General features: G+C 44.0%; 40 protein-coding genes and 1 pseudogene. 18 read left to right on the top strand and 23 right to left on the bottom strand.

The features are described from left to right. Positions 1-248: 248 nt before the first annotated feature. The gene (locus CXF61_RS05885; RefSeq protein WP_165597511.1) at positions 249-1,430 is read left to right on the top strand and encodes a cation diffusion facilitator family transporter; all 1,182 of its coding nucleotides are present in this window, start codon (positions 249-251) and stop codon (positions 1,428-1,430) included. A gap of 158 nt (positions 1,431-1,588) precedes the next feature. Here the strand turns inward: CXF61_RS05885 and puuE are convergent, their stop codons facing one another. The 4 genes from puuE to uraD form a co-directional block, all read right to left on the bottom strand. Continuing rightward, entirely contained in the window at positions 1,589-2,569 is a 981-nt protein-coding gene (gene puuE, locus CXF61_RS05880) for an allantoinase PuuE (protein ID WP_165597510.1), read from the bottom strand. 81 nt (positions 2,570-2,650) lie between these two features. Then, positions 2,651-3,970: a urate hydroxylase PuuD gene (locus CXF61_RS05875; protein WP_165597509.1), complete on the bottom strand. Its 1,320-nt coding sequence runs from the start codon at positions 3,968-3,970 to the stop codon at positions 2,651-2,653. Positions 3,971-4,081: 111 nt separating this feature from the next. Next, positions 4,082-4,450: a hydroxyisourate hydrolase gene (gene uraH, locus CXF61_RS05870; RefSeq protein ID WP_165597508.1), complete on the bottom strand. Its 369-nt coding sequence runs from the start codon at positions 4,448-4,450 to the stop codon at positions 4,082-4,084. Positions 4,451-4,527: 77 nt separating this feature from the next. Then, on the bottom strand, positions 4,528-5,049 hold the full coding sequence (gene uraD / locus CXF61_RS05865) for a 2-oxo-4-hydroxy-4-carboxy-5-ureidoimidazoline decarboxylase (RefSeq protein ID WP_165597507.1): 522 nt from the start codon (positions 5,047-5,049) through the stop codon (positions 4,528-4,530). Between the two features lie 523 nt (positions 5,050-5,572). Between uraD and CXF61_RS05860 the strand changes: the two genes are divergently transcribed. Further along, positions 5,573-6,238 carry a TetR family transcriptional regulator C-terminal domain-containing protein gene (locus CXF61_RS05860; protein ID WP_102092158.1) on the top strand — a complete coding sequence of 222 codons (666 nt, stop codon included), beginning with the start codon at positions 5,573-5,575 and terminating at the stop codon, positions 6,236-6,238. 152 nt (positions 6,239-6,390) lie between these two features. Here CXF61_RS05860 and CXF61_RS05855 read toward each other — a convergent pair. From CXF61_RS05855 to tolQ, 5 genes and pseudogenes are all read right to left on the bottom strand, one after another. After that, positions 6,391-7,796, bottom strand: a pseudogene (locus tag CXF61_RS05855) (nucleobase:cation symporter-2 family protein). A 491-nt stretch (positions 7,797-8,287) separates the two neighbouring features. After that, positions 8,288-9,580, bottom strand: a complete 1,293-nt coding sequence (locus CXF61_RS05850) for a PD40 domain-containing protein (RefSeq protein ID WP_165597506.1) — start codon at positions 9,578-9,580, stop codon at positions 8,288-8,290. A 136-nt stretch (positions 9,581-9,716) separates the two neighbouring features. Continuing rightward, on the bottom strand, positions 9,717-10,724 hold the full coding sequence (locus CXF61_RS05845; protein ID WP_165597505.1) for a cell envelope integrity TolA family protein: 1,008 nt from the start codon (positions 10,722-10,724) through the stop codon (positions 9,717-9,719). Between the two features lie 88 nt (positions 10,725-10,812). Next, positions 10,813-11,271, bottom strand: coding sequence for a protein TolR (gene tolR, locus CXF61_RS05840; RefSeq protein ID WP_160021950.1), 459 nt, complete (start codon positions 11,269-11,271; stop codon positions 10,813-10,815). Beyond that, entirely contained in the window at positions 11,268-11,990 is a 723-nt protein-coding gene (tolQ, locus tag CXF61_RS05835) for a protein TolQ (protein WP_057759620.1), read from the bottom strand. Before tolQ ends, tolR begins: the two co-directional genes overlap by 4 nt. A 628-nt stretch (positions 11,991-12,618) precedes the next feature. Between tolQ and CXF61_RS05830 the strand changes: the two genes are divergently transcribed. The 3 genes from CXF61_RS05830 (at position 12,619) to CXF61_RS05820 (ending at position 18,620) form a co-directional block, all read left to right on the top strand. Then, positions 12,619-13,914, top strand: a complete 1,296-nt coding sequence (locus CXF61_RS05830) for an NCS2 family permease (RefSeq protein WP_101204806.1) — start codon at positions 12,619-12,621, stop codon at positions 13,912-13,914. Positions 13,915-14,652: 738 nt separating this feature from the next. Continuing rightward, positions 14,653-17,916 carry a bifunctional proline dehydrogenase/L-glutamate gamma-semialdehyde dehydrogenase PutA gene (putA, locus tag CXF61_RS05825; RefSeq protein ID WP_165597504.1) on the top strand — a complete coding sequence of 1,088 codons (3,264 nt, stop codon included), beginning with the start codon at positions 14,653-14,655 and terminating at the stop codon, positions 17,914-17,916. Positions 17,917-17,927: 11 nt separating this feature from the next. Continuing rightward, positions 17,928-18,620, top strand: a complete 693-nt coding sequence (locus CXF61_RS05820; RefSeq protein ID WP_101204808.1) for a 1-pyrroline-5-carboxylate dehydrogenase — start codon at positions 17,928-17,930, stop codon at positions 18,618-18,620. A 192-nt stretch (positions 18,621-18,812) separates the two neighbouring features. On the opposite strand, the gene CXF61_RS05815 is transcribed toward CXF61_RS05820, so the two are convergent. Further along, positions 18,813-19,985, bottom strand: coding sequence for a cupin domain-containing protein (locus tag CXF61_RS05815; protein ID WP_165597503.1), 1,173 nt, complete (start codon positions 19,983-19,985; stop codon positions 18,813-18,815). Positions 19,986-20,175: 190 nt separating this feature from the next. On the opposite strand from CXF61_RS05815, the gene CXF61_RS05810 reads away from it, so the two are divergent. Continuing rightward, positions 20,176-20,361 carry an NF038104 family lipoprotein gene (locus CXF61_RS05810; protein ID WP_165597502.1) on the top strand — a complete coding sequence of 62 codons (186 nt, stop codon included), beginning with the start codon at positions 20,176-20,178 and terminating at the stop codon, positions 20,359-20,361. Between the two features lie 180 nt (positions 20,362-20,541). Here CXF61_RS05810 and purB read toward each other — a convergent pair whose 3' ends face one another. Next, a complete protein-coding gene (gene purB, locus CXF61_RS05805) occupies positions 20,542-21,933 on the bottom strand; it encodes an adenylosuccinate lyase (RefSeq protein ID WP_165597501.1) in 1,392 nt (463 codons plus the stop codon). 212 nt (positions 21,934-22,145) lie between these two features. Then, on the bottom strand, positions 22,146-23,372 hold the full coding sequence (mnmA, locus tag CXF61_RS05800; RefSeq protein WP_165597500.1) for a tRNA 2-thiouridine(34) synthase MnmA: 1,227 nt from the start codon (positions 23,370-23,372) through the stop codon (positions 22,146-22,148). A gap of 260 nt (positions 23,373-23,632) precedes the next feature. Between mnmA and ispF the strand changes: the two genes are divergently transcribed. The 5 genes from ispF to CXF61_RS05775 all read left to right on the top strand — a co-directional run bounded on the left by ispF (position 23,633) and on the right by CXF61_RS05775 (position 29,101). Then, positions 23,633-24,136: a 2-C-methyl-D-erythritol 2,4-cyclodiphosphate synthase gene (gene ispF, locus CXF61_RS05795; protein ID WP_165597499.1), complete on the top strand. Its 504-nt coding sequence runs from the start codon at positions 23,633-23,635 to the stop codon at positions 24,134-24,136. 116 nt (positions 24,137-24,252) lie between these two features. Further along, positions 24,253-24,603 (top strand): Grx4 family monothiol glutaredoxin, encoded by a 351-nt coding sequence (gene grxD, locus CXF61_RS05790; protein ID WP_057759647.1) that lies wholly within the window; start codon positions 24,253-24,255, stop codon positions 24,601-24,603. Between the two features lie 266 nt (positions 24,604-24,869). Then, positions 24,870-25,418, top strand: a complete 549-nt coding sequence (locus tag CXF61_RS05785) for a hypothetical protein (protein WP_165597498.1) — start codon at positions 24,870-24,872, stop codon at positions 25,416-25,418. Positions 25,419-26,006: 588 nt separating this feature from the next. Further along, complete coding sequence (mnmG, locus tag CXF61_RS05780; protein ID WP_165597497.1) at positions 26,007-27,902, top strand: tRNA uridine-5-carboxymethylaminomethyl(34) synthesis enzyme MnmG; 1,896 nt, start codon at positions 26,007-26,009, stop codon at positions 27,900-27,902. A 239-nt stretch (positions 27,903-28,141) separates the two neighbouring features. Next, entirely contained in the window at positions 28,142-29,101 is a 960-nt protein-coding gene (locus tag CXF61_RS05775) for an AEC family transporter (protein WP_165597496.1), read from the top strand. A 110-nt stretch (positions 29,102-29,211) separates the two neighbouring features. Here the strand turns inward: CXF61_RS05775 and CXF61_RS05770 are convergent, their stop codons facing one another. The 5 genes from CXF61_RS05770 to katG all read right to left on the bottom strand — a co-directional run bounded on the left by CXF61_RS05770 (position 29,212) and on the right by katG (position 36,926). Further along, positions 29,212-29,376 carry a hypothetical protein gene (locus CXF61_RS05770; protein ID WP_156410686.1) on the bottom strand — a complete coding sequence of 55 codons (165 nt, stop codon included), beginning with the start codon at positions 29,374-29,376 and terminating at the stop codon, positions 29,212-29,214. A 48-nt stretch (positions 29,377-29,424) separates the two neighbouring features. Beyond that, positions 29,425-30,426 (bottom strand): LLM class flavin-dependent oxidoreductase, encoded by a 1,002-nt coding sequence (locus tag CXF61_RS05765; RefSeq protein ID WP_102092171.1) that lies wholly within the window; start codon positions 30,424-30,426, stop codon positions 29,425-29,427. A gap of 346 nt (positions 30,427-30,772) precedes the next feature. Next, entirely contained in the window at positions 30,773-33,247 is a 2,475-nt protein-coding gene (locus CXF61_RS05760) for a membrane-bound PQQ-dependent dehydrogenase, glucose/quinate/shikimate family (protein WP_165597495.1), read from the bottom strand. Positions 33,248-33,451: 204 nt separating this feature from the next. Further along, positions 33,452-34,381 (bottom strand): LysR substrate-binding domain-containing protein, encoded by a 930-nt coding sequence (locus CXF61_RS05755; protein ID WP_057759664.1) that lies wholly within the window; start codon positions 34,379-34,381, stop codon positions 33,452-33,454. Between the two features lie 361 nt (positions 34,382-34,742). Next, positions 34,743-36,926: a catalase/peroxidase HPI gene (gene katG, locus CXF61_RS05750; RefSeq protein WP_165597513.1), complete on the bottom strand. Its 2,184-nt coding sequence runs from the start codon at positions 36,924-36,926 to the stop codon at positions 34,743-34,745. 783 nt (positions 36,927-37,709) lie between these two features. Here katG and CXF61_RS05745 point away from each other — a divergent pair. From CXF61_RS05745 to CXF61_RS05725, 5 genes are all read left to right on the top strand, one after another. Then, on the top strand, positions 37,710-39,626 hold the full coding sequence (locus tag CXF61_RS05745; RefSeq protein ID WP_165597494.1) for an AmpG family muropeptide MFS transporter: 1,917 nt from the start codon (positions 37,710-37,712) through the stop codon (positions 39,624-39,626). 50 nt (positions 39,627-39,676) lie between these two features. Beyond that, on the top strand, positions 39,677-40,549 hold the full coding sequence (prmC, locus tag CXF61_RS05740) for a peptide chain release factor N(5)-glutamine methyltransferase (protein WP_165597493.1): 873 nt from the start codon (positions 39,677-39,679) through the stop codon (positions 40,547-40,549). Positions 40,550-40,596: 47 nt separating this feature from the next. Further along, the gene (locus tag CXF61_RS05735; RefSeq protein ID WP_413775329.1) at positions 40,597-41,400 is read left to right on the top strand and encodes a HesA/MoeB/ThiF family protein; all 804 of its coding nucleotides are present in this window, start codon (positions 40,597-40,599) and stop codon (positions 41,398-41,400) included. Positions 41,401-41,570: 170 nt separating this feature from the next. After that, positions 41,571-42,914: an ABC1 kinase family protein gene (locus CXF61_RS05730; protein WP_165597491.1), complete on the top strand. Its 1,344-nt coding sequence runs from the start codon at positions 41,571-41,573 to the stop codon at positions 42,912-42,914. 126 nt (positions 42,915-43,040) lie between these two features. Continuing rightward, positions 43,041-44,297, top strand: coding sequence for a YbfB/YjiJ family MFS transporter (locus tag CXF61_RS05725; protein WP_165597490.1), 1,257 nt, complete (start codon positions 43,041-43,043; stop codon positions 44,295-44,297). Positions 44,298-44,302: 5 nt separating this feature from the next. Here CXF61_RS05725 and CXF61_RS05720 read toward each other — a convergent pair whose 3' ends face one another. Beyond that, a complete protein-coding gene (locus CXF61_RS05720; protein WP_102092178.1) occupies positions 44,303-44,791 on the bottom strand; it encodes an Lrp/AsnC family transcriptional regulator in 489 nt (162 codons plus the stop codon). A 221-nt stretch (positions 44,792-45,012) separates the two neighbouring features. Between CXF61_RS05720 and leuA the strand changes: the two genes are divergently transcribed. Further along, on the top strand, positions 45,013-46,797 hold the full coding sequence (gene leuA / locus CXF61_RS05715; RefSeq protein WP_165597489.1) for a 2-isopropylmalate synthase: 1,785 nt from the start codon (positions 45,013-45,015) through the stop codon (positions 46,795-46,797). A 217-nt stretch (positions 46,798-47,014) separates the two neighbouring features. Beyond that, positions 47,015-47,650, top strand: a complete 636-nt coding sequence (locus CXF61_RS05710) for a hypothetical protein (protein ID WP_165597488.1) — start codon at positions 47,015-47,017, stop codon at positions 47,648-47,650. A 150-nt stretch (positions 47,651-47,800) separates the two neighbouring features. Here CXF61_RS05710 and accC read toward each other — a convergent pair whose 3' ends face one another. The 5 genes from accC to tnpA all read right to left on the bottom strand — a co-directional run. Next, positions 47,801-49,162, bottom strand: coding sequence for an acetyl-CoA carboxylase biotin carboxylase subunit (gene accC / locus CXF61_RS05705; RefSeq protein WP_057759692.1), 1,362 nt, complete (start codon positions 49,160-49,162; stop codon positions 47,801-47,803). 125 nt (positions 49,163-49,287) lie between these two features. After that, on the bottom strand, positions 49,288-49,710 hold the full coding sequence (accB, locus tag CXF61_RS05700) for an acetyl-CoA carboxylase biotin carboxyl carrier protein (RefSeq protein WP_165597487.1): 423 nt from the start codon (positions 49,708-49,710) through the stop codon (positions 49,288-49,290). A 240-nt stretch (positions 49,711-49,950) separates the two neighbouring features. Continuing rightward, positions 49,951-51,318, bottom strand: a complete 1,368-nt coding sequence (locus tag CXF61_RS05695) for an MATE family efflux transporter (RefSeq protein WP_165597512.1) — start codon at positions 51,316-51,318, stop codon at positions 49,951-49,953. A 376-nt stretch (positions 51,319-51,694) separates the two neighbouring features. Further along, on the bottom strand, positions 51,695-52,174 hold the full coding sequence (locus CXF61_RS05690) for an EVE domain-containing protein (RefSeq protein ID WP_165597486.1): 480 nt from the start codon (positions 52,172-52,174) through the stop codon (positions 51,695-51,697). Positions 52,175-52,332: 158 nt separating this feature from the next. Then, on the bottom strand, positions 52,333-52,556 hold a 224-nt coding region (gene tnpA / locus CXF61_RS05685; protein ID WP_165597485.1), incomplete at its 5' end, for an IS200/IS605 family transposase.

Below are 52,556 nucleotides of genomic sequence, written 5' to 3'. Positions count from 1 at the left end.
GTCAGTTCAAAATAACATGGTGATAAATTGAAGAGTGCTACTGGAATGAATGTTGCGCAGCCTCTGTAATAACAGCATGCAAGGAAAATTTATACCAGTAGCACGATGTCATTTTTGCAGTGAATCGACTATAGCTTACTGGCTGCATTTTTACCTCGTCGTTACAGCTTCTAATACTCGACTATGTTAGATTTATCATTAATCCTTGAAGTTATTTACCATAAGTCTTAATAAATTTGAGTAACGTTATGAGTCAAGAAGATGCCAGTCATAAGCAAAATAAGCATTTGCCTCCAAGTGAGCCTATTGATGTCTATAAAAACAACGATAGTAACTATACTGCTGGCAATCAAGACGCTCATGATCATGACACTCACCTAGAGCAAAACACCGCACCAAGAGATACCAAAGGCTATCAGCGTACGTTACTGATTAGCTTTGTGATCATCACAGGCTATATGTTTATCGAGGCGATTGGTGGCTTACTGACAGGCAGCTTGGCGTTACTCTCTGATGCAGGACACATGCTCAGCGACGCCATCGCCCTTGGTGCGACGTTGATGGCATTTAAAATCGGCGAAAAAGCCGCCACCCATCAAAAGACCTTTGGCTATAAACGCTTTGAGATTATCGTGGCCACCGTCAATGGTGCGACGCTAGTAATTATCGCCTTGATGATTTTTTATGAAGCGATCAAACGCCTTAACTCACCGCCTGAGATTGCTACCCAAGGTATGCTAATCGTCGCCACCATCGGTATGCTGGTTAATATCTTGGTCGCTTGGCTGATGCATCGTGGTAGTAGCGGCAGCGATGGACACACCCACAGCCATGGAGCAAATGCAGACAAAGTAAATAAAGAAAAAGCAAATAAAAGCAATGATTCCAAAGAGCCTGTCAACCTCAATATGCAAAGCGCTTACTTGCATGTATTAAGTGATTTGATGGGCTCTGTCGCCGCGATCATCGCCGCTTTACTGATGATGGGGTTTGGCTGGGTTTGGGCCGATGCCGCAGCGTCGGTGATCGTCGCGGTACTTATCTTAGTAAGTGGTTACCGCGTTGTACGTGATTCGGTACATGTCTTGATGGAGGGCACGCCAGAAGGCATATCGCTGGTAGATGTGGAAGACAAGCTGCTTGCCCATCCACAAGTAAAACAAGTCCACGACCTGCATATTTGGAGCATCACCAGCGGGCTAAATGCGCTATCTTGCCATGTGATGGTCGATGGGGATATGAGAATCTCGGATGCCAGCGTATTGATTGCCAATCTTGAGCAAGGGTTGCTTGCGCTTGGTATTCATCACGCCACCATTCAGGTTGAAAACTTGTCACACCCGCAGACCAGCGCCCATAGCGATGCATTGGTCTGCGACATATCAGAGCAGCAAAGCTCTGCGAATAACCATATCGGGCACAGTCACTAGTCACTAGGGCGTGTTGAACCTTCAACCATGGCACTGACAGAGACTATTTGTGAATGTTCAACACGCCCTAATAACGTATGGCTTATTTTATATATTAATCTATGCCAATTCGTACGCGCTTAGCTAAGCAGAACGAGTGCTATGACGATAGCCTAAGCTTACATCCAGTTAGCAGTGTTGTCTGACGTAGCAGGATGGTTTTCGTACCAGTGTTTAGCGATATCATCACGGCGGCATATCCATACGTCGGGCTTATTGGTGATATATTGCAAAAACTGCTTTAGTGCTTTGATGCGTCCTGCACGCCCAATAATGCGGCAATGCAAGCCAATGGTCAGCATTTTAGGGGTATGTGCGCCTTCTTCGTATAAGGTGTCAAAGCTGTCTTTTAGATATTGATAAAATGGTTCGGCATGAGTGAATCCTGGGCTAGAAGAAAAACGCATGTCATTGGTCTCGAGGCTATAAGGGATGACCAAGTGCGGTTTACGCGTGATCAGATTGCCATCTTGGACCTTTACATTGAGCCAATACGGTAACTCATCACCGTACGAGTCAGAGTCATAGGTATAGCCGCCTTGCTCGGCGACCAGTTCACGAGTATTTGGACTATCGCGTCCTGTATACCAGCCGAGAGGTTGTCCGCCTAGCATGCGTTTAAATATTTGGGTGGCACAGCGAATGTGTTCGCGCTCAGTCTCACGGTACATATCCTGATAAGTGATCCAGCGTAAACCATGACTGGCAATCTCATGACCATCTTCTAATACACGCTCGATGATATGCGGGGTCTTTTCAGCAGCGGCGGCACAGGTAAACGTGGTGATAGGAATACCATAATCTTTAAAGACATCTAACACACGCCACACGCCGACACGGCTACCGTACTCAAAAGCAGATTCAATAGATTGGTGACGATTATTAAATTCTGGTGTGCCTAAGATATCAGACAAAAAACGCTCTGATTGTCCATCGCCATGAATGATGCTATTTTCTGCACCTTCTTCGATGTTTAATACAAACTGTACGGCGATTTTTGCGCCGCCTGGCCAGTTCGCTTTTGGTGGCTTGCCACCGTAGCCTTTTAGGTCGCGGGGATACGTACTCAGATCAAAATCACTGATGATTTTTTTGCTCATTGTTTATGTTCCTATATCTCTTAGAGCCTTAGATATTTATTTGAATATTGCTCATAAAGGACAGTTATTTTTTATCAAAAATTAAAGTGATGATGCATAGGCCACGAGCTGTTGGCGCTCCGCATCCGTCAGCTGAGTAATATTACCAAGCGGCATATAGCCAGTCTGTACCGCAGTGACGATTTTCGCTTTATGAATTTTTAAGTCTTCTGGTGTTTGCAAAATGATTCCTGCTGGCGGCGCGGCAAAGCCTTGCTGTGTTGGTTGCACAGCATGACAAGTACTGCAGCGTGTATGCACGACATCCATCATAGCGTCATCTGCCGAAGCGCTCACTGGTACTGCTTCAGCAGTGGCAGTATCCGTACTAGCATTATTACTAGCAGCAGCATTTGCACCAGTAATAGCGCTTGTAGATGTTGGGGTACTATTGGTTGTTGTAGGCGATACTGCATTAGTAGTAGGCATTGCAGGCACTGGCTCAATCGGTTCAGGTCGCATCCAGATAATCAATAATACTGTCAGTATCGCTGGAATAACCAAGTAGCGTGGTTTTTTATGGCCTAAGTGCTTTTGGTTAAAGTAATGACGGGCAGTCGCGGTAATGATACCGACGAAGACCAATACCAACCAACCTTGCTCATGGGCATACATCATTGGGTAGTGGTTGCTGATCATGGTAAAGATGAGTGGTAGGGTAAAATAGTTATTCATCAGTGAGCGGTTTTTGGCTTGTAATGCCACTTCAGCTACTTCTTTACCCGGCTTTTCACCGCGCCGCACACAGTCAACAAGTGCACGCTGAGCAGGCATAATACCGAAGAATACGTTACCTACCATCACTGTACCCAAGATAGCACCAATATGAATAAATGAGGCGCGATCACTAAACAGCTGATAAGAACCCCAGCTCGCGATGACCAGTAAGATAAAAATCAGCGTACTAAAGATAAACGCGTTTTTACCCAAATGACTGCGCACGATAACTTCATAAATGAAGTAACTTCCAAACAAGAAAAGCAAGCTGGTAGCGATGGCACCGATACTGGTAAAAGGCACTTTACTTGGGTCGATCAGGTAGGCAGTTGCATTGGCATAATAGACGATAGACATCATCGCCGCACCCGTCAGCCAAGTAGTATAAGCTTCCCACTTAAACCAATGTAGCGTCTTTGGCATCTCTTCGGGTTCGAGTTTGTATTTGGCAATCTCATAAAACCCGCCGCCATGGACAGCCCAAAGATCACCCGAAATGCCTTTGTCTGTTTTCCACTGTGGCGGCTTGCGTAGGCTTAGATCTAGCCACACAAAATAAAACGATGCACCAATCCATGCTACTCCAGCGATAACATGAAACCAGCGGAAAAATAAACTCAACCATTCGAGAAGATAGGCGCCCATGTAATAAATGTCCTTTAATATGACAGTGTCTTAATAAAATGTCTTGATAATTTCTTTTGATAGTATTTCTTGAAAACTAATAACAAAGCAGAGAGCTAAACAACGCCAAAGCTATGATCCGCGATAGGTGCTATAACCGTGCGCACTAAGCAGAAGCGGCACGTGATAATGACTGGCATCGTTTACTACAAAGTCGATAACCACTTGCGGGTAAAATGCTGTCAGCTGCTGAGCATCAAAATAAGACTGAGTATCGAACGTTACGGTATAGCGTCCGGTATCTAGCTGACGGTCAGTACTATCGATGGCTGTATCAAACTGCCAAGCGTCTGGTGTGACACGGCCATCACTATTGGTTGTACCATGCGCTAGTAATGCGCTGGCACCATTGTCTTGTATGCGGTGTAAGGTAACGGCGACATCAGCCGCAGGTTTGCCAAGATGAGTGTCTAAGATATGTGATGATAGGGTGGCAGACATAATGCTTCCTTTGTATTCGTGAAAAATATAAATAGGGTGAAAATGTTAGTCTAACTTTGCGACTATTATTTGCTTGTCTAAGCATTACCTAGCAATTTAGTTAAACGTAAACGCGTAATTTTATTTTGCTCAGCGGCTGCGTTAGCTAGTTCAGTAGCACGATTATTAGGTAGACGTGCTAATAACAGATCCAGCATTTGCTGTGCGCTTTTGCCCGTCGCAAAGACAATAAAAATAAAACCAAATTTATCCAGATAGTCTCGATTGCCTTTGGCAAGTGCTTCGAGCACCTCATCTGCTGCATCGTTAGCGCCTGATTGTTCATGTGCAGCGCTACTTTGTGTGTTGCGATATTTTTCTTTTAGAGATGCCACATTGCCGATTTGCGGATGTCCATCAAACGCTTCTAATAGCCTAGCCTCATCGTTTTGTACTTTGTCCCAGATAGCGTCGCTACTTGCTAGCAGTGCATCAAAGTCTGCAAAAGGGCGGGCGTCTGTAAGTTTATAGGCCCAGTCTTTACTGGTGCAGCAAGTCAATAGCTGAGCGATGGCGACTTCTTGTGTTAGTTCGTTGAATTGCGCTAAGGTTAAGCTCACGATGACATCCTTTTCTAATAGGGTAGCCCGTTATCTGTATTGGGCGATAAATGTTTGATAGAGGTTTATACCTTATGATTATTTGCATAAACTTATAGGTACAAGCAGTAATTTTGATAAGTAGCGGTTGCTTCAGCTTCATGGCTGATTTGATTAAGCTAATCGCTACTAATTTGCTTAACATCAAAAGTCGATAATCTATGTATTCGTAGTCAAAGCTTTGGCGCTTATATACGCTTTGCATAATTTCAAGTTATGGTGAACTGACAATATGAAACAGATTTGCTAAGGAAACACTGATATTTTAGCCGTCCAAAACGTATGGCAAGAAGTGATTAATGACGGCGTAATTGATTTACAGTTCCCATTTTGCTAAAACCTGACTAATTGGTCAACTGTTTTATGCGAAATATTTTTATTTAACAGGTTATGCTGATCAAATCTATGTATTTATACAAGAATACACAGCAAAATATAGCGACTATTTTGTCGAACCTGTCTCTTAAAGTGAGATACCACTGCTATGACTCAAAATAATCAAAAGGAAGAAACCTCAGTGACTGATACGCCCTCGCACCGTAGCCAACAAGCCATTCGCGCACAGAACCAAGCGCTTATCTTAGCGGCAGCTGAAGAAGAGTTTGTGCTCCAAAGCTATCGCGGCGCTACGATGCAGGGTATTGCCGATAGAGCAGGCTTGCCTAAAGCCAATGTTCACTACTACTTTAAAAACAAAAAGAATCTCTACATGGCAGTGCTGCGTTCGATCATTCAAGAATGGAACGAAGGTTTGGTAACCATTACAGTAGATAGCGACCCAAAAACAGTCATCGAAAAATTCGTCCGTACCAAGCTACATCAAGCCTTTGTCAATCCAAGTCGCCATAAATTGTTTGCGATTGAAGTTATCGGCGGTGCACCGCATTTGCATGAATTTATGTCCACTACGATGAAGGAGTGGGTACACGATAAAGCACAGGTAATGAAAGAGTGGCACAAGCAAGGCAAAATTGGGATTACTGATCCTCTACAACTACTGATTTTGATTTGGGCGACTACCCAACGTTATGCTGAATTCGAGATTGAAATCGTTGGATTAATGGATAAGACGGCGTATGACGCAGCAGATGAAGCACGTGCGGCAGACTTTCTGGTGCCTTTTATTTTAAAAGGCTGTGGCCTTGAATAATGACAAGGTACCTATTTGACAGGGTGCCTATTTAATAAGTCAGGTGCTTAATCAGCGAAGTGCATAGACTGTTACTATGCTATTTGTCTGTCTATCACACCTCATTTACGGCTAAACACTTCGATATATTTAACCCTAGCTTGCGTTTAGTCTTAAGCGACTTCTTGCGTTGGTTCTAATTTGTCTTTTGCATGCTGTGCTTTGGTATCAAACTCGATGCCATAGTTTTGAGGTAAAATCATATCAAGGGTGATTGCCACAATCCCTGCCATCGTTACCGCTGAGCCAAAGATATTTTGAAAGAACTGCGGCGTTTGTGACAGTACATCAGGGACAAAGGCGATACCCGTTGCCAGACCCAGTGAGGTGGCAATGATTAAGACATTACGATGCGTAAATTGCACGGTAGATAAGATATGAATACCAGCAGTCGCCACAGTCGCAAACATCAGTAGCGTGACGCCGCCAACGACAGGCTTCGGTAATTGCGTAAAAATAGCACCAAGGACAGGGAACAGTCCCATCAGGCATAGGAGGCCGCCCACATAGAATCCCACGTAGCGACTGGCAATACCCGTCATCTGGATCACCCGTTGTTTTGGCTAAAGGTTGTCACAGGGAAAGTATTGAATACCGCCGCAATCAGAGAGTTAACACCATCTCCTAGTACGCCGCCTTTGATGCGTTTCTCATAAAGAGGGCCTTTGATCGGTTCACCTGATATCATTGAGGTAGCCGTCAAATCGCCTGAGGTCTCGATACTGGTAATGATGTACATAAAGGCAATAGGAATAAAAGCCTGCCAATCAAAACCAAAGCCATATTTAAAAGGGATCGGCACCGTAAAAAAAGCCGCTTCAGAAACCAATGAAAAATCGATACGTCCCATAAATACGGCCGCGATAAGGCCGAGCATCAAACCGATAAAGATGGCGCTTGAGCACATGACTTTATTGTTGATGATGCTAATCAGTACGACACTTGCCAGCACACCACCGCCCAAAAGCAAGTTCGGAATACTACCAAAATCTTCAGCACCAAACCCGCCCGCTAAGTCGGTCAGACCTACCTTGGTTAATGACAAACCAATCGTGACAATCACGCAGCCTGTAACAATAGGACTCATAAAGGACTTGAGTTTGGTTATAAATTGACTCAAAAATATCTCAACAAATGCACCGAGAAATGAAACACCAAAAATAACGGATAAAATCTCTTCTGGACCACCGCCGCGGTTTTTTATCACAAATCCTGCTGTCAGTACCGCTGCCAAAAATCCAAAACTGGTACCTTGTAACGCCATGAGACCAGAGCCAACAGGACCTACTTTACGGGTCTGAATAAAGGTTGCGACGCCAGATACTATCAATGACATACTGAGAAGGTAGGGGATATGCTCTCCTAAACCTAATGTGCCACCTATGATAAGAGAGGGTATGATGATACCTACAAACGCTGCAAGTACGTGCTGTATAGCACCTAAGAATGCTTTGATGGGGGTAGGACGGTCATGCAGTCTATACAGTAAATCGGTATTCGCTGGAACGTTTTCACTCATGGTGGTTTCCTCCTAAAATAACTGCTTAGCACCCGCTTAACTGTAGATATCAGACAATGTGGTAGATCACGAGATCAAAGTCTTAACCCAATCCTTGACTTGTTTTTTATCGATGTAAACAATAGGGGTACGCATCCGTCTGTAAGATAAACAATGAAGATAACTAATATATGTTGGCTAGTATTTGAACAACCTGACCAATTAGTCAGGTCTATTTGGGGTATAGGTAAAATACAAGTCATTGCAATGTTTTTTTTGGTACTAGTGCGTTTACAGGTTTGTTACGAAAGAGGGAGGGTTAGGTAACATTGAAAAGTAGATCGAAAAAGCGAGGAGTACTGACTGACCATTGAGAACGAATAAGTACTAAGATCTATCGCCAGCTCTATTGCTGTTTTTTAATCAAAAAAAGCCCCAACCATATTCGTTACGGTTGGGGCTTTTACAAGTTTGCTTAACAGTTGATCTTTATTCCACTATAACCAAAATTGCTACTTTGGGCTTGATGACCATACGGGTGAGCGAATAACGCCTTGTCCTGACTTACCAAACGCTTCGCCACCATTAAGAGATTTGATGGTCAGTACGCCTTTGCCGCCTTGGGTCGATGCGTAGACCACGCGTTTACCGTTTGGTGAGAAGCTTGGTGCTTCGTCGATACCTGTATTGCCAAGATTGGTAGTGATAGCACCATTACTATTCATAATAGCCGCTGAGCGCCCACTCAAAAAGGCAATTTGTGTACCGTCACTGCTAAACTGCGGGCTGGTTGCATAACCACCGTTTGACACTTTAGTCGTTTGTCCTGTGGCAAACTCATAGCGATAGACTTGCGGCTTATTAAAGCCAGTTTTATCACTGACAAAAACGAAAGATTTGCCGTCTGGTGCATAGCTTGGCTGCACTTCACTGCTCGGTAAATTAGTGAGCCTTCTAGGTGTACCGCCGCTAGCGCTCATCTCATAGATATCAGCGCTACCTTCAAAACTACTAGAGAATAATATCTTGCTGCCATCAGGAGAGAACGAGGGGCTTAGGTTACTACCTGAAAAAGGTGTCAGGGCAGTTGCGCCGCCGCCACTGACGTTTTGCACGTAGATGACGGGATATGATTTTTCACGTTGTACTGAGTAGGCGATACGGTTGCCATCAGGTGACCATGCTGGTGAAAAAATAGAGCCTGTCACTTCAGTAATGGTTCTAGCGTTTTCGCCATCAGCATCCATCACTTTGAGACGGGAGATCTTTTGCTTGCCAGTTCCTGTTTCTTCAATATAAGCAATGCGTCCTGAGAAGTCTCCTGGAATACCAGTAATCAGCTCGTACACTTTGTCTGCAATGACATGACCGGCATAACGCATGCTTTCTCTATTGTTTTCAGCGGTTAGGCTTTGCTTGCCTTCTATCACGCGACCAGATTTGACATCGATGACTTCATAATCAGTGATAATTTTGCCACGATTGGTACGCGTGCTGCCGACGACCAGATACGGTATGCCCATGCTTTGCCAAACGGGTAATGTACCTGTCAGCTCTTTACTACTGTGTGGCTGCTGCGGCAGATCTTGATTGGTTACTTTTAGCTCGGTTTTACTCAAGTCATTTAATACAATCGGTGATAAGACAGAGTCACCCGCAAACGATACAAACGCGACTTGGTTTTGCTGAACAGGAATCTCATAGTCCAGTTCTAGTACAACAGGTGCAGCGAGCACGCTTTGCGATATCAGCAATGCTGAAGTGCTAGCGAGTAACGATACTAGTAGTTTTTTGTGGGTACGCATAAGTAAGTGGAGCTCCTAAAATTAGTATGATATTCATTTTTTATTTAATGAGACAAGCATCTAGATGAGGCAGCAACCTATGCGAGACAAGCCGCTTAACGTCACGTTACCAATATTATAAGAACCTAGCAACTGATTAATTGCTGCCTTTAAACTGTATGGCAAAAGTCGGGTATTTAGGGTCATCAGCATCAATCGGGAGACTGCCAGTATTGAGTACCGCTTGTTTTGCCGCTTCGTTGACCGTGTTATCAGGTCCAGAGGCCGTCACGTTGATCACATCGCCATTTTCATTGACAGTGATGGTCAAGATGGCACGTTGAGTAGAGCCTCGCGCGGCGGTAGGCGGCGTATAGTTGCGCTTGATTAAGTTGATGATTTCGCTGTTGCTGGCACCGCGACTGCCACTGGATGCAGAACGACTACTGCCCTTGGACGTACTAGAGGTTGACGTATCACCAGACATAGTAGACTGCCCATCTGATAGGCTAAAGGTTTTCCCTGCATTGCCAGAGCCGGCAGTATCAATCTCAATATTGCGATCGCTAGCAGTAGGACGTTTTATCTTTGGTGGATTGTTCTGCTTTTGACGAAACTCTCCCAGTCTTTTTTGTTCTTCTATGAGCTGATCACGTTTGCTTTGATCCACTTGGTCAAGCTCTTCCATAGCGGATTCGTCTAGTTGTGCTGCCCACTCAGCCATTTTGCGCTCATACTCTTGATTTTGCTCAAGCAGACGTTGTTGATGGTCTTCGCTCATCAGTATGGGTTGACCAGCTGGCTCCTCAGATCGTGTAAATACAGGCACGCGCTGAGAGCTTGACTGACTTGAATTTTGCGCACTGACGCTACTACCAGACACTTCTGGTTGAGCACTACTGGACGAATCGCTAGTGCTACTATCCATCTGCATCGCACTGGCTGCTGCACGGTTGGCCAATATTTGTCCTTGCATTTCAGCAAGTTGCTCAGGAGACACCATGACCGTCTCAATACTACCAGCAGTCTCAACTTCAGTGGTTTGATAGTTATAAACCAGTATGCCAATGACAAGGCCATGCGCCAGTAAGCTTAGCAACGTCGGCAGTGTTAGCCCGTTGCTTTCTGGTTCGGTAGGTACATAGACGGCAGGAGCATTATGCATGGTAAGGATACTCATGAACGTGATTTGTCAGATGGATTACTAGAATAGGCTATTATGATATAAGACATTTACTAAAGGACGCTTATCACTATAAAGAAGGCGTGGGTAGTGGTGCACCGGTTAGTAACCCAACTTTTTCGATACCTGCTTGTTGCAAGGTTGCCATGAGCGTCATGATGGCACCGTACTGATTGTTTTGATCGGCATTGATCATCACCTGTACTGGTTCAGCATTATTATTATCGCTCTGAGACTGCAGGTTAGACAATGTATTAATCAGCTCAGGCTCACTTACTGGCACGTCGACATTGCTTTCATAACTGATAAAAATATCACCCTTGTCAGTCAACGAGACAATCACAGGTAATTGGCTTTGACTCATGGTATTGGTTTGTTCTTTTGGCAAATCAACATCGACGCCTGTAATCAGCATCGGCGCTGTCACCATAAAGATCACCAGTAGCACCAGCATGACGTCAATGTAAGGTACGACGTTCATTTCTGCATTAAGAGCTTTTTTTTCACGGCCGTAGGGGTTTGGTTTCATAGCCCTGTCACCTGACCTGCATTAACTTGGGTTTCTTTGCTAATAGGTGCTTGTACGCTGGTCTCACGCTGCAGCATGCCCGTCATCTCATCACAAAATAAGGCACGCGAGTCATACAAGCGGCTCGATTTTGCTGTGAAGTGATTGTATGCCAATACAGCAGGAATAGCGGCAAACAAACCCATAGCTGTGGCAATCAGTGCTTCCGCGATACCGGGCGCTACCGAGGCGAGGGTAGCTTGCTCGGTTTGCGACAGTCCCAAAAAGGCATTCATGATGCCCCACACTGTACCGAACAATCCGATGTACGGAGCAACGGAGCCAATGCTGGCTAGCGTCGTCAGTCCTGACTCTAGCAATTGTTGCTGACGACCTAAGCCGACGCGTAGCTTGCGTTCAACACCATCGATAATGTCGTCTTTAGGTTGACGCTTTTTATGCATTCTTAGGTATTCTGAAAAGCCCACATAAAAAATCTGCTCAAGTCCTTGACGATCAGGAGAACCCTGAATGCCTTGGTATAGCTTGGCTAAGTCTTCGCCTGACCAAAACCAAGTCTCAAACTGTTGATCAAAGTTTTTGGCTGTACCAAGTCGCGCACTCATGCGAAAGATAATAACCCAGCTGAGCAAAGAGGCTAATAACAATAGTGCCATCACAATCTGCACCAATAGACTGGCTTGGGTAATAAGATCGACAATATTTAATGATTCAGGCATGTAATGGACTCACGAATAATTGACAACAGCTGGCTGGAATAGTGATATCCGAACCAGACAACCCCTAAACAAACACTATTTACTTTTTATTATTTAATACGCAGCACGTTTCTTCACTAAAAATTTGTAACTGTGCTTAGAAAAATGCTGCAACAGTAAGTATCGCGATTTAGGTATCGGTATAATAACCCCCTAGTTTACTTCTAAATGAGAGAAAGGTCATTATTAATGTGTTAAACGACTATTTAGTTGGGCTACTACTGATTCATTCAATAGTTAGTTGGATAACATGGATAATGACCGAGCAAATACTTATTACCTAAAACTTATGACTCAAACCGAATATTTCCTCAATGACGAGTAGAAAGTAGTTTTTCGAATAGCGTCGAGCAGCATGACTATATATAGCTTTTCATGTGGCTTTTCTGACCGATAGTCTTGAAGTCTCTCAAAATCCTATTTTGTACGAGATAGACATTATCAACGATTGAGTTTGTAAGATAACTGGTCTAATATGTTACGCTTTGTTACTACATTATTCTTATTGTGGCATCGTTATTTTTTCGCTGAGGTCATGTTCAATTTTAGGTAATGATGACTTTTTATTAGCCAGTCGGGGGCGACACTTATGAATGCAATTGAACGCTATTTTGGGATTAATGGTGAAAATACCACGATCAAAACAGAAATCATCGCTGGTATAACCACGTTCTTGACGATGGCTTATATTATCTTTGTCAACCCTAACGTCTTAGCCGATGCAGGTATGGATAAAGGGGCCGTATTTGTAGCGACCTGTATAGCAGCAGCAGTAGGTTGTTTCATCATGGGTATCTACGCCCGACTACCAGTTGCGCTGGCACCAGGTATGGGGCTTAATGCTTTCTTTACCTATGGTGTGGTGCTTGGTATGGGCTACGCGTGGCAGACAGCGTTAGGTGCGGTGTTCTTGTCTGGTTGTATCTTCGTACTATTGAGTCTATTTAAGATTCGTGAAGCAATCATTAATGCCATTCCAACGTCTCTCAAAAATGGCGTAGTCGCTGGTATTGGTGCGTTCTTGGCGTTTATTGCATTGCAAAGCGCAGGCATCATCGTCAATCATGATGCAACTTTAGTTGGTCTTGGTGACATGACATCATTCGGTCCTGTCATGGCTTCATTAGGTTTTGTTGTTATCATTGGTCTGTCTTACAAGAGAGTCCCAGGTGCGGTAACCATTGGTATTTTATTGGTTGCGTTGATTAGCTTATTAATGGGCTATACACAGTTCACAGGTATCATCTCTTCACCGCCTTCTATTGCACCGACGCTGATGCAGTTAGACATTGCTGGTGCATTTGATGTGGGCATGATCAGTGTTATCTTTGCTTTCTTATTTGTCGATTTGTTTGATACTGCTGGTACTTTGATTGCTACCACTAGCCAAGCAAAATTAACGGACAAAGATGGCAATATCCCGAACATGGGCAAAGCACTACTTGCTGATTCAACAGCGACAGTAGCGGGTTCTTTACTGGGTACTTCATCGACGACTAGCTATATTGAGAGTATCTCTGGTATTGCCTCAGGTGGCCGTACAGGCTTAATGGCTGTTACGGTAGGTGTGCTATTCCTGTTCAGTATTTTCTTCTCGCCGCTAGCAGGTATGATTCCAGCTTATGCAACGGCTGGCGCTATCTTTTATGTAGCCGTACTTATGATGGGTACCCTAAAGGACATTAACTGGAGCGACTTAACAGAAGCAGCACCAGTGGTCGTGGTATTGCTATTCACACCGCTTACATACTCTATCGCTGACGGCATCGCACTTGGTTTTATTACCTTTACGGCTGTAAAAGCAATTGCAGGCAAGTTTGCAGATATCAGTATCGCTGTCTGGATTTTGACTGCTATATTATTGTTCAAGATTATTTTCTTATAATGCAACGTGTAGTAAGACATTAATAGCGTCTTAAACAAGAAACCCTCCTTATCAGCTGATGATAAGGAGGGTTTTTTTTGTCAGCATTATAAGCCTATCGTTTTAATTTGAGCTCAGTATCCTTGGCATGAATGTTTAGTATTTCTGATACCAGTATTAATTAGGGTGATGCCAAACTATGGGCAATAGTAAACAAAAAAACGTAACCAAAGCGTCATGGCCAATAAAGTGCTTGTAAGTTATTGTTATTTAGATATATATTAATTTATGAAAATAATAAATTTCGTTAGTTTGAAAAAAACTTTCGTGATATTATAGCCGAGTTAAGCGCATCACCTCAATCAACGCCGTAGAGGTTTTTCTTACAGTGAATTAGCATCATAAAAGATGACAGATTTGTGATTATTAGAGCGATTTTTCGGTTCAATAAGGCGATATTTGGTCATCACACTCCTTTCACTACTAACAAGAAGAAGGCACTAATGCCGCTTAGCTTTTCGTTGTTGCCTTTGTATTGTTAACGTAGCCCGTTTAACAGTCGAACGACCTACTTAACCGTCTCCAGCCTATGCTGGATTTTTAGTTTTGTGATGGCGCCGTTTGGTCTTTTGATTATTGCTGTGAATATCCGTCAATAACCACTATTTTTTGATAGCGGTTATGAGCAGTTATACAGAACGATCAGACTTCCTAAAGCACCATTTATTATGGTTTTTAAACGATAGTTATGGAGTTATTATGAACCCAGTAGACCAGTTTACCCCGCAAGAGCCGATCTTGTTTAATCCTGTTGATATGCTGTCGCCTGAGTATCTCGCCCAGTCAGCAGAAGAGCTAAATAAGCGTATCTCACCGCTATATAGCGCCGATGAAGAACGTTGGTTGTCTGAGTTATTGCCACTTGCCAAACCCAGTATAGAAGAACGCGATGCTGCTGCTGAGCAAACGCGCAAACTGGTCGAGCACGTACGTAATGATGGTAAAGCCGTCAAGATGGTTGACTCATTATTGCTTGAGTATAGCCTTGATACCCAAGAAGGTATCTTGCTAATGAGCTTGGCAGAAGCCTTGATTCGTGTGCCAGACAACTATACGGCTGATGCATTGATTCATGACAAAATGAGTGTGGCTGACTGGAAAAAGCACATTAAAAATGACAATGGCTTTATGGTCAATGCCTCTACTTGGGGCATGATGATGACTGGTCGCGTTGTCAGTATTGACAGCAGCACCACTGCATCAGGTTTCTTGGATCGCATGACTAAAAAGATGGGTGAGCCTGTCATTCGTAGTGCGATGCAAAAAGCCATGCGTATCATGGGCCATCAGTTTGTATTGGGCGAGACCATCGAAGACGCCAATAAAAACAGCCAGCCATATCGTAATAGAGGCTATACCTATTCATTTGATATGTTAGGTGAAGCGGCTATCACGCATAAAGATGCGGAAAAATACTTCAATGACTATCTACATGCGATCAGAGCTACGGCGAACGTAAAAGTCAAAGAAGGCATGCCAAAGCCGTCAGTGTCTATCAAATTATCAGCACTGCATCCTCGCTATGAAGCCACGCAAGAAGCGCAAGTAATGGGCTTATTGCGTCAGCGCTGCCTGCTATTGATTGAAGCGGCACGTGAAGTCAATGTCGATATCAGTATTGATGCTGAAGAAGCAGATCGCCTTGAGATTTCTCTAAAACTGTTTGAGTCTTTGTACCGTGATAATTTAACGGCAGACTGGGATGGTTTAGGTATCGTTGTACAAGGGTACTCTAAACGTGCTATCGCTGTATTAGCATGGCTGGCTCGTTTGTCTACTGAAGTCGGTGATCGTATTCCAGTACGTCTAGTAAAAGGCGCTTACTGGGATACTGAGATCAAACTTGCTCAGCAAAAAGGTCTATCAGGCTATCCAGTTTGGACACGTAAAGAAGGTACGGATACTGCATATCTTGCTTGTGCGCGCTTCTTATTGTCAGATCATCTGCGCGGGCTAATCTGGCCACAGTTTGCGACGCATAATGCGCATACACTGTCATCAATCATGACCATGAGTGCACATAGGGACTTTGAGTTCCAACGTCTGCATGGTATGGGCGATGCGCTTTATGATCATATTTTGCAAGCTTATGAGATTCCTGTACGTATCTACGCTCCTGTGGGCGCGCATAAAGACTTGCTACCGTACTTGGTACGCCGCTTGCTTGAGAACGGTGCCAACAGCTCGTTTGTTCATCAGTTGCTAGACAAGTCTTATCCAATCGAAAAGCTAACAGTGCATCCATACGACAAGCTGCTTGGTAATGCAACATTGCATAATCCAGACATCCCGTTACCGTTAGAGATTTACGGTGAACGTCGTGCAAGTTTTGGCCCTAATATCTTTGTAGAGTCACAATGGTTGCCGTTCAAATCAGCTATTGATAGCCATCTGCATAAGACATGGTCAGCAACCTCTATCATTAATGGTAAAGCTGTTGATACCTATGAAGTAGATGGTCAAACGAATCAGCTTGATAAGCAGACTGTACTTGCGCCTTGGAATCATGAAGTTAGTGCTGGTGAAGTAACTTATGCCAATGCTGAAGTGGCTCGCCAAGCGATTGACGTTGCTGTTGCTGGTCAAGATGTATGGAAAAATGTACCAGCAGCTAAGCGTGCTGAGATATTACGTAAGATTGCTGAGCTATACGAAGAGAACTACGCTGAGCTAATGGCACTATGCCAAGTTGAAGCGGGTAAAACCATGCAAGATGGCATCGATGAAATCAAAGAAGCCGTTGATTTCTGTCGTTTCTATGCTGACGAAGCAGAGCGTCTAGATGACGTCGTACATGAGTTCACAGACTTGGCTGGTAAGCAGTCTCGTCAAGTGTATAAAGCACGTGGCACTTTCGTTTGTATCAGTCCATGGAACTTCCCATTGGCTATCTATACGGGACAGATTGTAGCTGCACTTGCTGCAGGTAACACCGTAGTAGCGAAACCTGCTGAACAAACCAGTTTGGTAGCTCACTTTGGTGCCCAGTTGATGTATCAAGCGGGTATACCTGCAGAAGCATTGCAATTGGTCATTGGTGCAGGCGACGTAGGTGGTGCTTTGACGGCTGCTGATAATATCGCAGGTGTGATATTTACAGGTTCTACTCAAACAGCCCAACGTATCAACCAAAGCCTAAATGATCATGCACAAAACAGTGGCGAATTGCCGGTCTTTATCGCTGAAACTGGCGGTCAAAACGCAATGATCGTTGATTCAACAGCACTGCCAGAGCAAGTCGTTAGAGATGCGGTACTATCAGCATTTGGTTCAGCAGGTCAGCGTTGTTCAGCTTGTCGCATATTGTGTGTACAAGAAGAGATGGCGGATGATTTAATCGAGCTGTTGCAAGGCAATATGGCTGAGCTGTCTGTAGGTAATCCTCTATATGCTGCGACAGATGTAGGTCCAGTAATTGATGCGGATGCTAAGCATGGTTTAGAGGCGCACATCGAACGTATGAGTGCTGAGCCGACTGCTACTATTTTGGCACAGACGCCGATGAGCTCAAGCTCAGTCGTCAGTCAAGAGAAGTCTACTTTTGTATTGCCAACCGCAATCGAAGTGAAGAGCATCGATGTGATCGGTGGTGAGCACTTTGGCCCAATCCTACACGTACTACGTTATCAAGCGCGTGATTTGAATAAGCTGATTGATGCCATCAACAATACAGGCTTTGGTTTGACGTTAGGTATCCATAGCCGTATCGAAAATACTGTTGAGCACATTGAGCGCCGCGCATTTGTCGGTAACACTTACATCAACCGTAACCAAATCGGCGCGGTCGTAAACGTACAGCCATTTGGTGGTTGTGGTCTATCTGGTACTGGTCCTAAAGCTGGTGGCCCGCACTATGTCGCGCGTCTCATGCAACTTAGCTCAGAATCAGTCAATGCTGAACAGTCAGCTGCTCATATGACAGCAACCGAAACCCAAACTACCACTCAAACAGAACTCGCATAAGGAGTAGCAACATGGCGACTGAATTCAAAAAAAATCATGCCCAGGTTTGTGAATCTTGGCGATTACTCGGCGCAGTCAACCGCGCAACGTATCTACAAGCAGCCATTCCAAAATTGGCATTGCTCACTGGTGACGCTAATAAAGCAAAGCGTTTATTCAACCATTTGTTGAGCGCTGCGCCTAGCTTGGATGAGATGCATCGTATGACAGGGGCAACAGGCGAGTCCAATGACTTGTATGTGACTGGTCGTGGTAAGACGATGGTCATCGGTGGCGAAACTGCTAGAGCCATGGCAGTATTAGGTCAGCTTATCGCGGCATTGTTGACAGGTAATGAAGTTATATTGCATTGCCCAAGCCAAGATGAGATGTGTAATGAAGCTGCTAAGATACTGCACGACACAGGTATCAGCGAAGATGTATTGAGTGTGGCTAACGATTCGCAAACAGTCACGCTTTTATATATCGATCGTCTAGCACAAGTGGCTGTCTCTGGTAGCCGCAGCGAAGTGCAAGCCATCAGTCAAGAGCTTGCCAATACTGACGGTATTTTGACACAGGTTATCAGTGTCACTGATATGGAAGGTTTGTCAGAAATGCTAACGCCTGATTATCTGCATCGTTTTGTCACTGAGCGAGTCAAGACTATCAATACCACAGCAATCGGTGGTAACGCGAGCTTGCTTGAGCTTGGTACAGAGTAGAAGAACTGCATTAATTACGAATCCGCTTAGCTTTTATACCAACTTTCATAAAGACTAAGCCGTGTTTGGTAGCGCTATAAATGCCAAACTAGTAACTGTATAAGATGTATAAGAAAAAACCACTATCTGAGTAATTATCAGATAGCGGTTTTTTTTATTTGCGCTGTTTGGCTGAAATTTGATTATGGAATTTTATTCGGCAATATCCACCCATACCCAGCCGTTCTCTAGCCATTCGCTCAAATCATCTGCATCAACATCGGTGATGTCTCTATGTTGTAATGCTTCACCATTGGCCAAGCGTACTAGTACTGCTATCGCCGCTTCATCGAGCCCATCGATACGTTGACCATTGGCATATAGCACGGTGCCATCAGTGGTCTGGCTATAGAGTAGGCGGTTGCTATAGTCCGCCTGCAATGTGGCCCCTTCTGATAGCGCTTGCATTAGCTCATCGGTATCTAACGTCTCTTCTGGCATCAGCGCATCATATTGACGTTTACTAACCACTTCTGAGACTGCTTGGCGAATCATATCATCACCGCGATCAGATTGTAGCATCTCTAGCAATTGCGCCTTGATAGCCGCAATGCTATCTGATTGCAATTCACCTGACGCTTGTAGCGCTTGCGGTAGTAGCATCGGGATAAATAACTTGCTGTCATTGGTTGCGATATCGGCCACACTATCGATGATTTGCATCAGGTTTGGACGACGACATCCAAACGAGAAAGTCAGACAGTCATCTTGTGCCACACCGAAATGCGATAATTTCGGTGGTACATAAAGCACATCACCCGCTTCTAGTATCTCATCAAAAATAAGCTCGCCCATGTCGTCGAACAAGCGTAAAGGCTCATCAGCAACAAACTCTGTCTGGTCATCACAGAATTTGCCTAACTGCCAACGTCTAGAGCCATAGCCTTGTGCCAAAAATACATCGTAGTCGTCATAATGCTTACCGACCGAACCACCTGCTGGTGCGTAAGATACCATGATGTCATCGCGCTGCCACTGCGGAATAAAGTCAAATGCTTGCCACAATTGGCCAAGCTCTGGTGACCACTGCTCAAGATTCTGCACCAATACGGTCCATTGCTCTGGTAGGTTTTCAAAATCAGTCTCATTCAGTGGGCTTTTTTTGAGTTGCCACTGTGCCTGACCTTCTTTTTTACTGGCTGCTTGAGTCAGCAGTCTTGCGCTAGCATCTTCTTCAAGTGCAAGACCAATCATGTCATCTGGCTCAAACATATCAACTAGCTGCGGCAACCCTTGCTTAATAAGCAGTGGCTTCTTTTGCCAGTATTCAGTCAGGAATTGCTTAGGCGTGATAGAGTCGGGTAAACAAAGAGGAATAGAAGTCATTGATAAATCCATATTTTGGCGGTGTACAAGATTAATAATAAGGGATGCTTTATAGGAAGGTTTTAATAGTTTAAGATTGTCATCTATTTGATGTCTATTATTTTGGTGACGTTTATATAGTACATGTAAGCAATAACGATTATCAAAATAATAGCTGTCATTAGAGCATCCACTCAGTCGTAGGAACGTTATGAAAAAGTTGCATTTTGTTGTCATCATCGCTAGCGTGTTTTTGCTACAAGCTTGTGTCCATAAAATCGTCACAGTACCCGCAAAAATCGCTTATAAAGCTACCAAAGGCGTGGTCAAAGGAACCGTTGCTGTAGGTAAAGCCATCATACCAGGCGACAGTGATGACGATGATGATAAAAAATAAAACCTTACTTATCGACTATGGGTTTTGAATCAAAAGCAATCGAATCAAAACCAGTCATAGTATTCAAAGTAAGGTTACTGTTTATTTAGACAATAGCTATCAAGATAGGAGCGAGTAAATAATACTAGGCGCTCCTACCTTTCTAGTCCGATCTTATTACAAGTATACTCTTATCAGTTATTAAAGCTTGGCAATCCATTCTTTAATAGCGCGTGCTTGCTCAGCGGCATTACCAATATAAGTGGCAGGCGTCAATGCACGTAGACGTTCTTTATCCGCATCACTAACTGCCGATAGCTCATCGCTTTCGACGAACGTTAGCATGGCTTCACGAGTCATGGCATTACCACGAGTCAAGGCTTTTAGCTTTTCATACGGGTTTTCAACGCGGTAGCGACGCATGACCGTTTGAATCGGCTCTGCCAATACTTCTTGCGCTTGATTCAAGTCATCATTTAAACGCTGTGCATTTAGCTCAAGTTTACCCACACCTTTTAGGCAAGCATCAAACGCAATCATGCTCTGTGCTAGACCAACACCGATATTACGCAGCACCGTTGAGTCAGATAGGTCACGCTGCATACGTGAAATTGGTAGCTTCTCACCCAAATGGGCTAGCATAGCGTTGGCAACGCCTAAGTTACCTTCAGAGTTTTCAAAGTCAATTGGGTTAACTTTGTGCGGCATAGTAGAAGAGCCAACTTCACCGTCTTTTAGGCGCTGTTTAAAATAGCCTAAGCTAATATATTGCCAAATATCACGGTTGAAGTCGATCAAGATTGTATTGAAGCGTTTAACAGCATCAAACAACTCAGCGATATAATCGTGCGGCTCAATCTGAGTCGTATAAGGGTTAAATGTTAACTCTAAACGCTGATTGATGAATGATTCAGCGTGAGTCTGCCAGTCAACATCAGGGTATGCTGAAAAATGGGCATTGTAGTTACCAACGGCGCCGTTAATCTTACCTAACAACTCTACTTGACCGATTTGCTTGATTTGACGAGCTAGGCGATAGGCCACGTTTGCCATCTCTTTACCCAGTGTTGTTGGACTGGCTGTCTGACCATGCGTACGTGATAGCATTGGTTGGTCAGCATGAGCAATAGATAAGTCAACGATACTATCAGTCAGTTGCTGCATTTTGGCAACGACGAGCTCACGGCTGTCTTTTAGCATCAATGCATACGATAGGTTATTGATGTCTTCACTGGTACAGGCAAAGTGAATGAATTCAAGTGAATCGATTAAGGCATCCTGACCACGGAACTTGTCTTTGATAAAGTACTCAACCGCTTTTACATCATGATTGGTCGTCGCTTCGATGTCTTTGATAGCTTGAGCATCTGCTTCGCTAAAATCATCAACGATTGCATTCAAAAAAGCGTTGGTCTGGTCATCAAATGCTGCTAATTCACCAATTGCGCTGTTGTCAGCTAAAGACTGCAACCAGCGAATCTCTACCGTAACGCGGGCTTTGATTAGACCAAATTCAGATAAATAAGGACGTAAGCTGTCAGCCTTTGATGCGTAACGGCCATCAATTGGAGAGAGAGCGGTAAGTGGGGTCATGGTTATGCCTCAGTAGTTATGAAATAAAAAACTGCAAGAGTCTGGATAAAAAATTACCATATAATAAACGACGTCGAAATCGTTGCGCGTAATATAGCAGAAATATGATATTAAAAAAGCGGTCTATGCAAATAAAGCGATGTTGACGCTCGTTAAAATCAATCTATTCACTGCATCAACATCTGTGCTTTAAGTTGGGTCTTAGGAAGCAATTAAAATCCGCAAGGTGCATCGATAGATTCAATCACGCCGCCGCCCAGACATACTTCATCGATATAAAATACCGCTGACTGACCAGGGGTGACGGCGCGCTGTGGCTCATCAAATACCACGCGCACTTCGCTGCCATCAGCATTGGTCGCAAATACGCGACACGCTTGGTCTGGCTGGCGATAGCGAGACTTCTCCATACAAATTAGACCTTCGTCGCTAAACACATCCGCAGGCGGTAAACCATCAATCCAATCGAGCTTATAGGCTTTTAGCTCGTTACTCATTAGCATCGGGTGTTCATGCCCTTGACCGACGATTAAACGATTTTTCTCTAAATCTTTTGCCAATACAAACCACGGTGCCTCTACACGGTCTTTAACCCCGCCAATGCCGATGCCGCCGCGTTGACCCAGTGTGTAATACATGAGGCCGTCATGAGTACCGATGACTTTATTATCATCAGTAAGTATCTCGCCTTTTTGGGCAGGCAGATACTGCTGTAAGAAGTCTTTAAAGCGGCGCTCACCAATAAAACAAATACCCGTAGAGTCTTTCTTTTTAGCCGTCGCTAGGTCATGCTCTTCAGCAATCTGACGTACCACTGGCTTTTCAAGCTCACCAACTGGGAATAGCGTTTTGGCGATTTTGTCACCGCCAACCGCATGTAAGAAATAGCTTTGGTCTTTGTTGTTATCAAGACCGCGTAAGAGCTGCGCAACCTCGTCACCTTCGGCATTGGTATAGTTTACACTGCGGCGCGTGTAGTGACCGGTCGCGATATAATCTGCACCAAGCGTCAACGCATAGTCCAAAAACGCCTTAAACTTGATTTCTTTATTGCACAAGATATCAGGGTTTGGGGTGCGTCCTGCTTTATATTCCGCCAAAAAGTGCTCGAATACGCGATCCCAGTATTCCATAGCAAAATTGGCCGTGTGCAGTTTCATACCGATTTTGTCACATACGGCTTGCGCGTCTGCTAAATCATCCATCGCTGTACAGTATTCGGTGCCGTCATCTTCTTCCCAGTTCTTCATAAACAAGCCTTCGACCTTGAAGCCTGCCTGTTGAAGTAATACGGCTGATACAGAAGAATCGACCCCACCTGACATACCGACGATCACATGCTTGGTGCTAGGATTTTCGACATCAGCAAGTGTTAAAGGGCGATGAGCATTAAAAGACTCAGAAACGGTTGTGCTTGAGGTATTTTGTATGGCTGACATAAAACGGCTCAACTATTTATACGTTATCCAAAGTACATGCCGACGCCAAGTATTATGTAATCACTACAATACGTAGTCTCAGCACAACAACGTCAGCTTGTCTTTTGGATCTGGTATTATGATAAAATAAACATCATATTATACCAGTTAATTGAAACTGGTGGCGACCGATGGTATCTGGCTACTAGTAAAACCACTTTGAAAATTCAGATAGTGGTTTTGAATTATTTTAATCACGTTTAATGCATCTTGGAATAATAATGATAAAAATTGGTCAAGGTATCGACGTTCATGCATTTCATAATAATGGTCAGCAGCAGCAATATGTCATTCTAGCGGGCGTGCCTATTGAGCATTCTCATAGTTTGCTCGCACACTCTGATGGGGATGTGGTCTTGCACGCATTGGCTGATGCGCTGCTTGGTGCATTGGCGCTTGGTGATATCGGGCAGCATTTTCCCGATACCGATGCGGCACATGCTGGATTGGATTCACGAGTACTACTGCGTTATGTTTATAGTAAAGTGCAAGAGGCTGGTTACAGCCTAGGCAATGCTGATATTACCGTGATGTGCGAGCGTCCAAAGTTAGCGCCGCATAATCTAGCAATGCGCGCCAATATTGCTAGTGACCTGCAAACGGATATTAGCAATATCAGTGTAAAAGCCACCACGACTGAAAAATTGGGATTTACGGGTCGTCAAGAGGGCATCATGGCCAATGCCGTGGTATTATTAGTCCCTAATGCTGTCGAACCTACATAGATTGAAATTCGTGCTTGTAATACAGCGGCAGTCGCCCCATGTATCAGCCACGTCTTTATACAATTATTTTATATAAATAATCATTTTAATGAACCGCTTTATCAATAGGAGCTTTTATGAGTGAGCAAACCCCAAACACTGCTGCAAACGACGTTGAACAATTGATCCGTGATCAAATCCGTGACAATAAAGTTATTATCTACATGAAAGGCACACCGCAATTTCCACAGTGTGGCTTTTCAGCGCGCTCTATTGAAGTGTTGACTCAGATTGGTCGTCCATTTGCGTTTGTAAACATTTTAGAAAACCCAGAAATCCGTGCAACGTTGCCAAAAATCGCGAATTGGCCAACGTTCCCGCAGTTATGGATTGATGGCGAGCTAATGGGCGGATCAGACATTATCTTGCAAATGTATCAATCAGGCGAGCTAAAGCCATTGGTTGAAGCAAACAGCCCTGCTGCTTAATACTTGAAAGTGTGAATTGGATGTCTTTAATGTCCAATTAGCCTTTGTAAGATACGAGCATAGCAAACCCAAGTAGTCATTTAATGGCTATTTGGGTTTTTTATTGTCGCTATTATTGTCGTTAGTAGCGTATCTATTCTTGTCCCCATTAGTATTTTCACGCGCCTATGTTATTAGGCTTCGTTGTTTTTATAGGATTTACCCCCATATAGTGTCCAAGATACCAGCGATATAAATAATAATTATCAGATGAGTAAGAGAGCTTTATGAATAACCAAACCAGCGAACAGTTAAACGAGCAAAGAGAAGCGGCTGAGCAGGCAGCGATTGAAAAACGCCGTGAACGTTTAAAAAATGTATCGACATGTATTATTGAGATTGCTAATAATGAGTCATACTCAGCTCTTAAGTGTATTCATCAGCTTAGTGTGGCAGGCGGCGCAACTGAAGCGACATATGTGGCTATCGAGCAGCGCATCGTTGTAGACCAAGATCCTGCAGGTGCTTATCATTTAGCGTTATTGGCACAGAACACACCAGATTTGCCAATCGATGCCCGTCAGCTTATCGAGTTGGTAGTCAACAAGGGTGATAACCATCAGCGTTTGGCATTGCTTAAAAACTTACCATTACCGCCAGTTGAGCTCATCAAAGAGCAGATTTTAGCGAGTGATGATGGTGAGGCGATTGGTCAAATGAACGCCTATCTACAGATCAATCCAGAAGGGTATGGTAGCCATCATATGCTGTCTAGTGGTCAATCAGATCAGATCGTACCGCTTAGCCCTGGTAATAATAATCAAAATGATGATTAAAATAGTAACTAAGGCGTGTCTTCAATTCACCCGATAGTCATCTAAATGGGCTAAAAATGGCTAAATCTTGCCAAACATCGTCAAATAGCTATTTAATATCCCGATATTATCTGCGCTATTTTTCTTGTTTGAAGGCAATTTATCTCATTTTTAAAATGAAGACACGCCCTAGTAAGGCAACAACTAGTAAGACAGTAACCAGAGTAGAGAACTTTTCGCTTAATTTTAATAGTTTTTGTTCTAACGTTTTTTAAGTATCAAAAAATTGTTATAATTATGGGTTATTCAGGGCGTGTCCTTAATCTGAACAAAAGCATCTGAATGGGCTAAAAATGGTTAAATATTGCCAAACTATGTCAAATAGCTGGTTGATAGCCTGATATTATCTGCGCTATTTTCCTTGTTCGACTGCAATTTACCTCATTTTTATCACCATTTTCAAAATAAGAACATGCCCTAACCAATTATGAACGACTTATCTAAGTCGTTATCTTCTTATAAATTCGACTGACGTTTATTTGCTGACTGTTTTCTTATTTGAACATAAGATATGGCAATCAGCAGCGTTATGAGTCAAGTGAGGCACACATGCAATACCCAAAACATTACGACGTGATAGTGATCGGCGGTGGTCATGCTGGTACAGAAGCTGCTCTGGCGGCTGCACGTATGGGCGCACAGACCTTATTGTTGACGCATAATATTGAGACGCTCGGGCAGATGAGTTGTAACCCTGCGATTGGCGGTATTGGTAAATCGCATTTAGTGCGTGAGATTGATGCGCTAGGCGGTGCAATGGCGCTGGCAACGGACAAAGCGGGTATCCAGTTTCGCGTACTAAATAGTCGTAAAGGGGCTGCCGTTCGTGCCACGCGTGCGCAAGCAGATCGTATCTTGTACAAAGCGGCTATCCGTCATACGCTAGAGAACCAGCCAAACCTAGATATATTCCAGCAAGCCGCTGATGATATCTTGGTAGAGAATGGTCGTGCAACGGCTGTTGTGACTTCTACAGGTATTGTCTTTAAGACCGAAACAGTGGTATTAACCTCAGGGACTTTCTTGGGCGGCGTTATCCATATTGGTTTAGAGAACTCAAATGGTGGCCGTGCAGGGGATCAGCCTTCTATCAAGTTGGCAGATCGTTTACGTGAGCTCAAGCTGCCAGTTGGTCGTTTAAAAACGGGTACGCCAGCACGTATCGATGCGCGTAGTGTTGACTTTAGCGTGATGACCGTACAGCCGGGTGATACGCCGTTGCCAGTGATGAGCTATATGGGTGATGTTTCTATGCATCCTGAGCAGGTCAATTGTTATATAACCCATACCAATGCGCGTACTCATGACATTATTCGTGAAAACCTTGACCGTTCACCAATGTTCTCTGGAAAAATCGAAGGCGTAGGCCCACGTTATTGCCCATCGATTGAAGATAAGATTCATCGCTTTGCGGATAAGGACAACCATCAGATCTTTATCGAGCCAGAAGGTCTGACCACGCATGAGCTATATCCAAATGGTATCTCGACCAGTTTGCCATTTGATGTGCAGTTAGACTTTATTCATAGTATGAAAGGCTTAGAAAACGCCCATATTACTCGTCCAGGTTATGCGATTGAGTATGATTACTTTGATCCACAAAACCTCAAGCCAACGCTTGAGACTAAGTCGATTGATCGTCTGTACTTTGCGGGTCAGATCAACGGTACGACAGGCTATGAAGAAGCGGGCGTACAAGGCTTGCTTGCAGGTACCAATGCGGCATTGGTCACTACTAATAATAGCGAGTTTGACACGTGGACACCGCGCCGCGATGAAGCGTATCTTGGGGTGCTTGTCGATGACTTGATTACCCACGGTACTACCGAGCCGTATCGTATGTTTACGAGCCGCGCAGAGTATCGTTTATTGCTACGTGAAGACAATGCAGATCAACGCTTGACTGAAACAGGTCGCAAGCTTGGCTTGGTTGACGATGTGCGCTGGCAGGCGTATCAAGAAAAAATGGAAGCTATCGCGACAGAAACCTCACGTCTAAAAGATATGTGGGCAACGCCTGCTAATGCTTTAGGTAAGCAAGTGACTGAGCAAACAGGTGAAGTGTTGTCTAAAGAGTCGACTGCCTTCGATTTGCTAAAGCGTCCGCAGATACATTTTGCTGATATCGCCGCTATAACTGACTCGACCGTTGATGCACAAGTGGGTGAGCAGATAGAGATTTCTGTCAAATACGCCGGCTATATCGATCGTCAGCAAGAAGATATTGATCAAATGAAGCGACTAGAAAATACGGCGCTGCCGTTAGACTTTGATTATAGTATTGTGTCAGGACTATCAAATGAGATAGTACAGAAACTTACGCAAGTTCGTCCTGCGACGCTAGCTCAAGCGGGACGCGTAAGCGGTGTAACCCCTGCTGCCATTCAATTGTTGGCGATGACGGTTAAAAAGCATAAAAAAGCAAAAGCTGCATTGGACTCATAATAGCTATGCAATAAAGCCTTTTATAATAAAGCACTTATAGTATAAAAAGCCCGTAACGACATTTCGTTACGGGCTTTTGTTTGTCAAAAAAACAGTCAGTTTTAAAAGAAAGTCACCTGTAACCTTGTCCTACTTGCTACTTTGTCTCTATACTAGGTCAGTAAATTTTCTTACTACTTGTTAATTTGTCTCGCTGATGTCCATATATTGATGGGCTTGTCACCGAACTGAGTCTACTTATGATTGATGCTATTGTTTTTGCTATTACCATTGTCTTACCCAACCTTGCCTTAATGTGGTTGGGTTTTTTTATGCAACGACGCGGTGAGGCAAGCCAAACTTTTATCGATCAGGCATCAAGTTTTGTCTTTAATTATTGCTTGCCGTGTTTATTGTTTTTTAGCGTGGTTGATAGCGACGTCGATTATGGTAAGCAAATTACGCTTATTCTTGTTGGTATCTTGGTGACGTTTATATTGTTTATTGGCGCAGAGTTTTATGCCAAACGCTTCGTCAAGCGTCCTGAAGACCAAGGTGTGTTTGTACAAGGCGTATTCCGTAGCAACATGGCCATCATTGGCCTTGCAACCGTGGCCAATGCTTATGGCGTACAAGGATTAAGTATCGGCGCTGTCTATATGGGCGTGGTGACGATACTGTTTAATATCTTAGCAGTCATTACTCTAAGCCGCGTATCCAAAAGCGTGGATGACACATGGGTTAGTCGCGGTACGATGATTGTGAAAAAGTTACTGACCAACCCTCTAATTTTGGCATTGGTTGGGGCATTCGTCTATAAAGCACTGCCATTGCCACCACTTACAGGGGTGATTCATACGACTGGCGACTTATTAGCAGCGGTGGCTCTGCCGTTAGCCCTGATCTGTGCGGGTGCTAGTATTAACCTAAAGTCTATGTTGCATCCTTCGGGCTTATCCATGCAGGCAAGTATTGGTCGGATTGTCATTGCACCATTGATTGCGATCGCTGTTGGGCTCGGGTTTGGGTTGTCAGGTGTGCATATGGGGGTGTTGTTTTTGATGGTAGCATCACCAACAGCTGCAGCCAGCTATGTCATGGCAAAAGCAATGGGTGGTAATGATGTATTGGCGGCTAATATTTTGGCATTTACCACTGTTGTCGGCATGTTTGGTATGGCGATTGGGGCAGCGACGTTACGTGCCCTTGGATTAATGTAATACAGATTTTATACTATCTTTAAATAAGTAAGTACTTTCGCCTTATCTAATTTTAACAGCATTAAAAAAGCCCTCTTTTCAAATAAGAAAAGAGGGCTTCTGGTATTAATCTAGCGTTCGCTATTACGCTTGTCTTCACGGCGCTGCTTGCGCTTTGGACTAGTACGATAGGTTAAATAACCACCGATAGCCATAACTGCAAGAAAGGCGACGATATACATAAATATCGACGAGCCAATCATGAGCGATGCACCGATAATGGGAGTTGCTTCCATGTCAAAAATCCAGTTAAGGTTCATCAATAATTATGCAAGTGTCTCATTTCATTGTAAAGTAAATAAGTTTAGCTCCGGTGTAAGTTCAAGTGAACGGATACGGGCAGCTTGGTCATATATATTGGCCGTCACAATCAGCTCATCTGGCTGATAGGTTGCCAAAAACGCAGCGAGTCTTGGTTTGACCGTGTCGACAGAGCCAATGAATGATACTGACAATGCATTGTCTACCATCATTTTCTCTGCTTGACTCCAGATACTGTCCATATCGTGGGTAGGCTTAGGCATTTGACCTGTTTCGCCACGACGCAGACGTACAAAACTCTGCTGTGCTGAAGTAAAATGATACTCGGCGGTCGCATCATCATCAGCCAGCAATAAGTTTGCAGCTAGCATCACATAAGGCTTATCTAGATAGACAGACGGTTTAAACTGTTCACGGTAAGCCTCAATTGCTTGCCCAAGCATTTGCGGGGCGAAGTGAGAGGCAAACACATAAGGTAGTCCTAAATGTGCAGCCAAAGTCGCACCAAATAGAGAAGAGCCTAATATCCAAATCGGTATGCCTGATTTTGCGCCAGGGAATGCCTGTACAGGGCTGCCATCTGTATCATTACCTAAGAAATACATCAGCTCTTGCACATCTTGTGGAAAGCGTTCGGCATCTTTCATTTGTCGACGAAGTGCCTGAAACGTCGCACCATCAGTACCAGGTGCACGGCCTAGGCCTAGGTCCACACGGTCACCATATAATGCCTGCAAAGTACCAAACTGCTCAGCAATCACGAGAGGGGCATGGTTCGGTAGCATAACGCCGCCAGCACCAATACGGATACGGTCGGTTTTACTACCGATATGCGATAGTAGTACTGAGGTGGCTGCACTGGCGATGCCCGGCATATTGTGATGCTCTGCCATCCAGTAGCGGTTTAAGCCTGATTTTTCTGCTTGCTGCGCGGTTTCCACTGTTTGGGCGATGCCTTCAGCGATGGTTTTGCCTTGAGGTACAGGCGCAAGATCTAAAAAAGATAAAGGGATTTTATTACTCATAAATGTTCCAGTAGTGTGTAAATTATTTTCTACTGATATGCTTATAGACAGTGGTAGTTTCAAGTGCCGCTAGTCACTGTTAATGAATCATAACAAAGTCAGTTAACTATGTTTTTAAGCTCGCTTAACAATTATTAAGGTGTATTTATAAAGGTTATCTTTGGTCAAAATAAGCGATAAATAAACCATAAGTAGGTCATAACAGAACTTCGCGGCATTACACTATGGCATTAGAAAAAGAAGGCATTAAAAAAAGCAGGCAACCTAAGTTACCTGCTTTTCTAATTAGTCGATTATAAGATAATGATAAGTTCAATAATCACTATCTTAAGAACCAAATGCAACATTATTTATCTTGGTCACCAAGCTTATAAGCTAAGACATAATCACCAATGGTTGTGCCAACTGAACCATGACCACCTGCGACCAATACGACCATTTGCTCACCTTTAGAGTTCAAGTAAGTCATTGGCGTGGCTTGACCACCTGCTGGAATACGGACATTCCATAGCACGTCGCCATTTTTCAAATCATAAGCTCGGAAGTTGTTTTCTGTCGCCGCTGACAAGAACGCGACGCCACCTTTGGTGATGATAGGTCCACCGATACCAGGTACGCCTAGCTCCAGTTTGATAGGAATAGGAGACAAGTCTTGTACCGTACCATTTTTGCGTTGATAAGCAATATCACCTGTGGCTAGGTCAGCACCAGCGATCGTGCCCCATGGTGGCTGCTGACATGGCACGCCTAATGGTGACAAGAAGGGACCTAATTCTACTGCATAATCTGCCCCTTCATTGGCATTGACGCCTTGCTCGCCTTTATTGGTCTCTGCATCGCCCAACGTATCTCTAGGAATGAGTTTTGAGGTAAATGCCAAGTAAGTCGGCATACCAAACATCACGCCATTCTCAGGATCGACTGCAATACCGCCCCAATTAAAGGTACCAAAGTTACCAGGATAGACCAAGCTACCATTGGTTGATGGCGGGGTATAGCGACCATCATAGTTGAGCTGATTGAACTCAATACGGCACATCATTTGATCGACGAGACTGGCACCCCACATGTCTTTTTCAGTCAGTGGTTCAGGCTCAAAGCTCAAGCCAGAATAAGGCTGAGTTGGCGCTGCGTGCTCTCCCGCTATGAGATAGCCTTGCGGTGCAGGACGTTCTTTAATCGGTACAATAGGCTCACCCGTTGCGCGGTTCAAGACGTATACATCACCTTGTTTGGTTGGTACAACTAGCGCAGGCTGTACACCATCGGCCGTATCTAGATCAAGTAAGGTTGGCTGCGCAGGCGTGTCCATGTCCCAAAGGTCATGATGGACAAACTGCTGAACCCAGCGTGCTTCACCAGTCTCGATATCTAGAGCGACAACAGACGTTGCATACTTTTCTTCAGCGGCATTTCGGTAGCTACCTAGCTGATCCGGTGTGCGGTTACCCATAGGGAAGTAGGCCAATCCAAGCTCTTCATCGGCAGTAGCGACTGACCATGAATTTGGCGAACTGGTCTTATAAGTTTGGGTTGGATCATTGACATCGAAAGGTGCTGTATTGTCAGGATCACCTGAGTCCCAGTTCCAAAGAAGCTCACCGGTATTGACATCATATGCACGGATCACACCAGAAGGCGAGTTGACGTCATAGTTATCATTGACAGCACCAGCGACGATGATAGTATCACCCGCGATGACTGGTGGTGACGTCGAGTAATAGTAACCTGCTTGATTGAACGGCATGTTATGCATCAAGTCTAATGCACCATCATCCCCAAAGTCTTGGCAGCGTTGCCCAGTATTTGGATCGAGTGCATACAACTTCGCATCAGACGTTGGGATAAATATCTTGGCATCGCATTGCTTAGATGCATTTTCAAAGGTATTACCAGCAATTTTCTGTACTTGCACGGGGCTGGTCGCTTGACCCGCATAATAAGATACGCCGCGACAGGTTTGGTGCTGACGTTGTAAGTTTTCCTCTACTTGAGGATCAAACTTCCACAGCGTCTCACCAGAGTCGGCATCTAGCGCTAGTACCCAGTTGTGAGGGGTACATAAGTATAAACCGTTGCCAATCTTTAATGGTGTTGCCTGATAAGTGGTCTCACCGACATCGTTAGGACCTTTGACATCACCTGTTTGGATTTGCCATGCTAGCTCTAAATCTTTGACGTTATCGGTATTGATTTTATCTAGAGGTGAGTAGCGCTGACCATAATCAGTACGACCATACGCGCTCCATTCGCCATCTGGCGTTTGCTGACCGTTTGATAACGGGTCACCAAGGTTGGCTGAGGTCTCATCTGAGCTGACGTTTTGCTCGTCATCATTTGCAGCAGTCAAGTTAAGCTCACCGAGTTTGTCAGTGGCATTATTAGCTAGACTACCAAAAGAGAGTAGTGCACCTACGATTACGCTTACGAGCAGTCCCCAATAATACAGAGGGCTTTTCTTAACGTTGTTTATAGTTGGTGTGCTATTTGAAGCTACTTGAGTTTTAGGCCCACGCATTTTGTTGGATACCCATGGCAATAGCATGAGCAAACCAAATATAAGCGGGAAGCCAACTCGAGGTGCTAGCGCCCACCAATAGAACCCAGATTCCCAAAGTGCCCAAGCCATGGTCGCTACGATAAATAGCGCATATAACCCGTAAGCACTCCAGTGTTTTTTGAACAATAAAAAAGCTGTCGTTAGTATAATGACGCCAGCAATGAGGTAGTAAGGACTACCGCCTAAGGACAATAAATAAGCGCCGCCAATGAGTAGAGGGGCGGCAAAAATTGCCATAATGATCGCTACGAATTTTTCCATGAGCGGTATCACCTGTTTACAAAAGAGCAAGTTAATATGTATTGATATTTAGTCGCAAATCAATTTCATTCGACCAAATATCAATACAAGTGTGAATAATATATAAAAGAAACATTGAATAACGTTCTAGAATCTATTTTATCATCCACAGCTCAGTCTAGTAAGGGTGAGCAAGTCTGAGATACTTTATTTAACAAATGCTCATTAATTTGCAAATTGTTTTTGGCATAGCTCCATGAACGCACGTCCATATTGACGGATTTCTGCGTCATCACGTACCGCCATCCAACTGGTAAAGCGACCAAAATGATCGACGGGGATGGCCGTTAGGTTTTGATAATGGCTTGGCTCAAATGCCATTTCTGCGATGATACCAATACCTAGGCCTAGACCGACATAGGTGCTGATCACATCGGCATCGAGCGCCGCTAATACGATATCCGGCTCTAACCCTGCTTCATCAAATGTCTTGTCAATCGCGCCGCGTCCTGTAAAACCACCGTGATAAGTCACAATCGGATAGCTGGCAAGCGTGGGCAGATCAATAGACTCTTGACTAGCCAGTTCGTGATCACTTGGTACGATAACGCGATGCGTCCAGTCATAGTAACGATAGCATCTAAGATAATTATTATGCAGCAAGGACTCAGTGGCAATACCGATATCGGCTTGACCACGGATGACCATCTGAGCGATGGTCTCAGGATCTGCCTGTTGTAAAATCAAATTTACTTTTGGGAAACGATCTTTGAATTCTTTAACCACTTGCGGCAGTACATAACGCGCTTGAGTGTGAGTGGTGGCAATCGTCAACGTACCGATATTAGGATTATTAAAGTCTAAACTTAGGTTTTCAATGGTACGGATTTCAGCAAAGATAGACTCGATATGAGGCATAAGCGCTGTGCCCATAGTGGTCAGCCCCGTCAGGCGTTTGCCTTGGCGCACAAATACTTCCGTCTTTAACTGATTTTCTAGCGCAGCAATATGCTTTGATAAGCTTGATTGACTGGTATGTAGCACGGTCGCCGCTTGGCTTAAGTTATAACCGTTAATCACCGTATGCCATACTGTTTCTAGCTGTTTGAGCTGAATCTGCAAATGCCGTTGGTTGACCACTACGTCGATTGCCATAACTTAATCCTATTGTATAAATATACAAACCTCGTCTGTATATGAAAGTAAAAATGTCTGAACATACAGTAATAAAGTAGTGTAAAACAAAGCTATTATTCTCGTATATAATAAATAGCTATCAATTTATGATAATTATGAATATAGAATTTGTATTTTGCAATGCTAAAAAATTATCCGTTCCGTAAACGCTGTCTAGTCAGTGAAGCCATTTGATCTAACAACTCATAAAGAGCGGTCATTATTAAGCATAAAAAACTAAGCATAAAAAAACAGCTACCTTCTGAAAGATAGCTGTTCGTTAGTTATAAAGTTATTTACTACTGGTAATTAGTTGATACTGACCAACTTCAAACTTGGTTTATTTTGCAATATCAAAGCGATCTGCATTCATAACCTTGTTCCAAGCACGGACGAAGTCACGAACGAATTTCTCTAAGTTATCATCCTGCGCGTATAGCTCAGCATAAGCACGTAATATAGAGTTAGAGCCAAATACCAAGTCTACACGGCTTGCTTGCCATTTAACGTTTCCTGTACCACGTTCACGTACTTCGTAGCTATTAACAGTATTGTCTGCTGCTTTTACAGGGTGCCATGTGTAATTCATGTCTGTTAGATTGACAAAGAAGTCATTGGTAAGCACGCCAGCACGTTCAGTAAAGACGCCATGTTGGCTCTGACCGTGGTTGGTATCAAGCACTCGCATACCACCAAGCAATACGACCATCTCAGGTGCTGTCAATCCCATTAGCTGCGTGCGATCAAGCAGCATCTCTTCCGGTGATACCGCATAGTCGCCCTGAATCCAGTTACGATAGCCATCATGTAGTGGTTCTAAATCAGCAAAAGACTCAGCGTCAGTCATTTCGGCGTCAGCATCACCGCGACCTGGATTAAACGGTACAGTAATATCTACGCCTGCATCGTTTGCTGCCTGTTCGATAGCGGTGTTGCCAGCCAACACAATAAGGTCTGCCAAGCTAATGTCTTTATCAAAGCCAGACTGAATGTTGGTCAATGTCTCAAGTACACGCTGTAATTGTTCTGGCTCGTTGCCTGCCCAGTCTTTTTGTGGAGCTAAACGGATACGTGCACCGTTGGCACCGCCGCGATAGTCGGAAGCGCGGAAGGTACGAGCGCTGTCCCATGCTGTAATGATCAACTCACGACGACTAATGTCACTGTCTAAAATCTGTGCTTTTAGCGTTGCAATATCATCAGCAGTCAAGTCCGCATTACCTGTAGGAATAGGGTCTTGCCATACAAAGTCTTCGCTCGGTACATCAGCACCTAAATAACGAGACTTCGGTCCCAAATCACGGTGAGTCAGTTTGAACCACGCTCTAGCGAATACTTCATCAAAGTACTCTGGGTTGTTATGGAACTTTTCTGAAATCTCACGATAGATAGGATCTTTAATCATCGCCATATCAGCATCAGTCATGATTGGGTTGCGGCGTACACTTGGATCATGCGCATCTAACGGACGATCTTCTTCCTTAATGTCGACAGGTTCCCACTGCCACGCACCAGCTGGACTCTTAGTCAACGCCCATTCATGGTTGAACAACAAATCAAAGTACTCATAGTTCCACTCAGTTGGATTCGTGGTCCAGGCGCCCTCGATACCACTTGAAACGGTATCACCTGCATTACCCGTGCCGTTAGGGTTGCGCCAGCCTAGGCCTTGCTCTTTGATGTCAGCACCTTCTGGCTCATCTTCTAGTATCGTTGCATCACCATTACCGTGACACTTACCAACGGTGTGTCCACCCGCTGTCAAAGCAACCGTCTCTTCATCATTCATCGACATACGACCAAACGTAGTACGGATGTCTTGTGCGGTTTTGATTGGGTCAGGATTGCCATCAACACCTTCTGGGTTGACATAGATCAAACCCATTTGCACAGCAGCTAAAGGATTTTCTAATGATTCGCGCTCTTCATCACTGTCGTAACGGTTTTTGGTAGCAGCTAGCCATTCGCGCTCAGAACCCCAATAGATATCTTTTTCTGGATGCCAGATATCAGCACGACCACCAGCAAAACCTAGAGTTTTAAAACCCATAGACTCATAAGCCATGTTACCTGCCAAAATCATCAAATCAGCCCAAGACAATTTATTGCCGTATTTTTTCTTGATTGGCCACAATAGACGACGGGCTTTATCAAGGTTGACGTTATCTGGCCAGCTGTTCAATGGTGCAAAGCGTTGGTTGCCAGTATTAGAACCGCCGCGACCATCAGAACGACGATACGTACCAGCTGAATGCCATGCCATACGAATCATCAAACCACCATAGTGTCCCCAGTCAGCTGGCCACCATTCTTGCGACTCAGTCATTAGGTTTTTTAAGTCAGTCTTGACCGCTTCTAGATCTAGCTGTTTAAAAGCTTCAGCATAGTCAAAGTCTTCACCCATTGGGTCAGTCTTTTTGTCTTGCTGATGCAATATGTCTAAGTTTAGTGCGTTTGGCCACCAATCTGTCGCAGCAGAAGCAGTGGTAGTATGTGCCTGATGCATAACAGGGCAGCCACCCATGCTAGGACGCTGAGGCTCATGCGAGTTATCAACGTTTTCGCTATGGATCGTTGGGCCTTGACCATCACCCTGATCATAGGTTGTGTTAGTAGGCGCATTATTATTGTTGCTTTCGTGATCTACAGGACAACGAGCAGCATCTGGGGCAGTGTTTTTGTCGGTGGTGTTATTGGTTGAGTCGGACATGGTATAACTCCTAGGCTATGATAATCGAAAGAACAAACCGTGAATCTCGGTAGTCGTTGTTTATGTACAAAGCATAACTAAGCTGAGTGGATTTATAAAACTAATATATAAGAATTATAAGTTTTAAATTACAAATCATAAAATGCTTGATGTTTTGTTTATCTCAATCATTATTAACGCCCTTGCTTATCATCGCCAGTTAAGAGTAAACCAATAGAGTGCACCTAACCAATCAAGCCTGCGTCAGTTTTACTACTACCTTTATATTACCTATAAATAATGTCATTGTCAGACATCCTTCAAAATAGAAATTAGCAATAAAAAAGAGAGCTAAGATAACCTTGGTAAAACACTGCGGTTTTTTGCGTTACTATTAAGAAATATAAGCGATTGTACATGGCCTGCAATCGCTAAGTTAATGCAAAAACATCTAGTCAAGATAAAGGTTCTCAAGTACCATAACTGGATTTTGTTGTAATCATAATATTGGTGCAACGTAGAGCAATTTTTATCGATCCTTTTGTCGATAACTGATTCTAAAGATTGATAAAAATTGTGCGCGGTTGTGTTCTTTGTCTGAATTGTTGGTGAGTTATTATGTCTGCTGTCAAATCTGTACCGCCCAATCAACCAATTGCCAAAAAGTCATGGGGCGAGGCTACAAAAGCTTATCTCGATCCTCGTGTCATTATTATGCTGTTTTTGGGGTTCTCAGCGGGTATACCTATTCTGCTGATTTTCTCAAGTCTGTCGCTATGGCTGAGAGAAGCAGGTATTGATCGTAGTGTCGTCACTATGTTCAGCTGGGCGGCACTGGGATATTCGTTCAAATTTATTTGGGCGCCATTGATTGATGCGCTCCCTGTGCCGTTTTTGACCAAGTGGCTAGGGCGTCGTCGTAGTTGGATGGTGGTATCACAGTTGCTTATCGTGCTGGCTATTTTTTTGATGGCAAGGGTAAACCCTGTCAGTGAAGATGTCTTGGTTTATATGGCAGGCGCAGCCGTGTTGCTCGGGTTCTCTTCTGCGACGCAAGATATCGTGATTGATGCGTATCGTATTGAGCTTGCGCCGCCGTCTATGCAGTCTATTCTGTCCTCTATCTATGTGTCAGGCTACCGTATTGGTATGATTGTCGCAGGGGCAGGCGCGTTATATTTGGCTGATTATTTCGGCTCAAATGAGACGTTTTATAGTTATGAAGCGTGGCGCAACACCTATTACATCATGGCAGGGGTTATGACGTTAGGCGTATTAACGACGTTTGCCAGTTATGAGCCAACCGCTGAGACCCTGCAAAGTAAAAAGCAGAAGGGTAACTTAAAAGTATTCCTGATTTATTCTGCGCTGCTGCTTATCCCAGGCCTACTGTTCGGTGTTATTTACCTGATTAATATTTTGATCAATACAGTATTTGATAGCACAGTGGCCTTGATACCACTAATAATAATGCCAACGATTAAATTTTACTTTTTAGCATTGGTCGCGTGCGCGCCATTGTTATTACTGTACTTTATTATCAATCAACCAAAAATCATTAACAAAGCCCCGTTGGTCGCTGAAACTCGTGAAGACTACGTCAGATTAGTAGCGTTGTTTGTTTTTTCAGTGATTGCCTTTATCGCTGCTTATATATTGATGGGACAGGTCCTGCCCGAGTTTGAAGGCGCGTTTTCTAGCTTCTTTGTAGAAACCTTGCACTTATTAGTAAGCCTAGGCGCGGCGATGGCAGCAGGTTATGCCCTGGTACAAGTAGGACTGGTAAAAAAAGAAGTGGCCATGGCAACATGGATCGAGCCTGTCTTAGATTTTTTCCGACGTTATGGCAAAAAAGCCCTGCTGCTATTAGCCTTGATTGGACTATACCGTATCTCAGATATCGTCGCAGGCGTGATCTCCAACGTCTTTTATCAAGATATGGGCTTTAGCAAAACAGATATCGCCAATGCCGTAAAACTGGTCGGTGTGATTATGGCAATTGCAGGTGGCTTCTTGGGCGGGATTTTGGCTCAGCGTTTCCGTATCATGCATGCCATGATGATAGGCGCGATTTTAGCGTGTGCGACCAACCTGTTGTTTGTGGTATTGACATATAACCCAGGTAGCCTGCCAATCATGTATATGGCAGTGATATTTGATAACTTGGCTGCGGGCCTTGCGAGTGCTGTATTCATCGCTTTCTTATCAGCACTAACCTCGATTCGCTTTACTGCTGTACAGTATGCGATTTTTTCCTCATTGATGACCCTGATACCAAAAGTGATGGGTGGCTATTCTGGTGCTATCGTCGATAATATGGGTTATCCATTTTTCTTTATCTTTACCTTTGCTATCGGTATTCCAATTCTGGCACTGATTTACTTTGTCGATAGACATATTGTCATTGGCGATAACGATGATATTTACGGTGATGACAATAATGATAGCAGCGGCGGCAATGGGATAGGTGACAAGCTAAGTAAAACCAATCCTAACCTGACCGATACCAAAGAGCCACCACGAGCATCAGAGTAGGCTAAGCAGTATTTTACCTTTATCCATTCACTGTTTTTTAAGAGTTATCTATGACCGTATCAACCATTCGTCAAATCAAGCAGCAGATTCAACAACTGACGAATGGTGATACTGATAATCAGCTACCGTCATTTTGGTTAACTGATTGGTTATTGCATGTCATTGACAAGCCTGCGATAGCGTTGATGACGGATGAAAATTACCAGCTCACTGATAGTGAGGTCGCACGTTTCAATGACGGTGTGAATAAGATGCAGCAAGGCATACCGCTTGCGTACCTAACCGGACAGCAGGAGTTTTGGTCGCTTAGCTTTAAGGTAAACGAGCATACTTTGATTCCTAGACCCGATACCGAAGTACTGGTCGAGCAGGTATTAAGCTGGATAAACGTTCAGCCAGTGCAACTCAATAATAAGCGATTGTTAGATTTGGGGACAGGGTCAGGTTGTATCGCTATCAGTCTTGCCTATGAGTTAAAGCACGCTAATTGGCAAGTCGTGGCGGTTGATTTATCGTCAGAGGCGCTTAAGGTTGCTCAGCACAATGCCATGAGCAATAATGTTGCCAATGTTGAGTTTGTCCAAAGCAGTTGGTATCAAGCGTTACCTACTAACGATGAGCCGCAGTTTGACGTGATTGTGTCAAACCCTCCGTATATTGACGAGACAGACGAGCATTTGGCAGGTCTAACAGCTGAACCGATCAGCGCCTTGAGTGCACCCAATCAGGGCTTGGCTGATATCGAACATATCGTCCAGCACGCAACAACTTATCTCTGTACAGGTGGGTTATTAGCTATTGAACATGGCTATGATCAAGGGGATGCGGTTCGGCAGCTGTTTCTAGACAGTGGGTTTGAGTCAGTACATACCGTAAAAGATTACGGTGGTAATGATCGTGTCACGCTAGGGCAAGTCCAGTAGATAGTCTTTTGATAGTAGATTTCTTTGATTATAGGTTGTAGATGAATATGGTAGAAGAGATGGTACAGCTATCGGATGATGAGCTGCTGCGTTATGCTCGGCAAGTATTATTAGACGGTTGGGATATGGACGCTCAGCTGCGATTAAAGACAGCACGTGTGGTCGTAATAGGGGCAGGCGGCCTTGGCTGTCCTGCGTCTGAGACATTGGTACGTGCTGGAGTGGGTCACGTCCATCTGATTGATGATGACGAGATTGAGGCGAGCAATCTACAACGGCAAACGCTGTTTTTGCCAGAAGATATTGGTCAGTCTAAAGCACTGACCGCAGCGCATATGTTAGAGTGCATCAATCCCTTGATAAAGACTTACGGCACAGTCGCACGATTAAATGAAGACAACGCTTATGAATTGCTCGATATAGCAGCAGGCAAGCCTGACTTACTCTTAGACTGTACGGATAATTTTGCCACGCGCGACATCATCAATCGTATTAGTGTACGCTATCAGATTCCGCTATTATCTGCCTCAGCGATTGCTATGCAAGGGCAGTTAGCACTGTTCGAACCTCAGCTCGATACAGGTTGTTATCATTGCGTATTTGGCTCCGTAGTGCTCGACGAAGCCGCTGACGAACGTACGTGTGCCAATTCAGGAGTGCTGGCCAGTACCACTGCCGTCATGGGGAACCTGCAAGCCAATGCCGCATTACAATATTTAGGATTAACCAAAAATCCACTGACAAACAAGCTGCTCATATGGGATGGTAGTCAAATGCAGCAACGGCTAATGGGCTATCGAAAAGACCTGCAGTGTCCTGTCTGTAGCAGTCCTATAGTCAACTCTCTATAAATTGGATAAGGTGTCAGGCTTGCTTAGTCTACGAGTTGTAGTACTTTCACTCGCCTTCCTTGCATCCAAATTATATTGAACCGACTATAACTGTGTAATCTGATTTTAACGCATTTTTATATTGTATTGCCTATCTTCAAACATCCTTCTTATTACCATAGTTGTTTTTTATGAAAATTCATCGTCCGCATTTATTAAAGCATACTTTTAATGTCATGAACCGTGTTCGTCAAACAGCGAGCGTGGCAGGTCTGTCTGCGCTAAGAGTGGCAAAAGGTGAGAAACCTGACGCGATGCTACTCAAAGAAACCTTTGAGCAGTTAGGTACGACTTATATCAAAATCGGTCAGTTCATCGCCAGTACGCCGTCATTGTTTCCACGTGATTATGTTAAGGCTTTTCAGAGCTGCTTGGATCAAACTACGCCATTGTCTTATGCTTATATCGAGCAAGTGCTAAAAGAAGAGCTAGCGACTGATGGCAGGACGCTTGATGATACATTTGCGCATATTGACTCAGAGCCATTAGCATCAGCTTCTATCGCTCAAGTGCATGCAGCTCGTCTGCACAATGGTGATGAAGTGGTGCTAAAGGTACAAAAGCCTGGCGTCGAAACCATCATGCAGACCGACTTGGGTGTATTACATGGCGTGACCAAGCTACTTGAGATCCTGATGCCATCGATGAAGTTTGCGAGTATTGCGCCGATTATTGATGAGATTCGCCTGCGTATGCTTGCCGAGACGGACTTTATCGCTGAGGCGCAAAACATCCGCGATTTTCAACAGTTCTTAGCGGTATCAGGCAATACTCGTGTTGTTGCACCAGCTGTCTATGAAGAGCTGACCACCAAGCGTGTGCTAACGATGAGCCGCCTATATGGCGTTTCTATGGTCGATGAGTCACTCATGCGCCAATACTGTGCAGATCCTGCCCAAGTTATGGCAGATACTTTGAACACATGGTTTGCCAGTCTTATGCTGTGCAATAGTTTCCATGCTGATCTGCATGCGGGCAATCTAATGCTATTAACCGATGGCCGTATTGGATTTTTGGATTTTGGTATTGTCGGTAAACTCAAAGCTGAGAGCTGGCGTGCATGTATGGGCATGATGCAAGCCATGCAAGACAGTGATTATCAAGCAATGGCTCGCCATATGATTGATATGGAGATGACACATGGTGGCAATAAAGTCGATGTGACTGCATTAGGAAATGACTTGCAGCGTATGATGACAACCATCATGGCAGAAGATAAGACCTTTACCAGTGGTGTACCGTTTAATAGTAAAGAACAAGCCGATGAGCTCAATAAAATGATGCTTGAGATTGTCGAAGTTGGCAAACGTCATGGTATTCATTTCCCACGCGACTTCGCTCTATTAACCAAACAGATGTTGTACTTTGATCGGTTTATGCGTACGCTAGCTCCAGACATGGACATGTTTAGCGATCAGCGGGTACAAATGCTAGGACAGGATACAGTAGAGACGCCAGCGTTAGATGTATCATAGTTTTTCTAGTACTTTATGACGAATTAATATATCTAATAACTTCTCTATGTCTGCGTTTATTTATTACTGCTTCTGACTGTCTAACACAAAGGATTGTGTGCTAATTGCCGCAAAAATGGCTCTGTCATGATGACTGCTTTTAAAAGCCGTATGATCCCGACGATTACCAATGAAGCTGCCATTGCCTGTATCGGTATGTACTGCATGGCAGTCGTTATGGGTTATGGTCGCTTTCTTTTTACCGCCACCTTACCTGATATTATGGTGCAATTGTCGCTATCAACGACGATTGCAGGCTGGCTGGCATCAATCAATTATATCGGCTACTTTATCGGTGCGCTTATTGCTATGTTTGTGCCTCAGCGCTCAACGTGGCAGGCCATGACGCTGTGGGCGATTATTAGTGTTGTCACAACAATGCTACTAGTCATACCAAATATGTCGCTCACGCTATGGTATATCATTCGCTTAATCGCAGGTATTGCAAGTGGCGTGGCGATGATTCTAAGCTCATCTTTTGTGATTCAAAACCTTAGCCCTGAGCGCCGTTCTGTATTGTCAGCAGTCCACTATGCAGGTATTGGCGTTGGCATTAGCGCTTCTGCCATAGTGACGTGGTGGCTATTAAAGTTAGGCTATCACTTCGATGTAATTTGGCTAGTCGCAGGCGTCACCAGTTTACCGCTCGTATGGCTACTGTATGCAGTAAAACCAAGACGAGTACAGACTGTTGATTCGCAACAGATTGATGCCAAACAACACGTGTCAGTGCACCAGACCTATTTAAACTTTAAACGCTCCTTATATGAAGCCATCTCTGGGCACCATAAAGCGCTTGCTTTACTTTTTGTCAGCTACGTACTGGCAGGGTTTGGTTATATTAGCTCAGCAACTTTTTTGCCCGTTATGGCAGCACAACGTCTAACAACACAGACGTATGCTGGACTCATGATTTGGTTGGTCGTCGGTATTTTTGCGATGTTGTCAAACCCCCTATGGGGCGCGCTTGCCAAACGTATCGGTGAGATAAAAACCTTAATGGGGCTGACGGTATTGCAAGCATTTGGGATGTGCTTGCCAATATGGTTTGATGGTGCGATTGGGCTATATGGCAACGCTGCGATTTTAGGATTGACCTTCGTCGGTATGGTATCGATGACACTGACTTTATTTAAAAATATCAATCCTGCCTATTCTAATTTACTGATTGCTCTAGCGACGTTGGCCTATGCATTGGGGCAGTTTTTAGGACCTTTGGTGACAGTGGCGCTGGCAGGGCAGGATAGTAATTTCAATGCAGGGTTGCTTGTCGCTGCTATCGGATTAATGATCGGATTTGTACTATTGGTATGGTTTCGTCGACAGTCGCCAAAGACCGCTTAGATCGTCTAAACCATACTGCGGCTAAATACTTCTCGTAATTCAAAACTGGTATGAACTTGGGCCACGCCTTCGATACGATTGAGGCGATGCAATAAAAACTCTTCGTAATGTGTCATATCACGTACCCTGACCTTAATCAGATAGTCTTCGGTGCGGCCTGTAACAATACTACAGCTAATGACTTCCTCAAAGCTCTGAACTTTGCGTTCAAACTGCTCAAAACGTTCTGCTGTATGTCGATCCATGCTAATAGCGATAAACACGGCTAGCGGATAGCCAAGTTTTTGTGCATCGGTTTTGGTATGGTAGCCAGTGATTATGTTCGCATCTTCTAAGCGCTTTATGCGACGTGCGCAAGGAGTAGCAGACAGGTTGACACGTTCAGCGAGTTCAGTAATGCTCATACGCGCCTGCGTTTGCAATAAGCGTAGCAATTGTCTATCTATCTCGTCTATATCTGCAGTCCCTGTACTATCAATATGATTGTCTGGCATTTTTCAAGCCTTAATAGTGAATTTATTCGATTATAATATCTAAATTGTGTTTTTCCACTAAAATAACAGAAAATAAAGTAAAAGAAAGCAGGTTTCTCTCTGTTAAACTTTGATATTATTATGGTATGAACACTAGTTATCTCATATGATAAATACTGATCTAATCAACAGCTAATCGCCTAGCTAAATATATAAATAACCATATCATCTAAGGATTGATTATGTCTGACCAAGCCACGCACACTGCAGCCACAGGGACTGCAAAGATTACACCAAAAAGTGCCGCTTTTGACTTCCGTAAATACCGTCCATTTGCATTTGCGCCATCGCTGCCAGATCGTACTTGGCCAAGCAAGACGATTGAGAAGTCACCGATATGGGCAAGTGTGGATCTGCGTGATGGTAACCAAGCACTGATTGATCCGATGACCATTGAACAAAAAATGCGTTTCTTTAAGACCTTAGTAGATGTTGGTTTTAAAGAGATTGAGATTGGTTTTCCGTCAGCGGCGCAGGTAGAGTTTGACTTTGCGCGTAAGCTTATCGAAGAAAACCACGTACCTGAAGATGTAACGCTACAAGTATTGGTACAAGCACGCGAGCATTTGATTGCCCGTACTTTTGAATCATTGAAAGGTGCGAAACGTGCGGTTGTCCATGTCTATAACTCAACCAGCCGTGTACAACGCGAAAAAGTCTATGGCAAAGATAAAGCTGAAATCAAAGAGATTGCGATTGCAGGCGCCAAGCTATTACAAGAATATGCAGCAAAGTATCCTGAGACAGATTGGGTGTTTCAGTACTCGCCAGAGAGCTTTAGCCAGACAGAAACTGAATATGCTGTAGAGGTTTGCGATGCTGTGTGTGACGTGTGGCAACCACAGAATGGTCAGGAAGTTATTTTTAACTTGCCAGCGACGGTCGAAGCATCTATGCCCAATGTCTTTGCTGATCAAGTAGAGTACTTCTGCCGCAATCTAGCCCAGCGTGAGCATGTGATTGTGAGCTTGCATACTCATAATGACCGTGGTTGTGCGGTAGCAGCAGCTGAGTTAGGTGTGCTTGCAGGTGCAGATCGTATCGAAGGCACATTGCTTGGTAACGGTGAGCGTACAGGTAACATGGACATCATGGTCATGGCCATGAACTTGTTTAGCCAAGGTATCGATCCTGAGCTTGATTTTAGCAATATGAGTGAAATCGTACAGGTGGTGAGCGAATGCAATAACTTACCATTGCACCCACGTCATCCTTATGTAGGCGAGTTGGTCTTCACGGCATTTAGTGGCTCACATCAAGATGCTATCAAAAAATCTCTCGACTACAATGAAAGCAATCAGAGCGAAACAGACAATGTTTGGGACGTGGCTTATCTACCCATTGATCCTGCGCATATTGGTCGTAGCTACCAAGATGTGGTACGTATCAATAGCCAGTCGGGTAAAGGCGGCGTCGCATATATCTTGCAGCGTAATTATGGCTTTAACTTGCCACGTTGGATGCAGATTGACTTTAGCCGTGTGGTACAAAAGCAAGCTGAAGCGGCTGCACGCGAGTTGCAGAATGATGAAATCTTGCAGACCTTTGAAGATACTTACTTGCAGCAGGGTAAGTTTGAACTACTAGACTATAGCGTCAACAATAAAGGCGGCGCGGTTTACTTTAGTGGTCAAGTACAAATGAATAGCGACACCATCGATATTGATGGTACTGGTAACGGCCCATTGTCATCGTTTATTGACGGACTTGCACAGCATACGGGCAAATCCTTGCATATTATTAACTATGCAGAGCATGCGATTAACCCGCATCATAACAGTGGTAATGGTATCGATGATGATACCAATAGTGATAACAAAACCAATGCCAATGCTGCCGCTTACATTCAGTTAAATGTCGATGGCGAGGTATACTCTGGCATCGGTACTTGCAGCAGTACAGTATCAGCCATGCTAAAAGGGGCGTTATCAGCTTTTGCTCAAGCGCTAAATACAGAAGCTGCTTAATATTAAGTAGTCATTAATATCACGCAAAATTCTGTATGCTAATAACGCCATCGCTCCTTGTCTCTAGCAAGTAAAGCAATGGCGTTATTTTTTGCTATAAATACCTATGATATTCCGACTACAGGTTTATGAGCAATAGCATAATGTTACTTGTGTTTTTGGTGTCTAAGACTTACGCTAATGTATATATTAAAATATTATAAATAAAAGGTTAATTATGGAACCTATCTCATTTGCTTCATTCACGCTAGCATCTATTTTGGCTTCGTTGCCTGCGAACGGTGAGGCTATTACCAAGCCGACCATCACCACTCATATTAGTCCAGCCATCGCCGGACAGTGGGAAATAGACTTGGACAGCAGCACTCATTCTACTCACGCTATGATGACCAAGGAAGCGGAAGCTAACCAGTCAGTATTAAATAGTGCGCAAAAGCCTAACAGTGTAGAGCCTAAGGTGATGACGGGTATGGACGGCGGCGTACTGACTCAAAGTGAAGAGCGGGTCCTAAACATTCAACCAACTACTAGTAAGAACTTACTTGCATCAGTTGGTCAGTCTAACCAGTGCCGCGAGCTATATAACTTTGGTGCGGATAATGAGATGTGGTCTGTCAGTGGCAAAGAGTGGACATACGGCCGCTATCTGGTCACCCATCGTGAAGAAGGACTGCCAGTTATTGCGATCAAGACTGTTTATGATAATAATGAAGTAGATTGCTCAGGCAATCAGATCGACCAGACTGATGAAGCGTTGATTGCATTTATTAATCATGATGGCAATCAGATGCAATGGTGCGCTGATCCTGATGGTAACGAGTGCTTTATGAACTTCAATAGAGTGTTGCCATAATTAGATATGCTCGTTGTATTTTACGTATGATTGACAGCTTATTGATGACATAAAAAAGCCGCTATTAATATAGCGGTTTTTTTATGTGCTGTTTTAATTAAAGTTGCGACTAAATTTAATAAACTTAGCGAACTCTATAAGTAGTTCAGCTTACGAGTCTTTTTTAGCTTTATTCGCAGTCAGCAGCTCTCTTTCGAGGTAATGAATGTTTTGCGCTTCACGAGTGAAGTTATCATCCGCCAAAATTACATCACGATGCAAAGGTATATTGGTTTTGATACCTTCGATAATCAGCTCATCAAGGGCATGTACTGTCTTAGCAATAGCTTGCTGACGAGTTTGACCATGACAGATCAATTTACCAATCAATGAATCGTAATAGGTCGGTATCTCATAGCCAGGGTATAGATGAGAGTCAAAGCGAATACCAGAACCACTTGGTGTGAACAGTTGGCTGATAGTGCCCGGGCAAGGTACGAAAGTCGCTGCATCTTCGGCATTGATACGACATTCGATCGCATGACCTTGGATCTCAATCTCACTTTGACGATAAGACAGGCCGTAACCAGCTGCGATTTTGAGCTGCTCGACGACAACATCAATACCAGTAATCATCTCAGTCACTGGATGCTCAACCTGTACACGAGTGTTCATTTCAATAAAGAAAAACTCGTTATTTTCAAATAAGAATTCAAACGTACCAGCACCGCGATACTTAACAAGCTCGCAAGCTTTTACGCAAGCTTTTAAGATTGGCTCACGTACATCATCTGGGATGTCTGGAGCAGGTGCTTCTTCTAGTACTTTTTGATGGCGCCGCTGTAATGAGCAATCACGGTCATATAGATGGATAGCATTACCATTACCGTCACCCAACACCTGTACTTCTACGTGGCGCGGGTTCTGTAGATAGCGCTCCATATAGACAGTGTCGTCACCGAACCAGAGCTCAGCTTCTTGCTTGGCCGCTTGTACCTGACCAATTAGTTCATCAAAGCGTTCAACCACACGCATACCGCGTCCACCGCCGCCAGAAGCCGCTTTAATCAATAGTGGGAAGCCGATATTGCGGGCTTGCTCTTCAGCATTATGCAGAGTCACAGCGCCAACTGAACCAGGTACGGTTGGAACGCCAGCTTTTTTCATAGCGTTGATGGCAGAAACTTTGTTGCCCATAAGGCGAATATGATCAGCATTAGGACCAACGAAGGTCAATCCTGCTTCTTCTACTTGTTCAGCAAATTCAGCATTCTCAGACAAAAAGCCGTAACCGGGATGGATAGCATCTGCACCAGTGATTTCAGCAGCAGTTAAGATGGTATTGATATCAAGGTAGCTTTGGTTAGCATTAGGCTTGCCAATACAAATTGCCTCATCAACAAAGCGCAAGTGCATCAAGTTGGCATCAGCAGTAGAGTAGACACCTACCGTTTCGATACCTAGCGCTTTACAGGCGCGGACGATGCGCAGGGCAATTTCACCTCTGTTGGCAATGAGCAATTTTTTTATCATGGGTTCATCCTTGTCGAAGCGTCAGTCATTGACTGAGTTTCGATACATAGCATCATGTTATTTAGCATTGACGCGGTATATATACCAAAAGTCAGCCATAATGAAATAAAGTATGGCAAATATCGTTACGCTTTATAGCGTATGACAGGTTGACCGAACTGTACGACTTCAGAGTTATCTACCAAGATTTCGTCAACAATACCACTTTGAGTCGCTTCAAGCGGGTTCATGATTTTCATGGCTTCGATAATACCTAAAGTATCACCTGCCTGAACCTTTTGACCGACTTTCACAAATGGTGGGTCATTAGGGCTTGGTGCTGAATAGAAAACACCAACCATTGGTGAAGACTCAACGCTACCCGCTTTTTCGGCAGGTTTGCCTTCAACAGCGGCAGCAGGAGTAGCGCTCGCAGCCATCATAGTTGGCGCAGGCGCGTCATAGTGACGAGTTAAGCTAATATGCTCGTCGTCAGAACTGATTTCTAAATTAACCAGTTCACTTTCTTCCATAAGGGCGATGAGGGTGCGTATTTTTTCAATATCCATAGTTTTTATCTGGCCTTGTACTAAATTCGAGAAATAGTGTAACTAAATATTGTCTAATTAATTGCTAATGATACCTAGATTCAGGGCAATGAGCAATCAATGTACAGTTGTTAACTGAGAATTTTTACATATTTTGACGTAAGCCATCTTTTTAGTAAGAAAATATCTACGATTTTTCATAGTCTGTATGATCAAATGACGCTAATAATAATTATAAAACGCAATCCATGAGCAATTAGCTCAACCCCATAGTATAGTTAAGCGTTTTTGCTGATAGCGTAGACGCAAAGTAAGTAAAATAGATGATAAGAATAAACCCGTAATTAACGCCATCCAAAATCCTTGTGCGCCAACGTCAGTGAAACGCACCAGATAGACGCCAAGTGGTAGGGCCACTAACCAATAGCAGAAGAGCGTTACCCACATCGGTATGGTGGTATCTTGCATACCGCGCAATATACCAGCGACGTTAACTTGCCAGCCATCAAACAACTGATAAGCAAGTGCAAAGATAAGCAAATGCATAGACTGAGCTCTAACCTCTGGGTTATCCGTGAATGCTGCTGCCAGTTCTGGTCTGAATAGCCATATTCCAAGCATACAGGTCAAAGCGATCAATACGGTCCATACCAGTCCAGTAGCTTGCACTTGGCGCAGTGCCAATAGGTTTTTTTGACCAAATCGATTGGAGACCATGATAGTGAGCGCCATGGCGACAGATATCGGTATCATAAATAGCTGTGAGGTCACTGACAGCGCCACTTGATGTGATGCTGTTGCTAGCTCACCCAATGGACTGATAACGAGTGCGCCTAAGCTAAATAAACTGGCTTCAAAGAAGATAGAGATACCAATAGGAATACCAAGTTTCAACAGTTTTTTAATCTGTGTACGATTAGGGCTAGAGAAGCCATAAAAAAATCGCGTGATCACAAATTCGCGACGGTTTGTGAAGCTAGTATAGGCAGCCAATAATAGGACATTTATCCATAACACCAATGCTGTCGCCACCCCGCAGCCTGCACCGCCCATTTCTGGCATGCCAAATAACCCATGAATAAAAATATAGTTCAAAGGAATATCTGCAAGCAGGCCAATGATACTAATGACTGTCACAGGCTCAGGACGACCCAATGCCTCGCAATAACTGCGTAGTACGGCATATACAGCGAGCGCTGGGAAACCAAAGGACACGCCATGTAAATATTGCGTCGCTATCGGCTGAATGTTTTCTGGGACACCCATAATGCCAAGAACATTGGGAGCTAAATTAACAATGATAAAACCGATAATGCCAATAACACCTGCGGTCCATAGAGACTGCTGCGTGATATGCGGTACTTGGCCGTGCTGGTCTTGACCAATTGCTTCACCAATCAGAGGCGTGGTTGCGATAAGCACACCTGTGGCCAATAAAAACAGCGGTAGCCAAATACCAGACCCAACGGCTACCGCCGCCAAATCAAGCGCTGAGACTTGACCTGCCATGATGGCATCAACCACGCCAAGTGCGGCTTGGCAAAACTGAGTAATTAAGATAGGGAGGGCAAGTATGCCTAAACGTAAGCTGTAGCTTTTAAAATCTTTGAAAGACAATGGAAAAACCATGGTAAGCAACTTTTTATTCTTTGCGGTAATTGTTATTAAGGTAGTTATTATTAATAAACAAACACTGCTATCAATCGATTAAGATTGACGCAGCAAGGAGAGAGTAGTGCCGACGATAATACTCCGATAAATAATATGAGCAAGCTTATAATGTTGCATAAGTAGATAGGCAGAGTATGAAAATAAAAGTAAAGACACTAAAATAAAAATAACCCGTCGATCCAAGTAGTGGATTGACAGGTCATATACATAGTAAGATGGTAAAGAAGCCACACTATGATGTCAACGCTTTAGCGCCGCTATGCAGGCATTAATCTTAGGTTTTTTGTACTCTGTTTCATAGCTGATGGACTATACAATAGCCAACTCAATGAGTTTAATCCGGCAGCAACTCAAGTGTCTCCGCCATATCCATAATCGATCGCCAATGTTTGGGCTCTAATGAAATCACTGTTAATTGCTGACAGCCTTTCCTCAATAATAACGAGTCTTCCAAAGTTGGCAAAAACTTTAGCTCTGATAGTGGTAACACCTCTGTAAAAGCTTGCTCAAAGGTGAGATCGACCATATACCAGTGAGGTTCCTTTTCAGTCGCAATAGGATCATAGTGACGATGCTCAGGGTGAAATTGAGTAGGATCAGGATACCCTGCTGTAGTGACTGTCATGATACCAGCGACTCCAGACGGCTTGGCGCTAGAGTGATAAAAGAACACTTTGTCACCAACTTTCATATCATCACGCATAAAGTTACGCGCACGGTAGTTGCGAACGCCGTCCCAACCGTCGGTGCCCAAGCGTTGCAAATCTTCAATACCAAAAAATTTAGGGTTGGATTTCATTAACCAATACGCCATATATTTGTCCTTCGATTTTTTATTTATTTTTCAATTCGTTCTTAAAATTATCGAGGTTTTTATTAACTCACTTTCAAACTTGTCTTGAATAGTTTATCTTAAAAAAGCAAAGAGGACTCCACCTGACATTAGGGTGGAGGTGAATTTCGCATCACTGGTTAGCCTCGCTGGTTCTGAATGTATTGCTTAATAATATCTAGTGGCGCACCGCCACAAGAGCTTGCAAAGTAGGAGCGTGACCAAAGCACAGGCTTGGAATAAGCTGCTCTTAAATCAATAAAATCACCCCTCATTCGTCTACTTGTGACTGACTTCAAGTTATTAACCAATTTGCTTAATTGCACCGTTGGCGGGTACTGGATAAGCATGTGGATATGATCTA

This window comes from Psychrobacter sp. 4Dc (assembly GCF_002836715.1).
Lineage (GTDB): Bacteria > Pseudomonadota > Gammaproteobacteria > Pseudomonadales > Moraxellaceae > Psychrobacter.
The sequence above is the reverse complement of the archived record's forward strand: the minus strand, read 5'-3'. Positions and strand labels throughout refer to the sequence as shown.

Excerpts from the sequence above, each read along its gene's own strand:
- CXF61_RS05785 (WP_165597498.1), top strand. The coding sequence starts at position 24,870 with ATGAATAACCAAACCAGCGAACAGTTAAACGAGCAAAGAGAAGCGGCT.
- CXF61_RS05810 (WP_165597502.1), top strand. The coding sequence starts at position 20,176 with ATGAAAAAGTTGCATTTTGTTGTCATCATCGCTAGCGTGTTTTTGCTA.
- puuE (WP_165597510.1), bottom strand. The coding sequence starts at position 2,569 with ATGAGCAAAAAAATCATCAGTGATTTTGATCTGAGTACGTATCCCCGC.
- tolR (WP_160021950.1), bottom strand. The coding sequence starts at position 11,271 with ATGAAACCAAACCCCTACGGCCGTGAAAAAAAAGCTCTTAATGCAGAA.
- accC (WP_057759692.1), bottom strand. The coding sequence starts at position 49,162 with ATGATAAAAAAATTGCTCATTGCCAACAGAGGTGAAATTGCCCTGCGC.
- leuA (WP_165597489.1), top strand. The coding sequence starts at position 45,013 with ATGTCTGACCAAGCCACGCACACTGCAGCCACAGGGACTGCAAAGATT.
- CXF61_RS05820 (WP_101204808.1), top strand. The coding sequence starts at position 17,928 with ATGGCGACTGAATTCAAAAAAAATCATGCCCAGGTTTGTGAATCTTGG.
- ispF (WP_165597499.1), top strand. The coding sequence starts at position 23,633 with ATGATAAAAATTGGTCAAGGTATCGACGTTCATGCATTTCATAATAAT.
- tolQ (WP_057759620.1), bottom strand. The coding sequence starts at position 11,990 with ATGCCTGAATCATTAAATATTGTCGATCTTATTACCCAAGCCAGTCTA.
- CXF61_RS05775 (WP_165597496.1), top strand. The coding sequence starts at position 28,142 with ATGATTGATGCTATTGTTTTTGCTATTACCATTGTCTTACCCAACCTT.
- CXF61_RS05730 (WP_165597491.1), top strand. The coding sequence starts at position 41,571 with ATGAAAATTCATCGTCCGCATTTATTAAAGCATACTTTTAATGTCATG.
- mnmA (WP_165597500.1), bottom strand. The coding sequence starts at position 23,372 with ATGTCAGCCATACAAAATACCTCAAGCACAACCGTTTCTGAGTCTTTT.
- putA (WP_165597504.1), top strand. The coding sequence starts at position 14,653 with ATGAACCCAGTAGACCAGTTTACCCCGCAAGAGCCGATCTTGTTTAAT.
- CXF61_RS05720 (WP_102092178.1), bottom strand. The coding sequence starts at position 44,791 with ATGCCAGACAATCATATTGATAGTACAGGGACTGCAGATATAGACGAG.
- mnmG (WP_165597497.1), top strand. The coding sequence starts at position 26,007 with ATGCAATACCCAAAACATTACGACGTGATAGTGATCGGCGGTGGTCAT.
- prmC (WP_165597493.1), top strand. The coding sequence starts at position 39,677 with ATGACCGTATCAACCATTCGTCAAATCAAGCAGCAGATTCAACAACTG.
- CXF61_RS05690 (WP_165597486.1), bottom strand. The coding sequence starts at position 52,174 with ATGGCGTATTGGTTAATGAAATCCAACCCTAAATTTTTTGGTATTGAA.
- katG (WP_165597513.1), bottom strand. The coding sequence starts at position 36,926 with ATGGGTGGCTGCCCTGTTATGCATCAGGCACATACTACCACTGCTTCT.
- CXF61_RS05830 (WP_101204806.1), top strand. The coding sequence starts at position 12,619 with ATGAATGCAATTGAACGCTATTTTGGGATTAATGGTGAAAATACCACG.
- CXF61_RS05710 (WP_165597488.1), top strand. The coding sequence starts at position 47,015 with ATGGAACCTATCTCATTTGCTTCATTCACGCTAGCATCTATTTTGGCT.
- CXF61_RS05725 (WP_165597490.1), top strand. The coding sequence starts at position 43,041 with ATGATGACTGCTTTTAAAAGCCGTATGATCCCGACGATTACCAATGAA.
- CXF61_RS05745 (WP_165597494.1), top strand. The coding sequence starts at position 37,710 with ATGTCTGCTGTCAAATCTGTACCGCCCAATCAACCAATTGCCAAAAAG.
- uraH (WP_165597508.1), bottom strand. The coding sequence starts at position 4,450 with ATGTCTGCCACCCTATCATCACATATCTTAGACACTCATCTTGGCAAA.
- CXF61_RS05875 (WP_165597509.1), bottom strand. The coding sequence starts at position 3,970 with ATGGGCGCCTATCTTCTCGAATGGTTGAGTTTATTTTTCCGCTGGTTT.
- accB (WP_165597487.1), bottom strand. The coding sequence starts at position 49,710 with ATGGATATTGAAAAAATACGCACCCTCATCGCCCTTATGGAAGAAAGT.
- CXF61_RS05850 (WP_165597506.1), bottom strand. The coding sequence starts at position 9,580 with ATGCGTACCCACAAAAAACTACTAGTATCGTTACTCGCTAGCACTTCA.
- grxD (WP_057759647.1), top strand. The coding sequence starts at position 24,253 with ATGAGTGAGCAAACCCCAAACACTGCTGCAAACGACGTTGAACAATTG.
- CXF61_RS05735 (WP_413775329.1), top strand. The coding sequence starts at position 40,597 with ATGGTAGAAGAGATGGTACAGCTATCGGATGATGAGCTGCTGCGTTAT.
- CXF61_RS05695 (WP_165597512.1), bottom strand. The coding sequence starts at position 51,318 with ATGGTTTTTCCATTGTCTTTCAAAGATTTTAAAAGCTACAGCTTACGT.
- CXF61_RS05755 (WP_057759664.1), bottom strand. The coding sequence starts at position 34,381 with ATGGCAATCGACGTAGTGGTCAACCAACGGCATTTGCAGATTCAGCTC.
- CXF61_RS05760 (WP_165597495.1), bottom strand. The coding sequence starts at position 33,247 with ATGGAAAAATTCGTAGCGATCATTATGGCAATTTTTGCCGCCCCTCTA.
- CXF61_RS05765 (WP_102092171.1), bottom strand. The coding sequence starts at position 30,426 with ATGAGTAATAAAATCCCTTTATCTTTTTTAGATCTTGCGCCTGTACCT.
- purB (WP_165597501.1), bottom strand. The coding sequence starts at position 21,933 with ATGACCCCACTTACCGCTCTCTCTCCAATTGATGGCCGTTACGCATCA.
- CXF61_RS05815 (WP_165597503.1), bottom strand. The coding sequence starts at position 19,985 with ATGACTTCTATTCCTCTTTGTTTACCCGACTCTATCACGCCTAAGCAA.
- CXF61_RS05860 (WP_102092158.1), top strand. The coding sequence starts at position 5,573 with ATGACTCAAAATAATCAAAAGGAAGAAACCTCAGTGACTGATACGCCC.
- CXF61_RS05845 (WP_165597505.1), bottom strand. The coding sequence starts at position 10,724 with ATGCATAATGCTCCTGCCGTCTATGTACCTACCGAACCAGAAAGCAAC.
- CXF61_RS05770 (WP_156410686.1), bottom strand. The coding sequence starts at position 29,376 with ATGGAAGCAACTCCCATTATCGGTGCATCGCTCATGATTGGCTCGTCG.
- CXF61_RS05885 (WP_165597511.1), top strand. The coding sequence starts at position 249 with ATGAGTCAAGAAGATGCCAGTCATAAGCAAAATAAGCATTTGCCTCCA.